Source organism: Mycobacterium sp. Soil_C_30, assembly GCF_057656995.1.
Map to the genome: position 1 here is coordinate 55,836 of NZ_JBDGJH010000015.1, position 57,215 is coordinate 113,050.

Sequence of the window (57,215 nt, forward strand, 5' to 3'; positions counted from 1 at the left end):
CCGTACCGCATCCGGGTCATACCGCTCGATCCACACGTCGACCGCGTTCTTCAACTTGTAGTACGACAACCCACTCCACCCGCATTCCAGGGCGGCCGCCACACAGGCGGTGTCGATCGCGGCGAGAGCCTCATCGTCAACGACCAGCAAGGTGCGTTCCACCACGGTGGCCATCACCTTGGCCGAGATCTCGCCGCGCAGAAACAGCGCCGCCAGCTTGGGGAAACGCTCCCGCATCGCCACCCCGATCTGCAGCTCGCGATACGCCCAGCCGCGGGAGACCCCGAAGGCCATCCCGATCTCGGCCACCACATCGTCTTCCTCGTCGACCGCACCCAGGCAGCTGTCTTCATCAGCATCAGCCAGCCACAGCGCGGCCCACTCAGCCAGCAACGCCAGGCGCTGGGCCTCCCCGGCCGCGACGATCCGGCCCCAACCGACAGCGGCATCGACCAGCGGGGCGGCATCACTGCCACCCTTGAGCTCGTCGATCAGCGCCGGTAATTGCTGGAACATGCCCCGACCATACCGACACCCACCGACAAATCAGCGTCTCCAAAATCGCAGTGCCAGAAGGCCTTTACTGTCGCTGAGTTGTCGCTCGCCAGGCGGGCATCTCAAGAGTAGGCGCTCAGTAGAGATAGACTCGCGAACCATCACCCTGGTGTACGCGGGGCCGTCCACCGGGAGTGAGATCGGAGCCGAACGTCGCGCTCAGCCCGGTTCGGACACTGGTCAGCTCGGCGAACCCACTGAACGTGAAATCACCGGGCGAATCGACCTTCTGGAAGACGAACTCGTCGGACTGCGCGGTGTTACCGGCACCGCACGTGTAGAGCTGCTTGTGTCCCGCCGGCGTCACCAGTGTGGCGCTGGCGTGCAGGGCTCGGCCGTAGGCCACGTTGGTCAACGACCGGCCGGCACCCAGCGGGGTGATCCGCCACAGGTCGGTCTTGTCATCGTCATCGCGCAGAGGTAGGTGGTAGACCTCGAAGTCCACGGGCGCAGGCGCTCCTGCGGGCACCGATTCGGTGTTGCTGGCATGCAGGCAACGGTCCGCGGCATCCACGACGTAGGCCACGGTGTCATCGGGGAGCCCGCCGCACAGATATCCCGCTGACAGTGCCAGGCGCAGCTGCTGACGAACCTCGGCGATGCGCGAAGCGGCGTCGGGAACGCCGAGATCCGCTACCAACGTCTGCAAACGGTTGATCAGCGGCGTCCAGGTGCCCTGCTGGACGTCACGGGAGAACAAGGTCTCGCGGTAGGTGCGGATCTGATCGAACACCTGCGCGCGGCGCCCGGGGTCGGCTCGCACGAGTTCAGCCACCACGCCGGCCCGGCCGAGCCGAAAGGCCCTGTCAGGACGCAGGATCTGATCGATTCCCCAGGGGATCATCGCGAACTTCACGTCGCCGACACCCGGCTGGGCGACTGCCTGCACATCGTTGTACAGATACGTGTTGTTGGTGTTCTCCGAGTAACTGTCCCAGTGCTTGAGGAAGAACTCCATGGCGTAGAACTTGATGAACTGGTCGAGATTCACCACCTGAGCAGCCCCGGCCAGCCCGTGGGCCGCAATCTGATCGATCGCCAACGACACGTCGGCTTTGTCCTCGAACTGCGACAGCGATTCGACGCCGATGTGGTCCAGCCGATCGGCGATCAGATCGTCGCGGTGCTCAAGCTCGTACAGATTCCCCTTCATGTTGCCGTCGAAGTTGCGCTCGATGTAGCGCTTCATCACGGGCTCGGCACTGACATAAACGCCGGGGTTGCCGATCAGGTTGCCGTTGACGAACACGCGTGCGTAGTTGGACCGGGAGTGCGGCAACCCGGCTGCGGCCAGCATGCGGTAACCCAGCGCCTGCCGGATGTAGGACGCGTCCTGGATCGAATTGTTCAATGTCAGGTACCGCGTCCCGATCAGCGCCTCGACCGCAGCAGAATCGGCGAACTTCCCGAAATCGACGTGGAGACAGGGCTTCTCGCTGCTGATCGAGCCACAGAAGGATTTCTTCTTGACCCCGACATCGGTGAACCTCGCCGGCTGGGAAGGGAATGTGGTGCCCGAGATCTCGACGGCGGAGGCTTTGCGCCAGGTGTAGCGGGGGCCGTCGTTGAAGTCGAAGTTGCACCGGCCTCCCCTGGGTTCTTCGGTGCGGACGAACTCCCAGTCGGCGGGTGCCATGCTGATCTCGACGGTGAGCACGTTGTCGATGTCGTAGAGCGCGTCCATCGCCTGCTGTTGCTCGATACTCATCGCGTCAGTATCGGCCGCTGAACCCCCACCGGTTCGGGTAGCGGACTACCCGAAAATCGCTAGAGCACCCGGCGTACCGCGTCGGGTGTCAGCTCGGCCAGACTCCGGTAGCCGTCGACGGCCATGATCAGGTCCGCCTCGGCGAGGATCGACCGCAGCACGTGCACCAGTCCGTCCTCCCCTGCGATCGCGAGACCGTAGGCGTACGGCCTGCCGATCCCCACGGCCGTCGCGCCGAGTGCCAGCGCTTTGATGACCTCGGCGCCGGAGCGCACCCCGGAGTCGAACAGCACCGGCACCTCCCCTGCGGCATCGACCACGCCCGGGAGGCAGTCGATCGCGGGCAGGCCGCCGTTGGCCTGTCGACCACCGTGAGTGGAGCAGTAGATCCCGTCGGCGCCGTGATCGATCGCGCGCCGTGCATCATCGGGATGGCAGATTCCCTTGAGGATCAACGGAAGCGAGGTCAGGGACCGCAGCCAGGGCAGGTCCTCCCAGGTGAGTGGATTACCGAAGATCCCGGCCCAGTACGGCACGACGGACCGCGGGTCGGCATCCAGCGTGGCCGCATCCACTCCGCATTTCTCCCGGAACACCGGGTCGCTGGTGTAGTTGGCCAGACAGTGCCCGCGCAATTGCGGGAAGTTGGCGGTACTCAGATCGCGGGGCCGCCAGCCGGGCACCCAGGTGTCCAGTGTGACGACGATACCGGTGTACCCCGCGGCCTCGGCCCGGCTGACCAGGCTTTGGGCGATATCCCGGTCAGCGGGGCAGTACAGCTGGAAATAGCCTGGAGTATCCCCGAATTCAGCGGCGACGCCCTCGAGCGGATCACCCATCAGCGTCGAGGCGAACATCGGCACCCCGGTGCGCGCGGCGGCCCTCGCCGCGGCCAGATCACCGTGGCCGCTCCGGTCACACAACGCGGTGACACCGATCGGCGCCATGAACACCGGGACCGGCCACGTGGTCCCCCACAGCTCGACGGTCAGGTCACGTTCCTTGGCGCCCACCAACATTCGTGGGATCAGGCCCCACCGCCGGAATGCGCTGACATTGACGTCCTGGGTGGTCTCGTCACCGGCGCCGCCCGCGACATAGGACCACACCGACGGCGGCAACGACTGCTCGGCACGCGCCTCCCATTCCGGGTAGGTCATCGGCAGCGACGGCTGCACCCCGGTGAGACCGGCGAAGTAGATCTCGTACTGGTAGGCACCGTAATTGGGGCTGGTCACACGAAGTCCTTCACCACATCAGCGACCCGGCTCAGTTGGCCGAGGTCGGAACTCGTCGGAATGAGATGTATTTCGTCGGTGCCGATATCGGCGAATCGGCGCAGGACGGCCGCCAGGTCCTCCTCGGTGCCGGCCCACCCCGTGGTAGGCGCCATCGCATCGACGAACTCGGCGGGAATCCAGTTCATGTAGCGGCGCAGGTGGGTGTGCACCTGTGCGCGTGCGCTCTCCTGCGGGCCGAGCGCGAACCAGAACGACGTCGCCAGATGGGGTTTCGGCTTGCCCGCCTCGGCCCAGGCCTGCCGCGCCACGTCGAAGAGTTCGTTCTGCGCGGTGACGTCCAGATCCAGGGTGGTGCCCGCCATGCCGTCGGCCCAGGCGGCGGCGCTGCGCACCGTTTTCGGCCCGATGGTGCCCACCAACAGCGACGGTCCGCCGTCGCGAACCGGCGCCGGGCCGACGGGAAGCACCGATTCGGTGAGCTTCTCCCCCGCCCACACCCGGCGCATGATGTCCACCCGTTCGGCCATGCCGCGCATCGTCTGTGTCGCCGGATCCGCACCGACCGCCCGATAGTCCTCGTGCCGGCCGCCCACGCCGATCCCGACCGTCAAACGCCCGCCGCTGAGCATGTCACCGGTGGCCAGCGCCTTGGCCAGCATCACCGGGTCATGCAACTGCGGCACGATCACCGTCGTCACCAACTGCACCCGGTCGGTCCACGCCCCGACGGCGCCGAGCAGCGTCAGGCTGTCCGGGTTGTCGGAGGCGATGCGCTCACCCCAGCACAGCGACGAGAACGGTCCCTGATCGACTTCGGTGGCCCACGACTTCAACACCGACGCGTCGAGGTCCGGTTCCATCACCGGCAGCGTCATCCCAACCTGCACGACCGCGATTCTGGCACGGGCGCACCGGTCTTCCGCGCGTTTCGGGTCTAGCCCGCCAGGTTGTAGACGTGATCGGGGGTCGCCACCGAGGTCACCGCCGTGGCGATCTGGCCGGCGGCGTGGTCGGCGGGCACATCGGAGTTGGTGAACACCACCAACGTGGCATCCTGCTCGGGCAGGTACACCGACACCGTGGTGTAGCCGGGGATGTCTCCGTTGTGGCCGATCCAGCCGTGGGTGTCGAAGATCGTGAAGGCGTAGGTGACCCCGGGATAGGCGGCCTCGCCGGAAATCCGTTGCGCCTGGGTCTCCGGACGCAGCTGGGTGCCGCGGCCCAGCGCGGCGGCCCAGACCTTCATATCGGCGAGATCGGAGATGATGGCGCCGGCCGCGTCGCCCCACGACGGATTCCAGAAGGTGGAGTCGACGACGCCCCCGCCGTCCGGCATCCCGAGGTAGCCGTGGGTGAACGGTTCCGGCATCGCCCCGTTGGTGGGCCAGAAGGTCTGCCACAACCCCAGTGGTCCGATGACGTGCTGGCGCACGTAGTCCGGCAGCGACTGGCCGGACACCCGAGCCACCACCATGCCCAACAGCACGGTGTTGGTGTTGGAGTATTCGAACTTCTCGTTCGGCGCGAAGTTCGGCGGATGGCGGAAGGCGATGTCGACCAGCTGGCGAGGAGTGGTGGGGAAAGCGTCCGGACCCGTCGGCGCCTCGGCGAAGAACTGCGCCTGGAACGCCTCGTCGTCGGAGTAGTTGAACAGGCCGCTGCGCATCCGGCCCAGCATGTCGAGGGTGATCTGCTCGCCGTTGGGCACACCGTCGACATACAGCGAGATGGGGTCGGTGAGCCGGATGCGGCCCTGATCCACCAGTTGCAGGACCGCGGTGCCGGTGAAGGTCTTGGTGACGCTGCCGATCCGGGTGTGATCGTTGACCGTCAGCGGCCGGCCGGTGGCGGTGTCACTGACCCCGACGGCCGTCGCGTACTCGATGCGGCCGGGAATCGACAGACCCACGATCGCGCCGGGGATGTCCATCTCGGCCACCTTCGCGGCGATCGCGGCATCCAGTTCGGTGCGCAGATCGGCGGCCACAGCGGTGGGCCCCGGGACGGCGGCGAGCAGGAGTACGGCGAAAACGGCGGCGAGCGTGCGACCACCAGACATGGCGGGCCCCGTTCTGTTCAAGGGTGTCGGCCGGTTCGCTCGGAGCCTATCCGGAGTTTGGCAGCATGGATGCCATGTCGATCAAGCCCACCTCGATTGCACACCTCCGGTTGACCGTCACCGACATCGAACGGTCCCGGTGGTTCTACGAGTCGGTGTTCGGCTGGCCGGTCCTGATCGAGGTGCCCGAAGGCGCCGACGAGGCCACCAAGGAACGGTTGGGTTTCCTGTTCGGCGGCGTCATCTACGACATGGGGCACGGGCTGATCGGGTTGCGTCCCGTGTCCACCGACCGTTTCGACGAGAACCGCACAGGTCTGGACCATCTGGCGTTCAAGCTCGACAGCAGGGCCGACCTGGACGCCGCGGCAGGACATCTCGACGAACTCGGCATCGAACGGGGGCCGGTGAAGGACATCGGCCCGGCGTTCATCCTGGAGTTCCGCGACCCGGACAACATCGCGCTGGAGTTGTCGGCACCGAAGTGATCAGAGGATGCGGTCCTTGCTGGCCCTGACAGGGCCGGCGCTGGCCGGCGGCAGGAACAGGTACCCGCGCAGACTGCCCCTGGCGGTGCGCGCTGCCACCAGCACCCACGTCAGCAGCAGTCCGATGAAGGCTACGACGGCCGCCACCCGGAACATCGGTACCCCGGTGTGGTCGGCAAGCTGAGTGGTGCCCATGACGAAGGTGCCCACCGGAAACGTCAAGCTCCACCACGTCAGCGCGAACGGCATCCCGCGGCGCAGCGTGCGCACCGTCAGCGCCGTCGCCAGACCTATCCACAGCACCGCGAAACCCCACACCGGCACACCGAACAGGATGCCGAAGACGTACATGCCCGTCGCCACCTCGGCCGGCACCGCCAGCGCGGCCTGGGTGCCCAGAAGTCCTGCCGCAGCGATGGATTGACCCAGCGGCCCCAGCACGATCCACAACGTGGGCACCCTCGCCGTACCCGAGGTGCCGAAATGGGCCAGCCGGCTCCAGATCAACGTGATGATGATCAGCGAGGCCACCAGCGACAGCCCGAACATCGCGTAGCAGCCGTACAGCATGGTCGCCCGGCCCGTGCCCGGCGCCATGTGCGGGATGAGCAGGGCGCCGGTGGCGGCGGACACCATCGGCGGGACGACGGGCATCAACCAGCCGCCGAACGCGGCATCCGGTTCGACGGCGTGCTGGGTGAACATCAGATAGGGAATGGTCAGCGCCGTGAACAGCCCGCCGAGGGTGCCGAAGCTCCACAACACCCAGTGCAGGTCGACGGCGGCGCGCTCGCCGATGAGGTCCTTGCCGACCAGAACGGCGCCCGCGCCCACCGTCATCAGGGCCATCGGAGCGGCACCGTAGAAGTGCGCCATCTGCGGGTTGCGTCCGTGCGTGCGGGCCACCGTCGGGTGACGCAACCAGTGGCCGCCCACCGCGATCACCAACACCACCAGCAGCACCGCTGCGGTGACCCAGACGAACTCGGAGAATGCCCGCAGGCCCGGCACGTGCACGGGCAGCATGGCTCCGGCGTTGGCGACGATCCCGGTGCCCATCACGGACGAGAACCAGTTGGGGCCCAGGTTGCCCAGGACCTCACGCCGGCGACTCGTCACAACTGCCTGACGCTACTGCAGTCACCGGAGGTTTACCCCCAGACGATTGGGTGGAAATCGCCGTGTCCTTCCGGCGCTCAGGTCCATAGGTTGGACTCATGGTTGTTGTAGACAGCGTTGCGCCGGCCGCCCCACCGGCGGTCAGAACCCGGCGGTTGAGTCCACACCTGGGTGTGGTGCCGACGGCATCGATGATCACCGGAGCCGCGTTGGCGACGTTCTGGTTCTGGATTCCGTTGGCGATCTTCGTCCTTGGTGTCACCTCCATTCCGTCGGGCGTCGGATTCGCCTTGGCCGCGGTGGTGTTCATCTATTTGATGCGCGGCGTCAACTGGGTGGAGCGGGTGCGCAGTGAGGCGGTGTTCGGTCTGGCGATCCCGGTGCCCGGCCGCCGGCTGTCGCCGTACACCGGGTTCCAGCGGTGGCTGCACCAACTGTGGCTCGATGTCAGCAACGCCCGGTTCTGGAAGGGCTGTGCTCACCATTACCTGCGGATGCTCTACGACATGGCCGCCACCGGTCTGGCGTTCGCACTGATCGCGTTCGCGTTCCTGGGACCTGCCGCGGCCATCGCGGTCGAGGGCAGCGATGATGCCGTCGGCTTGCAGTTCCTGCCGCCGGTACTGGCCTGGGTGCTCGCGGTGATCGCACTGGCGGCCGCCGCCGCGGTCCTGGTCTTCGCGCCGGCGCTGGACGCCCGGATCGACCGCTGGCTGTTGCCGCCGTCGTCCAACGCCGAACTGCGGCACCGGGTCAACGCCCTGGCCGACGCACGCCAAGGCGCGGTGTCGTCGGCGCAGACCGAACGCCACCGCATCGAACGGGACCTGCACGACAGCGTGCAACCTCGGCTGGTGTCGCTGGCGATGACGATCGGGCTGGCGCAGACGAAACTCGACACCGATCTGCCCGCCGCCAAGACCCTCATCGACGAGGCACACAACGACGCTAAACAGGCGCTGACCGAACTGCGCAACGTGGTCCGTGGGATAGCACCGACCATCCTGGCCGACCGCGGCCTGGATGCGGCGCTGTCATCGGTGGTCCAGCGCGCCGAGACCTCGGGTGTGCCAACCACTTTGGACGTCCACCTGCCGCGGCGCCTGCCCGACGAGGTGGAGGCCGTCGCGTACTTCGTCGTCGCCGAGGCGCTGACCAACATCGCCAAACACGCCCAGGCCAACCAGGCCGTGGTCACCGTGCGTTTCGACGAGAGCAGCCTGGCCGGCCCACAGCTCTACGTCTCGGTGTTCGACGACGGCCGCGGCGGCGCGGTCTACGGGGATCAGGACTCTGATGCCACAGGTTTACGCGGGCTCGAGGAGCGGGTGCGTGCCGCCGGGGGAACGTTCTCGGTGTCCAGCCCCATCACCGGTCCCACCATCATCACCGCGGTGGTGCCATGCGCATCGTGATCGCCGAGGACTCGGCACTGCTGCGGGGCGGCATCGAACGGATTCTCACCGAATTCGGCCACGAAGTGGTGGCCGGCGTCGCCGATGCCACCAACCTGCTGACCATCGTCAACGACACCAAGCCCGACCTGGCGATCGTCGATGTCCGCATGCCGCCGACGTTCACCGACGAAGGCATCCGCGCGGCGGCGCTGCTGCGCAAGCAGAACCCGGAGTCGGCGGTGCTGGTGCTCTCGCATTATGTCGAGGAGCGTTACGCCGCCGACCTGATCGCCTCGGACACCCGCGGATTCGGCTACCTGCTGAAGGACCGGGTGGCCGACGTGCCCGCCTTCCTGGCGGCCGTCGACACCGTGGGCGGCGGGGGGACGGTGCTCGACCCCGAGGTCGTCGCGCAGATCCTGGTGCGCTCACAACGCCACAACGCACTCGAGCAGCTGACCCCGCGCGAACGCGAGGTGCTGCAGTTGATGGCGGAAGGCAAGACCAACTCCGCGATCGCGGCCGCGCTGTTCATCTCCACCGGTTCCGCCGAGAAGCACATCGCCTCGATCTTCACGAAGTTCAACCTGGCCCCTGACGAGACCGAGAACCGCCGTGTGCTGGCGGTCCTGCGCTACCTCGAATCCTGACTCGGAGAACCCCATGACCAACCGCGCTCCCTTCCCGCCCGCGCCGATCCAGCCCCCGCCCGGGCCCACGCAGACCCTCCCCCCGCCCGGCCCGACGCAGACCCTCCCCCCGCCCGGGCCCACCCCACCCCCTGCCCTGTCCCCCGCCGGCCGCACCGGCCTGCGCGCGCTGGTGGTGATCGCCGCCGCGCTGCTGCTGGTGCTCGGCCTCGGTGCGCTGACCGCGGTCGCGGTGGGCCTGGGCAGCACGCGGGTGGTCGCCGACAGCCAGGCATTGCCGGCCACCATGCGCACGCTGACGGTGGACACCGGATCGGTGCCCATGTCGGTGCAGATCGAATCCGATGCCGATGCCCGCGAGCCGCGTGCCGAACTGCGGTTCATCAGCACCGCCGATGCCGGCGATCACACCCTGGACATCGCCACCGGACCCGACACCCGCATCTCGGTGCGCGGCACCACGCCGGACTGGATGGAATGGGCCCGCGCCGGTCAGCTGACCATCGTGTTGCCGCCGCAGCTGGGCCAGCGGCTGACGGTCACCACCGAACAGCAGCTCGGGGTGCTCAAGGTGGAGGCCGATCTGGACCGCCTGGTGGCGCGCAGCACCGGCGGCGCGGTGATCCTCGAAGGGTCCGCGCGTGTCATCGAAGCCGAGGTGCGCCAGGGCGCGGTGGTCTCCGATGATCCGGTTCGGGTACGAGAGTCGTTCTCGGCCAACGTGATCGAAGGGGATGTCGACGTCACCTTCCGGGACGAGCCGCCGAGCTCGATCGAGGCGACGACCTCCAACGGTGACGTGACGCTGGACCTGCCCGGCGACGGCCCGTTCCTGGTGACCGCCATCGCCGGCACCGAGTACGACAACACCCAGGTGCGGGTACCTCAGACCAGTGATCCCGCCGAGGCGGCAGCGACGGTCATGGCCCGGACCGGGCGCGGCGATATCGTCATCGAGCAAGCACGCTGAGATCCGACGCCATGCCATTGCTTACGCAACCAACCCAGACGTCATTCATACGTGAGACCTGCGGCTGTTTCGTGGATCACACTTTCGGGCAGCCGTCAGGACGGGGGCGTCGAGAAGCGGCGGCCACACACGGAAGGTGACCAGACGTGAGCGATGACGCGAGCACAGACGGGGGCGCCGAGGGAAAGGTAGAAGTCACCGAATCGGCCAAGGAAGCAGCGGCGGAGATGGTCAAGGCCTACGAGGACCGGCCCACCGCGGTACTGCCCGGATCACACAACACCGTGACCGGAACCGCGGTCAATGACTGGCTCGATGACGACGGCAATCCCAAATTCGGCAAGGACGAACCGGAGAAGAACTGAAAGTGGTTGACTGGCAGTCGTTATGGCGATCGCGTTCAACCACACCATTGTCGCCGCCCGCGATGCTGCGGCGTCGGCGGCGTTCCTGACCGAACTGTTCGGGCTTCCGGACGCCCGGCCGGTGGGCCACTTCATGGCCGTCGGGCTGGAGCACGGCGCCACCCTCGACTACGCCCAGGTTCCCGCAGAGGAGCCGATCCGCCCGCAGCACTACGCCTTTCTGGTCGGCGAGGACGATTTCGACGCCATCTACGGCAAGATCACCGCGCGGGGACTGCCGCACTGGGCGGACCCGCGCGGCCGGCATCCCGGCGAGATCAACCACAACGACGGCGGCCGCGGCGTCTACTTCCAGGACCCGGCCGGTCACTACCTGGAGATCATCACCCGCCCCTACGGCGGGTAGTCACGCGGTCGGACGACGGTGCCCGCGCTCGGTCTCCTGGGTGTTGTAGGCGTCGGCCAGGCCGGTGACATGCGCGGGTAGCTCGCCACCCGCGACGTCGGCCAACGTCGTCTCCTCCAGCACCGAACGCATACTCGCCCGCAGCGCGCGCCACACATCGGTCAGCGCGGCCGTCGGCCCCGAGTACGGCAGGTCACCCAAACCGATGTCGCGGACGCTGGCCAGCGGGCCGTCGATACAGCGCAGCACATCGGCGATGCTGATCCGGTCAGCCGCGCGCCCCAGCTCGTAACCGCCGTCGCGGCCGCGGTGGCTGCGGACCAGCCGGTCGGTACGCAGATCGGACAGAATGTCGACCAAGAACTGCGACGGGATGCCTTGGGCGTTGGCCAGTTCCTCGGTCTTGACCAGTACGCCGTCGTCCACCGTCGCCAACTGCACCATGGCGCGCACGGCGTACTCCGCCTTGGCCGACATCCGCATCATGCGAATTCTGCCATTGCCGCCGCGCCGGTCCTCAGACCGCGGTGGCGCCGGGCACCACGATGGCGAACAGATCCGACAGCGCGGCCAGGCTGGCGGACTGCAGTGCGGCCGCCGGGACCGGGCCGTCGACACCCGGCAGTTCGCGGGTTGCCGTCGCCGCGGCGACCACGGTGGGCGCATAGCCGAGGTTGAACGCACCGCGGGCGGTGGAGTTGACGCACATGTGCGTCATGAAGCCGGCCAGCACCAGATTGGAGGCGCCGACCGCTTTGAGGCGTTCGTCGAGATCGGTCTGCACGAACGAGTTCGGATACGACTTCACCACCACGGGTTCGTCGCCGCGCGGCGCCACCTGGGCGACGATGGCGCCGGACTCGCCTTCGATGTCGTACAGCGAGCCGGGGCCGTCGCTGTGCTGGATGTGGATCACCGGGATGCCCGCGGTACGGGCCCGCTCGAGCAGCGTCGCCGCCTCATCCAGTGCGGCCTGCACGCCCTCGAGCTCCATCGGGCCACGGGTGTAGGTGTTCTGGCAGTCGATCAGGATGAGTGTGGAATCGGCCAGTGCCGCCGGTGCGGCGGGCAGTCCGGCGAGGTTGCGCAGCGTTTCACTCATGCACCAAACCCTAGCCCCCGCGGGTGACGGCCAGCACCGCCTCGGCGAGTTCGGGGCGGCACACGATGAGATCCGGCAGCGACAGATCTTCCTGGTTGTAGACCAGTGGCGAGCCGTCGATCCGTGAGGTGAACAGTCCCGCGGTCCGGGCCACGGCCACCGGCGCCGCGGAATCCCATTCGTACTGGCCGCCGGCGTGGACGTAGACATCGGCGCGGCCCTGCACCACCGCGGACACCTTGGCGCCCGCGCTACCCATCTCGACGAGCGTGCCGTCGAGGGCGTCGCGCACGGCCAGCGCGATTGCCGGCGGGCGGGTGCGCGAGACGATCACCCGGGGCGGACCGTCGACCGCCTCGGGTGCGGGCACCGTCGGGGTGGCCAGCGTCTGGCCCTGCGCGGGCAATGCGACAGCGCCGGCCACCAGTTCACCGCGTTCCCACAGCGCGACGTGCACGGCCCAGTCGTCGCGGCCCAGCTCGGAGAATTCGCGGGTGCCGTCCAGCGGGTCGACGATCCACACCCGCTCGGCGCTCAGCCGCGCCGGATCGTCGGCCCCTTCCTCGGAGAGCACCACATCACCGGGCCGCTCCTCGGCCAACGCGGCCATCAGGAAATCGTGAGCGCGCTTGTCCCCGGCGTCTTTCCGGTCCTTGGCGTCGGCGTCGGCGAACTCCTCGCGCACCGTCAGCAGCAGGGCGCCGGCTTCGGTGGCCAGCCGCGCGGCCAGCTCGTGATCACTCATGCCTGACTACTCAACATGTCGATCACCTTCTGCGCCAGCTGATCGGGCGTGTGATCGGGTGTCAACCGCAGATCCGGGTTCTTGGGCCGCTGGTACGGGCTGTCGATCCCGGTGAAGTGGGTGATCTCACCGGCACGGGCTTTGGCGTAGAGCCCCTTGGGATCGCGCCGCTCGCAGTCGGCCAGCGGGGTGTCGAGGAACACCTCGAAGAAATCGAATCCCTGGTCGATGTGCACGCCGCGCGCCAGCTCGCGGTGCTCGATCAGCGGACTGATCGCCGGCACCAGCACCGTGAGGCCGGAATCGGCCATCAGCGTGGCGATGTGGGCGAGCCGGCGCAGGTTCTCGGCGCGGTCGGCCATCGAGAACCCCAGATCGGCGTTGAGGCCGTGGCGGAGGTTGTCACCGTCGAGAACATAGGCAGGGCAACCCTTTTCGAGGAGCTTCTGCTCCACCAGCACTGCCACCGAACTCTTGCCCGACCCGGACAGGCCGGTGAACCACACGGTGCGGCCCCGCGACAGCCGGTCCTTGGCGGACACCAGCGATTGGTGGCGCACGGTGTTCGGGGTGGCGGTGCGGGTGGCCACCGGGGTGGTGTCACGCACCATGCCCGCGGCGACCGTGCCGTTGGTGTCGGGGTCGATGAGGATGAACGAGCCGGTGGCCGCGTTGCGCGAGTACTCGTCCAACAGCAGCGGCTGCTGGGTGCGCAGCGTGACCCGGCCGAGTTCGTTGAGCTTCAACGCCGTTGCCGATTTGTCGCGGTGCAGGGTGTTGACGTCGAGGCGGTAATCCAGGGCGGTGACCCTGGCTCTGGTGGTCCGCGTGGTGTGTTTGATGACGTAGTCGCGGCCGGGTTCCAGCGCCGAACCGTCGGCCATCCAGCACACCGTCGCGTCGAACTCCTGGGTGGCGTGCGGCTGGTTCTTGGCCCGGGTGATCATGTCGCCGCGCGAGATGTCGATATCGTCGGCCAGACTGATCGACACGGCCATCGGCGGGAACGCCTCGTCGACGGGACCGGTGGGTCCGTCGATGGTGGTGATGCGACTGGTTTTCCCGCCGGGCAGCACCACCACTTCGTCGCCGGGACGCATGACGCCGCTGGCCACGGTGCCGGCATAGCTGCGGTGGTCGGCGTGTTCGTGGGTCTGCGGCCGGATCACGTACTGCACCGGGAACCGCACGTCGATCAGGTTGCGGTCACCGGCGATGTACACCTCTTCGAGGTGACTCAGCAGCGCCGGGCCTTCGTACCACGGGGTGTTCGCCGATTTGGTGACCACGTTGTCGCCCTGCAGCGCCGACATCGGGATGGTGGTGACGTCGTGGATGTCCAAACGGGCTGCGAACGCGTGGAATTCGTCGCGGATGTCCTCGAACTTCTGCCGATCCCAGTCGATCAGGTCCATCTTGTTGACGGCCAGCACGATGTGCTGGATGCCGAGCAGCGATGCCAGGAACGCGTGCCGGCGCGACTGTTCGAGCAGGCCGTGCCGGGCGTCGACGAGCACGATCGCCAGTTGTGCGGTGGACGTGCCGGTCACCATGTTGCGGGTGTACTGGATGTGCCCGGGGGTGTCGGCGATGATGAATTTCCGCTTGGGCGTGGCGAAGTAGCGGTAGGCCACGTCGATGGTGATGCCCTGTTCGCGTTCGCTGCGCAGGCCATCGGTCACCAACGCCAGGTCCGTGTAGTCGTGGCCGCGTTCTTTGGACGTCCGCTCCACGGCGGCGAGCTGGTCTTCCATGACCGCTTTGGAGTCGTAGAGCAGCCGGCCGATCAGGGTGGACTTGCCGTCGTCGACGGAACCCGCGGTGGCAATACGCAACAACGTGCTCATCAGAAGTAACCTTCCCGCTTGCGGTCTTCCATCCCGGCTTCGGAGATCCGGTCGTCGGCGCGGGTGGCACCGCGCTCGGTCAGCCGCGACACCGCGGTCTCGGCGATCACCTGATCGACCGTCTCAGCGGTCGATTCGACGCAGCCCGTGCACGTCACGTCACCGACGGTGCGGAATCGCACGCTCGTCTCGAACACCGGCTCGTCGTCGCGCGGCTGCATGTACTCGTGTACCGCCAGCAGCATGCCGTCGCGCTGGAACACCGGCCGGGTGTGCGCGTAATAGATCGAGGGCAGCGTGATGTTCTCGGCGCCGATGTAGGCCCAGATGTCGTATTCGGTCCAGTTGGACAGCGGGAACACCCGGATGTGCTCACCCTTGCGGTGCCGGCCGTTGTACAGGTTCCACAGCTCCGGGCGTTGGCTCTTGGGGTCCCACTGGCCGAACTCGTCGCGGAAGCTGTACACCCGCTCCTTGGCGCGCGCCTTCTCCTCGTCGCGGCGGGCTCCCCCGAAGGCGGCGTCGAACTTGTTCTCCCGGATGCCGCGCAGCAGCGTCACCGTCTGCAACGGGTTGCGCGACGGGCCGTTGTCGACCACCCGGCCACTGTCGATGTCGTCTTGCACGCTGGCCACCACCAGGCGCACGCCATGCTGGGCCACCAGGGCATCGCGGGTGCTGATCACCTCGTCGAAGTTGTGCCCGGTGTCGACGTGCATCACCGGGAACGGCAGCCGCCCGGGCGTGAACGCCTTGACCGCCAGATGCAGCATCACGATGGAGTCTTTGCCGCCGGAGAACAGCAGCACCGGCCGCTCGAACTCGGCGGCGACCTCGCGGATGATGTGAATCGACTCGGCTTCCAACGAGCGCAGCTGGCTCAGCTCGTACTGTCCGGCCGCCGGCTCTTGCATTACGGTCATGCTTTCCTCGTAAAGTTGGTAGAACTGACCAGGATTACAACCTTAACCGGGAATAGAACCAAACACCGGCGGGCGGTGTCAACGCCCGAGCCGCCACCAGGTCTAGGCTGGCAGCCATGGCCGAGTCGATCTCCGCGAAGAAGAACGCCGATGCGGTCGCGAAATTCCTTGCAGCTCGGCGCTATACAAGGGATGAGGTGTTCGCCGAGAAATCACCGGTGCCCAACAAGTCCGGCGCACACGGCTGGTGGTTCCGCGAGATCCCCGGAGACCTCGACGTCTCCGGGTGCCGGCAGGACAACGGCTGGACGCTGCTCTACGTCGGCATCAGCCCCGGTCCCCCGCCGGCCAGCGGCAAACCGCAACCACCGCAGGACCTCAGCAAACGAATCCGGTATCACTTCGGTGCGGGCAATGCCAGCGCCGACGGCTCCACCCTGCGCAAATCGCTCGGTGTGCTGCTGGGCTACCAGCTACGCCGCGTCGGCTCCGGCAAGAAGCAGACCTTCGCCGCCGACGAAGCCACCCTGACCCAGTGGATGGGCGAGAACGCCGCGGTGTCCTGGGTGCTGCACCCCGAACCGTGGTACCTCGAACCCAAACTGTTCGCCGCGCTGGACCTGCCGCTGAACTTCCAGAACAACGAGCGCAACGCCTTCGCCCCCGAGCTCATGCGGCTGCGCCGGGAAGCGGCGGTCAAAGCCGGCAAGATGCGGGTGCTGGCTGAGTGGACCTAACAGTCGACGCGCTGCGCCTCGCTACCGGCGCTACCGCGACGGTGGATACTCGTCTGCACTGCCTGATCCGCCCAGCCGGCATTCCGGTTGCGGGGAAGGAGGGTCCTGATGACAGCGGGCGCGATCATGGACTCAAGGGGTCAAGCCGTGAAGGCCCTTGTAAAGCACCAACACTCCGATGACGACCAGTATGGCCGCGACCAATGCGGCGTTATGTCGCTCCATCCAGTCCTTGACACGACTCAACGGCCCGTCGAGCCGCTCCCCCGCCACGGCGTAGGCCAGCACCGGGACCGCGGCAGACGACGCCGCGACGAGGACGTAGAAAACCACGGAGATCCAGGCGCCCGCGGTACCGAGACCCGCAGAACCTATCGCCAAACCGGCGGCAGCGCAGACAAAGAGCACCTTGGGATTGACCACCACCAACACCGCCGCGATGACCGCCGCCCGGCCCGGGGTGGCGTCGGTGATCTTGTTCATCCAGGCCGGTGAGTGAGTCGATCGCTTGCGCGTCAGCCACCGGAACACGCCGAACACGATCAGCGCGATACCGATGCCGATGCGCAGCCAGGAGGCCCACGTCGGTGTCTTGTCCAATCCGCCCAACAGGCTGGACACTTCGACGAAGATGGCCGTCAAGGCGGCCAGCCCGAAGATCCAGCCGGCCAGGTAGGCCAGGCTGGTTGGCTTCGGCCGCGGTGTGTGCAGCACCAGCACGGCGGGAATGATCGACAGCGGGGAGATCGCAACAACAAGTGCTAGGGGAATCAGCTCAGTCAGCGCCGAGCCCAGGCTGGTCGTCATCTGCAGTACCCCATCGACACGGGTTGTCAGTCGTTCGGTGTGATGACCGCCCGCCCCTGGATCTTGCCCTCATGCAAGAGGTGATAGGCGTGGGCGGCATCGTCGAGGGCGAAGTGTTCGACGAGCATCTTGATTTTCCCGGTCTGAGCGAGGCTGATCACCTCGATCAGCTCGGGGATGCTGCCCCAGAACGGCGACGCCACAGAGCATTCCTTGGCCGGGCTGTTGAAGTTTACCGGCAGGGCGGCGTCACCGAGCCCGACGATGGTGAGGTGCCCGAGTACCCGCGACACCTGAGCCGCCATCCGGAGTGTCGGATCGACGCCAACCAGATCGAGAACGAGGTCGGCGCCCTGGGCCCTGGTGATGTCCTTGATGCGCTTCACCGCATCGTCGCCGGAGATCAGCACCTCGTCGGCACCCATCGCCGTGGCGATCTCCAGCTTGTCCGCCGAAGTATCCACCGCGACAACGGTTGTCGCTGAGGCCAGCGCCTTGAGCACCTGAATCGCCATCTGCCCCAGTCCACCCGCGCCGATCACCACCGCGGTAGAGCCGGGCCCCAACAGATGCACCGAACGCTTCACCGCGTGGTAGCTGGTGAGACCTGCGTCGGTGAGCGGCGCAGCCTCGCGGGGGTCCAAGTCGCCCAACGGGATCAGGTAACGCGTCGCCGGGACGAGGAGATACTCCGCCATCCCGCCGTCGTTACCGCCGAGCCCGCCCGGACTGGGCCTACCAGGTATCTGGCAGTAGTTCTCCATCCCCTGACGGCAATTCACGCACAGACCGCAGCCCCACGGCCCGTACACGATGACGGGATCCCCGGGTGCGAAGCCCGTTGCGCCCGGCCCCAACGTCTCGACCCAGCCCGCATTCTCGTGGCCGAGGGTGAACGGCATCGTCATTGACTTCGAACCAGGCGGGGCTTCGAGCAAGTGGAGATCCGAATGGCAGGCACCGGCGCCGCCGACCTTGACCAGCACCTCCCCCGGACCCGGCTCGGGCACCGGCACGTCCCGAAGTTGCCCCGGCTGTTGCCATTCGACGAACCGAAAGGCCTTCATCTTCAGTCTGTGATCTGGTCGAACTGGACCTCGAGATGCAGTGGACCGCGGAACACCTGATTTACCCGATAGGGCGGTGGGTCGACCACCAGACGCGGATTCTCCACCCGCCGCAGGAACGTCTCCAGCGCGATGTTGACCTCCAGACGAGCCAGTGGACCGCCGACGCAGCTGTGCACTCCGCGCCCCCAGCCGACGTGCTGGTTGTTGGGGCGCTGGATGTCGAATTTCTCCGGGTCCGGAAACCGCTTCGGATCGCGGTTGGCGGCGCCGTAGAGCAGATGCACCGCTGAGCCGGCGGGAATGACGGTGCCGCCCACCTCGACATCGGCGGTCACGCTGCGGCTGGGGAAGAATTGAACGGCCGACTGCAGCCGTAGGACCTCTTCGATCGCCTTCGGGATCAGTTCCGGCTTTTCGCGGAGCAGGTCGACCGACTCCGGATTGCGCAGCAGCGTCAGCACGCAGTGCGCGATGGTGTTGACCGTGGAGTCATGCCCGGCGATCAACAACAGCATCGCGTTGGCCGCGGCCTCCTCGGGCGTCATCGGCCCGTCCGGTCCGTCCGTGTCGTTGACCAGCTTGGACAGCACGCAGTCCTGCGGCTCCTTCAAGAAACCCTGGATCAACTCGGCCATGTACGCCGTGAGCGCCGCAGTGCTCTCTTTCCCCTTCTGCTTACGCGCCTGGCCCTCTTCGGTGGCCGCGTCCGGGCCCATGTCCGCGCCGGCCATGAAGTCGAAGATCCAGCCGTGGAAGGTGGGTTCGTCCTTGAGTGGGACCCCGAGGATCTGACAGATGACGGCCACCGGCACGGGATAGGCGTAGTCGTCTACCACGTCGAATGTTCCACTGGCCTTGGCCTTTATCGTGTCCAGTGAGTCGTCGCACAGCTTCTGGATATCGGCTGCCATGTTGGGGATGACGTCCGGGGAATGCGGCGGCGCAAAATGCCGCATCACCTGTCTGCGCTGTCTGTCGTGTTTGGCCGGGTCGGACACGATCAGGCTCGGCTCGCGGCCGTAGGCCTGCATGTGCTCGGCGCCCACATCCGGCGCCGCATGCGCGGCGGGCTGGGCCGAGATGGGGCTTCGGCTGATATCGGAGCTGACGTGCGGGTCGTGCGCCAGTTGCAGCAGCTCGCGGTAGCCGGTGACAACGTAGACCTTGTCGGCCACCTGCACAACAGGTGTCTCACGCAGTTCATCGAAGAATCGGTAGGGGTCGTGGCGGTTCTCGTATTTCATCGCCTCGGTCCAGGCGGTTTCCGCGGTCGTCATGACAACTCCGATCTAGCGGCTCTTGGCGCGGAACTCGGCGCCTCGGGAGGTGGGGTCGTGGCCCGTCAGCACGACGTCGGGAATCCCGGTCGGTGCACGCGGATCACCGAAGCGGGCCGACATCACCTCCGAGTTCTCGGGCACGTCGTAACCCGGTGGAGGGGGCGGGAAGGGCGCCGACTGTTCGATGAGCCTGGCGTAGTACTCCAGCCACTTGCCGTGGTTGAAGGTGATGGCGCCGACGATGCGGCCGTTCTTGCCGAACGCGGCGGCGAAGCGCAGGTCCTCGACCGAGCCCTGGGTGAAGACGATCTCGTCGCCGAACGAGCACACCCCGACGCCCTTGATGTTGACGCCGAACTGTCCGGACCAGAACTGCGGCAGCGGCAGGTGCGGACGTCGCCCCTTCTCGAGGTTGACCATGTTGTGCGCGGCGGTCTGCGCGCCGAGCACCGCGGCATCCACGTGCTCGATCGCCATGAACTGGTACTCGTAGAGCACGTGCGGGGCCCGCGCGACGTCGCCGGCGACGAAGATGTTGTCGGTCACCACCCCGTTGATGTCGAAGGCCCGGCACCCGGCGTCACAGGCCACTCCCCAGAACCCGCTGGCCAGCTCAGCGCCTTCCAGCCATTCGACATTGCGGATGGACCCGAGTGAGGCGACCACCACGTCGACGTCGAGCAAGGTCCCGTCCGACAACTGGGCTTGTCGGACGTGCCCGTCGGCATCACCCTTGAGAGCCTGCACGGCCACTCCGGTGCGCAGGTCCACCCCGGCGTCGCGCTGCATCTTGGCGGCGATGTCGCCGATCACTCCCCCGAGCGGGCCGACCAGCGGAGCGCTGGAACGTTCGGCGACAGTGACGTCCAAGCCGAGATCGCGGCAGACCGAGGCGATTTCGGAGCCGATGAACCCCGCGCCGACGATCAGCACCCGGTTGGGCCGTGCGCCCAACGCCTCCTGCAGCTTGGCCGCGTCATCGCTGGTGCGCAACGTGAAGAGCCCTTTGAGCTTGGCCTCCTCCGGATTGAACCATGACCGGGAGCGAACCCCGGTGGCGATCAGCAGCCTGTCGTAAGGCACGCGGGTGCCGTTGGCCAGCAACACCTCTCGATTGTCGCGATCCAGGCCGGTGGCCGCGACACCAAGGCGCCAGTCGGCGTCGACCTCCCGTAGCCGCGGAAGTTTGGTGTTACCTGCAGGCACCCATCCTTTCAGGACCTGCTTGGACAGCGGCGGACGGTCATAGGGTTCATGTGGCTCATCGCCGATGATGGTCAGCGAACCCGTGAATCCCTCGTCTCGCAACGCTTCCGCCGCCCGCAGCCCCGTCAGCGACGCACCCACGATGACGATCCGGCCCTCGGCTTTGAAGGTCCTGACGAGTTCGTCGACCAGCGGATAGGTGCTCATCTCGTTGTCCTGTCCGAGGGCGGATCCATCTCGGCGATGATCGCCTGCACGGGGCACGATGCCACCGCCCGCGCCACTTCCTGGCGTTGGGACTCATCGGGATTCGGGTCGTACAGCAGCGCCTCCTCGCCCTGCAACTGAAGGACTTTGGGCGCCAACGGGACACATTGCGCATATCCCAGACACCGATTCAAATCCACGACAATGCGCATCGTTCGACTCCTTCTCAACCGGCGTTAAAGGGCTGTTTAACGCAAATCCCCCAGAAGCTTTTCGATCCACTACACCCGACGATCGAAATACCCCTGGGGTAGGTCGACAGTACCGCAGAGCAATGACCAGTGCCTCAGTTTCGGCGGAGGGAAATGCGGCGCGGTGCCGGCGGAGTACGAATTCCGCTTGAAACGCGCTTGAACTGCACTTACGTGCAGTCGTCTATGAATTCAATAATGATCTTCTTGTTACGACATGCGCGCGGCCTGGTTCCTTATTCGCCACCGGTGGAATGTCGGCGGTGGCTCCGATATCGTCCGGCACGGCTACTTTCGGCACCATTTGGCGTGGGGGTCTGCGATCAACACTTTGCTGACGCCATAATGGGCGCCATCGCGCACCGTCTGGAGATACTCGACCCCGGCTTCGCCCGGAGTCGCAAAGGCGTGAGAGCGGTAGGCGCGACCGTACTGGCGTGGGCCACCATGGTCGTCGTCGCCTCACTCTTCGACGTTGCCGATCCGCTACGAATCACTCTGTTTGCCGCAGGTGCCGCCTTCGAGGGCACGTTGCTGGCTCCCGACCCACGGCCCGCAGACCGGATTCGCACTCTTGGCTGGGCCGTGGTGGTCGCTGCGGTGGCTGTGGTCGCCACCGTGTACCTGCGCCAAACCGCTACATGGGCGGCAGCGGGGTTGTTGATCCTGCTCATCTACCTGTCCTACGCGTTGCGCCCGTGGAGTTCCCGCGTCGCGAGCCTCGCCTTGATGGGCGCGATCACCACCTACGTGGGCGGAGCCGGCTATATCACGCCCGGTCGAATCGGGTGGTTCATCCTGGCCCTTACCATTGGTTTCGCGTGGGTCGCCGTCTGGGAAGCGCTTGTGCTGCCGGATGATCCGGTGCGTTCGGCGAATCTCGCGGTGCACGCGTTCTACCGCCGCGCAGCCGAGAGCGTCACCGGCGTGGTCGACAGCCTGAGCAACGCCGACGATCGTGATGAAAGATCTCTGCAGCGCAGCCTCGATCGAGTCAAAGCGTGTCGCCGCGCGGTCGAGACCCAACTTCCCGGAGCAGTGGTCCGCGGCGTCGACCACGACCACGCCGAGCAACTGCGTGTGGCGTTGTACTCGGCGCAGCGTGGACTCGAGGATATGGTCGGCCAGGCACGCAACCCGCACTGGATCACCACTCTGTCGGCGGAGACCGCCGAGTCCATCACCGGCGCCCTGTGCGCACTTGCCACCGCGCTGAAAGTTGGACGCGACGACGTTGCGCCTGCAGATGTCGCCCGCCGAGCACAAGCTCTGCGCAGCCACCTTCACGACGAGCTGACACCGACGAACCCTACGGCGGCTTCGTCGATTACGCCGGTAACGCTGCACTCGATGCTCAGTTTGGTCGGCGGCGGGCAGCGGATAGCCCAATCTGCTTCACAGGCAGGGACTCTGGTAGTCACCGCCGCGTCGGAGGACCTCACCGGAATGCCCGGCGTGGCGCCACCGCCGGCAGCGCCGGGCATCAGCCCAACCACTGCACTTGCTATTCAAGCCGTGGTTGCCGCCGTCGGCGCCGCAGTGATCGCCAGACTGGTGGGTAATGAGCAGACCCTGGTGGTGGCCTGGACCGCGTTCGTGGTGATCGGCGGATCGGCTGGGGCCTCCAGGCATCGGGCGTGGGCGAGGCTGGCCGCCACCGTCCTGGGGGCCACCGCAGGCGTTGCGGTAGCAGCCACTGTTCCGGACACGCTCTGGTGGACGGTCGCGGTGGTGGCCGTCGGGGTGTTCTTCACAGTGTTCAGCGCTCCGGTCTCCTACCCGGCCATGGTGTTCTGGATGAGCATCGTATTCGTCCCCCTGTTCGCTACCCAGGGGCTCTACTTAGACCTGATCAGGGACAAGGCCGTCGCCGCCCTCATCGGCGGAGGTGTTGCCGCGGTGGTGGCACTGAAGGTTGTGCCGATCCGGACGTCTCGTGACGTCCGGCCGGCGGTCGCCGCGTACCTCGAGGCACTGAACGACGTGTTGCTCGACCACCCCACGACAGCTGCTTCTGCCAGAGCCGAGGCCGAACTCGACAAGGCCAAAGTTGCACTGGAGAGCATTCTCACCACCTCGGCCGACGAGACGCGGCTCTTCCCGCAGCAGGGAAAACCCCTCGGAGAAAACGGATTTCGCATCGAGGCGGTTCATGCGGCCTACCTGCGCCTGGCTCCCCTGCTCAGCATGCCTGCCACCGGTGTGGACGCCGACCTCCGGCTGCTCCGCGACCTCCTTGCCGATGTTCTCGTATCATGGAATGCGCCAACGCCTTTGGCGGCGACCTCGCCCACACCGGTATCTGACGGCCGAGCCCTCGAGGTCGCCGACCTGAAAGGGTGCATCGCCGACCTGGCGGCCAGGGTCACCGAACTCGCGGCAACCCTCAACGGCGCGACGGACCAACGCAACCGCCGCTAGGTGGGGGCATTGGCGGGCTGGAACGCCCCGACGCCGTCATCCTCTTCCGCGCGGATCACGTGCACCACCGCGTTGATGAGCGCCAGGTGGGTGAACGCCTGTGGAAAGTTACCCAGATGCCTGCCCGTTCGGGGCTCGATCTCCTCGGCGTAGAGCAGAAGCGGGCTGGCGAACGACAGCAGCCGCTCACACAGGCGCCTGGCTCGGCTGACCTCGCCGATCTCCACCAGAGCGGACACCAACCAGAACGAGCAGATGGTGAACGTACCCTCCTCGCCAGACAGACCGTCGTCGGTCTCCTCGACCCGGTAACGCAGCACCAACCCATCCTCGGTCAGTTCATCGGCGATCGCCAGAACGGTGGCGCGGATCCGGGGGTCCTCAGGGGGCAAAAAACGGGTCAGTACCGAGAGCAGTAACGAGGCGTCCAGCGCGTCCGTACCATAGTGCTGCGTCAAGACTCCGCGCGAATCCACGCCGTTGGCAAGAACATCGGCCTTGATGTCCTCGGCGACCGCACGCCAACGCGCGGTCTCGGTCCGCCACCCGTGGCTCTCGGCGAGTTTAGCTCCCCGGTCCAGCGCGACCCAGCACATCACCTTCGAAGACGTGAAGTGCTTGGGTTCACCACGCACCTCCCAGATCCCTCGGTCGGGCTCCTGCCAGTGAGCGATCGCCTCTTCCACCTGCGCCTTCAGCACGGGCCACAGCGCCTCCGGAATCTGCTCGCGCGACCTCGAGTGCAGGTACACCGAATCCAGCATCGATCCCCAGATGTCGTGCTGAGACTGGTCATAGGCGCCGTTGCCGATGCGTATCGGTCGTGCGCCGTCATAGCCGGACAGGTGATCGAGTTCGTCTTCGACCAGCGTCCGTTCACCGTTGACGCCGTACATCACTTGCAGCGGATGGTATTCGTCCTCATTGGCACCGGATACGTCGGCGATGAACGAGAAGAAATCGTCGGCCTCGCGGTCGAGACCCAGCGTGTACAGCCCCCACAGAGCAAAGGTGGAGTCGCGGATCCAGGAGTAGCGGTAGTCCCAATTACGTTCGCCCTGAGGGGTTTCCGGAAGCGACGTGGTGCACGCTGCGAGCAGCGCACCGGTGGGCGCGTAGGTCAGCCCCTTGAGGGTCAGTGCGCTGCGCTGCAGATACGACCGCCACGGATGGTCCGGGAAGTCGCCGATGTTGATCCACTGCCGCCAGAATTCGGTGGTGGTCCACATCTTGTCGGAGGCCTCGGCATAGGTCTGCGGCACCGGGCCGGCCGACCAACTCAGCGCGACGAAGATGTCGTCGCCCTCTTTGAGTCGGGTGCGGGCTCGCGCCTGGCGTCCCTCGAGTCCCACCCGCAGGTCGGTGGTCAACCGCAGTGTCGGATGCGCATCCGGATCCGTGGCGGCCCGTGCCACCGCTTCTCCGTAGCCATTGCCCGCGTATTCCCAGCGGGTACCGGCCCGGTGGTAATCGAACGACGGCTCGCAGTCCATCACCACCTCGACGGTGCCGCTCACACAGCGCACCGTCCGCAACAGTATGTGGTCGGAGTCCCAATCCGTCGGGATCCGGCGATGATCGGGCGATCGATTCTCGATGTCATGCCACGGACCCATCACCAGGGTGTCCCGCACGATCAACCAGCCGGTGTGCGTCTGCCACGTGGTCTCCAGGATCAGACTGCCCGGCAGGTACCGCCGCGCCGAGGGCACGGACACGCCGTACGGACTGATCCGGAAATGCCCCGCTCCCCGGTCCAGCATCGCACCGAAAATACTGGGCGAATCCGGGCGCGGGAGACACAGCCACTCGACTGAGCCGCTCGAGGAGATCAGGCAGCTGTTCTGACAGTCGGACAAGAACCCGTAATCGGCGATCGGAGGAAACGGGTTCCGCGAGCTCGACGTGGCATACGGGGCGGTAGCAATGAACGGTGCATCGTCATCACCGCCCAGGGAGGCGGCGTGAAGCACCATCTGACCATCATCAACCTCGCGGCACCGCAGCGCAGGTATTTCCCGCACCTCGCCTAGAGAGTCACCTCGTGCAGCCGCCCGGTGGCCACGTCGAACACGAAACCGCGCAGCGACTCGTGCTGGGTGACGAACGGACTGGCCTCGATACGCCGCAGTGATTGACGGACGTCCTCCTCCAGGTCTTGGAATGCCTCGGCGGCCCATTCCGGCTTGATGCCGGTCTCGTCCTGGATCTGCTGTTTGAAACCGTCGTCGGTGAAGGTGAGCATGCCGCAGTCGGTGTGGTGGATCAGGATGATCTCCCGGGTGCCGAGCAGTCGCTGGCTGATGGCCAGCGACCGGATCTCGTCGTCGGTCACCACTCCCCCGGCATTGCGGATGACGTGGGCCTCGCCGTCGTGCAGCCCGAGGATGCCGTAGACGTCCAGGCGGGCGTCCATGCAGGCGACGACGGCGACGTGCTTGCTCGGAGGCAGCGGCAACGGGCCTCGAAACGTCTTGGCGTACTCCGCGTTGTTGGCCAGGTACTGATCAGTGACGGACATCGCTCGACGTTAACAACGCGGGCCTGCAGTCCCAGCGGCTTCGATCACGCTGATCCGAACAAAGCGGACGCGCCGACCTCACGCTCTGCGCCGGTCCGCTGACATCTCTTACCCTGTGCCAATGCCGCACAGCCCCGTGAGCCGCGCATGACGCGTTTCCTGACGCGCCGTCTCCTCAACTACGTGGTGCTGCTGCTCCTGGCGTCGTTCTTCACCTTCACCTTGGCGTCGCTGTCCTTCGAGCCGCTGGACAGCTTGCTGCAGCGCAACCCACGACCACCGCAGGCGGTCATCGATGCCAAAGCCGCCGAGCTGGGGCTGAACCTGCCGATACCGCTGCGCTACCTGGACTGGGCGTCGGGAGCCATCCAGGGCGACTTCGGCACCACCGTCGGCGGACAGCCGGTGGCCGACGAACTGTGGCGGCGCATCGGCGTGAGCTCACGGCTGCTCCTCATCGGCTCCGTGGTAGGGGCAGTGGTGGGCGTCGTCGTGGGCGCCTGGAGCGCCATCCGGCAGTACCGGCTCTCGGATCGTGTCATCACCATCGCCTCATTGCTGATCATCAGCGCCCCGACGTTCGTGGTGGCCAACCTGCTGATCCTGGCGGCGCTGCGGGTCAACTCGGTTCTGGGCGTCCAGCTGTTCGATTACATCGGCGAGACGTCACCGGATCCGGTCTACGGATGGTGGAACCAGTTCGTCGACCGCATCCAACATCTCGTACTGCCGTCGTTGACGCTGGCGTTGGGCGCTATCGCCGGGTACAGCCGCTACCAGCGCAACGCCATGCTCGACGTGCTGGGCCAGGACTTCATCCGCACCGCCCGCGCCAAAGGCCTGACCCGCCGCCAGGCATTGTTCAAACACGGCCTGCGCACCGCGCTGATCCCGATGGCGACCCTGTTCGCCTACGGCGTCGGGGCGTTGGTCACCGGCGCGGTGTTCGTCGAACAGATCTTCGGCTGGCACGGCATGGGTGAATGGACCATCCAGGGCATCAACACCCAGGACACCAACATCGTCGTCGCCGTCACGCTGTTCTCGGGCGCGGTGGTCCTGCTGTCCGGTCTGCTGTCGGACATCTTGTACGCGATCCTCGATCCGCGGGTGCGCGCCCGATGACCACCGACTCCGCCCAGTCCGGGCTGCACACCGAAGGGTTCACCTCGCGGCGCCAGCTGGTGGTACGCCGCTTCCTGCGCAACCGCCCCGCTGTGGTGTCGCTGGCGGTGCTCACGCTCATGTTCGTGGGCTGCTACGCCCTGCCGCCGCTGCTGCCGTGGTCGTACACCGATCTGGACTACTACGCACTGCAGGCACCGCCGAGCCCACAGCACTGGTTCGGTACCAACGCCCTGGGCCAGGACGTCCTGGCCCTGACGTTGCGGGGTATGCAGAAGTCGCTGCTCATCGGTCTGTGCGTGGCACTCATCTCGACGGTCATCGCGGCCGCGGTGGGCGCCGTCGCCGGCTACTTCGGCGGCTGGCGCGACCGGGCCTTGATGTGGCTGGTGGACCTGCTGCTGGTGGTGCCCAGCTTCCTGCTGATCGCGATCCTGTCGCCCCGGATCAGAGACTCCGGCGGCAACATGATCCTGTTGATCGTGTTGCTCGGCGGGTTCAGCTGGATGATCAGCTCACGGATCGTGCGGGGTATGACGATGAGCCTCCGCGATCGCGAATTCGTAAGAGCCGCACGGTATATGGGCGTATCGAACCGGCGGATCATCCTTCGCCACATCCTGCCCAACGTCGCCTCGATCCTGATCATCGACACCGCCCTGAACGTCGGGGTGGCCATTCTGGCCGAAACCGGGCTGAGCTTCCTCGGATTCGGTGTCCAGCCACCGGACGTCTCGCTGGGCACCCTGATCGCCGACGGCACCAAGTCGGTGCTCACCTTTCCGTGGGTGTTCCTGTTCCCGGCCGGAGTCCTGGTGCTGATCGTGCTGTGCGCCAACCTGATCGGCGACGGCCTGCGCGACGCCGTCGACCCGGGCGCAGGGCAGCTGCGTCGGAGGAAGAAGTGAGCGCACCGCCGGCCGGCACGTTGTTGGAAGTGAAAGATCTGACGGTGACTTTCCCGACCGACGGCGCCCCCGTGTCGGCGGTGCGGGGGGTCAGCCTGCGGGTGGACCCGGGCGAGGTGGTGGCCGTGGTCGGCGAATCCGGTTCGGGAAAATCGGCGACCGCCATGGCATTGATCGGCCTGCTGCCCGAGTACGCCGACGTCAGCGGGTCGGTGCGACTCGGCGGCGCCGAACTGCTGGGTCTGGGCGACACCGAGATGTCCCACATCCGTGGCAACCGGATCGGCACCGTCTTCCAGGACCCGATGTCGGCGCTGACCCCCGTCTACACCGTGGGAGACCAGATCGCCGAGGCGATCGTGGTGCACCAGCGTCGCCGTGGCGGCGTGGACCGGCGCCAGGCGCGCCGGCGCGCGATCGAGCTGTTGGAACTCGTCGGGATCAACCAGCCCGAACATCGGGCCCGAGCGTTTCCCCACGAGCTGTCCGGCGGCGAACGCCAACGCGTGGTGATCGCGATCGCGATCGCCAACGACCCCGACCTGCTGATCTGCGACGAGCCGACCACCGCGCTGGACGTGACGGTGCAGGCGCAGATCCTCGAGGTCCTCAAGACCGCCCGCGACGTCACCGGGGCCGGGGTGCTGATCATCACCCACGACCTCGGCGTGGTGGCGGAGTTCGCCGACCGGTCGCTGGTGATGTACGCCGGGAGAGCCGTCGAGACGTCGACTGTCCAGGAGTTGTACCGCGACCGACGGATGCCCTACACCATCGGCCTGCTGGGGTCGGTGCCCAGACTCGACGCTGTGCAAGGCACCCGTCTGGTGCCGATACCGGGGGCACCGCCGTCGTTGGCCGCGCTGGAGCCGGGCTGCCCCTTCGCCCCGCGCTGCCCCCTGGTCATCGACGAATGCCGCACCCAGGAACCGGATCTGGTGCAGGTCGGTGCGGGCCATTCCGCCGCCTGCATCCGCACCGACCAGACCGAGAATCGCAGCGCCGCCGACCTTTTCGGTGTGGCCACCACACCGCAGGCAGCTCCCTCCGCAGAAGGTGACGTGGTGGTGCAGGTGGAGAACCTGTCACGCACCTACACCCTGACCAAGGGGGCCGTGTTCCGTCGCGCCATCGGGGAGGTGAAGGCCGTCGACGACATCAGCTTCGAGCTCCGCAGCGGCCAAACCCTGGGCATCGTCGGCGAGTCCGGCTCCGGGAAGTCGACCACCCTGCACGAGATCCTGGAACTGGCTGCCCCCCAGGCCGGTTCGATCACCGTGTTGGGCACCGATGTCGCGACCCTGGACACCGCGCGTCGCCGCGCGATGCGACGCCACCTCCAGGTGGTGTTCCAGGACCCCACGGCATCGCTGGATCCACGCCTCCCGGTCTCCGACGTGCTCGCAGAACCCCTCCAGGCCAACGGTTTCGACAAAGGGGCCATCAGCAGCCGGGTGGCAGAGCTGCTCGAGCTCGTCGGGATGCGCCGCGAGGACGCCGTCCGCTACCCGGGCGAGTTCTCCGGCGGGCAGAAACAGCGGATCGGCATCGCGCGGGCCCTGGCCACCCAACCGAAGATCCTCGCTCTCGACGAGCCGGTGTCGGCGTTGGACGTCTCGATCCAGGCCGGCATCCTGAACCTGCTGCTGGATCTGCAGCAGCGATTCGGACTCTCCTATCTGTTCGTCTCGCACGACCTGTCGGTGGTCAAGCATCTGGCGCACCGGGTGGCGGTGATGTACAAGGGCGCGATCGTCGAAGAGGGTGACGCCGAGGCGGTGTTTGGCCGACCGCAACACGAGTACACCCGGAAGCTGCTGGCCGCGGTACCCCAGGTGTCCGGATAGCATCAGTGGGCATGACGCTTCGACGCTGCGCCGCTGCGCTGTTGGCCGCCACCCTGCTGCTGGCGGGCTGCTCCAGCGAGCCGCAACAGCCGCCCCCGGCAGGCGGCAACGCCGAGGTGGGCACCACCAGCGACATCAACCCGCAGGACGTGGCGAACCTGCAGCAGGGCGGCAACCTGCGGTTGACGCTGCCGGCGATGCCGAACAATTTCAACCCCTCGCACCTGGATAGCGAGGGCACTGGCGCCGCGATGTTGCGGTGGACGATGCCGCGAGCGTTCCGGGTGGCACCCGACAGTTCCACGGAAGTCAACACCGACTTCTTCACGAACGTGGAGCTCACCAGCGAGGACCCGCAGGTGGTCACCTACACCATCAACCCGGAGGCGGTGTGGTCCGACGGCACCCCCATCACCTGGGAGGACATCGCCTCGCAGATCAACGCCACCAACGGCAAGAACCCGGAGTTCATCATCTCCAACGCCGCGTTGACCGAGCGAGTGGCCTCGGTGACCCGAGGCGTCGACGACCGTCAGGCCGTGGTGACCTTCGGATCGCACTACACCGACTGGCAGAATCTGTTTTCCGGCAACGACATGCTGCTGCCCAAGTCGATGACCGAGAACCCGGAAGTGTTCAACCGCGGCCAACTGGAACGGCCCGGACCCTCGGCGGGGCCGTTCATGGTGGAGTCGGTGGACCGCACCGCACAGCGAATCACCTTGGTACGCAACCCGAAGTGGTGGGGTGAGCCCCCACTGCTGGACCGGGTCACCTACCTCGTCCTCGACGACGCCGCCCGCATCCCGGCCCTGCAGAACAACACCCTCGATGCCACCGCCGTCGCCAGCCTCGACGAGCTGACCACTGCCCGCAACACGCCCGGCATCGCCATCCGGCGTACGCCCGCCAACAGCTGGTACCACCTGACCTTCAACGGCGCGCCCGGCTCCATCCTGGAGGACAAGGATCTGCGCCTGGCCATCATGAAGGGGGTCGACCGCCAGGCCATCGCCAACGTCAGCCAGCGCGGGCTGGTCGACACCCCCGTTCCGCTCAACAACCACATCTACATCGCGGGTCAACAGGGATACCAGGACAACAGCCAGGTGGTGGCATTCGACCCGGAGAAGGCCAAGCAGGAACTCGACGCGCTGGGCTGGACCATGAACGGCCAGTTCCGCGAGAAGGACGGCCGCCAGCTGGTGATCCGCAACGTGTTCTACGACTCGCTGCCGACCCGCCAGATCGCGCAGGTGGCGCAGAACAGCCTGGCGCAGATCGGCGTCAACATGCAGCTGGTCCCCGCACCGGGTGGGAGCCTGTTCACCGACTTCGTCACCGTCGGCAATTTTGATGTCGCGCAATTTGCCTGGGCCGGCGATGCATTCGCGTTGTGCTGCCTCACCCAGATCTACACCAGCGGTGCCGAGAGCAACTTCGGCAAGATCAGCACCCCTGAGATCGATGCCAAGGCCAACGAAGTGCTCGACGAGCTCGACCCGGCGCGGGCGCAGGAACTGGCCAACGAATTCGACGGGCTGATCTGGGAAGAGGGCTTCAGCCTGCCGTTGTTCCAGTCCGCCGGCAACGTCGCGGTGCGGGACACCGTGGCCAACTTCGGACCGGCCGGCCTGGGCGACATCGACTACACCAAGGTCGGTTTCATGAAGGCGGGTCAACCTTCCGGCCCGCCTTCGGGATAACGCTCTCGACGGCCGTGGCCGCGGTGACGGCACCGACGAGGGCCCGGATCTCCAGGTTGGCGGGCAGCGCGTCGAGTTCCTCTGCCCGGTCGGCCAATTCGTGGCTGCGGCCGTCGACCACGGCCTTGGCCACCTCCAGGGCCGCGCGTTCGCGGGTGTCGAGCATGCTGTGGGCGGCCGTGGGCATCCGCACCAGCACCGAGTCCGGGATCAGCGCAGCCACCTTCTCCGCCAGCGCGGGCGGGGTGGTCAGGTCACGCCCGCCGGAGAGCACCACCGTCGGCCACGTGAATGCCGGCATGCTGGCCGCCAGGTCATACGGTTCCGCTTCGAAACTGGGTGCCGGGCCGGGCATTTCGTCGGCCATCTGCGCCAGTGCCGGTGACGGGTCCAAGGGCAGCCCATCGGGCTCGCCGGAGAAGTCGAGCTCGCGGAAGGCAATGCGGCCCACCAGATCGACCTCGTTGCGGTAAGGCGCCTTGCGCAAGGTGAAGCGGTTCAGCTCGTCGATCACCCGCCACAACAGCGTGCGGCCTTCCAAAAGCAGGTCCAGTTGCCTGTTCAGTAGGTCCGGGCCGCCGTAGCCGTAGATCATGCCGATGATCTCGCTGGCGTCCGAGGTCAGCACCCCGTCGGCGACCAGCCGGCGGACCTTCGGCGCGATCTCGGCGGTGTCGGGTTCGTCGCCGTCGAGCAACAACCCCCGAATCGCTTGCCGCACGGCCTCGATGTCCTGCGCCGACAGCACCGGCGAGTCGAGCACCATCGCGGTGATGCGGCTCGGGTGGGACACCCCCAGACCGGCCGCGAGGTAGCTGCCGTAGGACGTGCCGTATACGACGGCCCAGTCGATGTTCTCGTGGTCCAGTACCGCCTCGATGTCGTCGACCGTCTGGTGCACGGTGATGGCCTCCAGCGGCAGGTCGTCGCCGCTGTCATCGTGGCGCGACATCCCGATTCCGCGGTGTTCCACCATGATGACGTCGAGGCCCTGGCTGGCCGCCCGGCGCCGCAGCCCCTTGTACAGCTGCACCGATGCCATGCCCGGTCCGCCGGGGATGATCACCAGCGGATGCTCGGAGCGCTCACCCGAACGGACGTAGTAGAGGTCGAACTCGCCCGCGCTGCCGGGGGTCACCGGCCGGCGGATCGATTGCACGCCCGGCATGGCAGCGAGCTTGAGGTGCACCTTGCGGCGTTTGGCATTCAGCGTCATCGCCGCTCATTGTGCCTGGCGTTGCTGTGGTCAACCTGCGCGCCGCGGCGCCCCCATCAGGTGATCTCGGTGGACCTGGCCGAGGAACTCCCCGATGGCGTCCACCGCGGTACCGGTGCGGCGGCCGTCGATCAGGTCGAAGGCGTGCCCCGCGCCGGGGAGTTCCAGATAGGAGACCCGCGACCGGGACACCGCACCGAGCCGGTCGACGAACGCTCTGGCCTGTTCGATGGGGATGATTCCGTCCGAGGTGCCGTGCACGACGAAGAAGGGAGGCGCCTCGGCGTGTACCCGCGCAAGTGGCGAGGCCTGCTCGAAGACGTCGGGCCGGTCCTCGAGCCGACCCCGGACGACGATCTGTTCGAGGAATCGGACAAAATCCTCGCGTTCCCGGGTGGAGCGGTCTACCCAGTCGTAGCGGCCGTAGATCCCGACCACGGCGTTCACCGATGTGTCGGCGTCAGACGCCAGCTCGGTGCTGAACTCCGGCGCGCCCACTGTCAGCCCGGCCAGCGCCGCCAGGTGCCCGCCCGCCGAACAGCCCGCCACCGCAACAAAATCCGGGTCACCGCCCACCGAATCGACATGTTCGCGCGCCCACGCGATGGCCGCTTTGACGTCCTGGACGTGGCGCGGCCAGCGGTGCTGGGGAGCCACCCGGTAGTCGATCGACAGGCACACCCATCCCAGCCGGGCCAGGTGCGACATCAGCGCGTACCCCTGCAGGATCCGGCTGCCGTGCACCCAACCGCCACCGGGCAGGAACACCAGTACCGGCGCCGGACCCGGCGGCAGATCCTTGCGCCGCCACACGTCGAGCAGCTGCCCGCGCGCAGGACCGTAGGCGACGTTGCTGCGGTACAGGAATTCCCGTCGCTGCGACATGGCCCGCAGCATGGGTGGCACCGTGTCCGACGACCATTCCAGGTCAGGCTGCTCGATCACCGGATCCGGGTGCGGAGTGGCCGGGGCTTTCGGCCGGCACATGCCCGCGAGGACCGATGGCAGCACGCGGGATCCGAAGGCACCGACGGCGGTCAGCGTGCCCAGCGCGGCGAAATGCCGGCCGATGACCGGTAGGCGGACGGCGGTATCACTGATCGCCAGCGCGACGTCGAGCGGCGGGATACGAAACATCGGAAAAGCGTAACCCTCGAGGGTGCCGATTCCTGGCACTTCGGCGACCTGGGGTCCGATTGCTCGAATTCGCCGGATCCCGAGTCGACAGGTGTTTCGATAGGGACGGCCGACCGGAAGGCGGGGTGACGATGAAACGCCTCAACGGCATGGACGCGATGCTTCTCTACAGCGAGACGCCGAATCTGCACACCCACACCTTGAAAGTGGCGGTGGTCGACACCAGTGAGTTCCCCGGCCCGTTCACCTTCGAGCTGTTCCGGCAGATCGTGGGCCGCCGGCTGCACCTGCTCGACCCGCTGCGCTACCGGCTGATCGACATCCCTTTTCGCCTGCACCACCCGATGTGGTTGACCGACAGCGATGTCGACCTCGACTACCACCTGCGCCGGGTGCAGGTACCCGCCCCAGGCGGGCGCCGCGAACTGGACCAGGTGATCGGCGAGGTGGCCGGTACCCCGCTGGCCCGCGACCGGCCGTTGTGGGAGCTGTATTTCGCCGACGGGCTGGCCGGTGACCGCATTGCGGTGATCGGCAAAGTGCACCACGTTCTCGCCGACGGCGTGGCCTCGGCCAATCTGCTGGCACGGGGTATGGACCTGTCCGGGGGGCTCACCGACGAGCGCGACACCCCGGCTTCGGTACCGACACCGTCCTCGGCGCATCTGATCCGCACGGCCGCCCAGGACCATCTGGCCCAGCTCGCGCACCTACCGGCCTTGGTCATGGACGCCGTCGCGGGATTTCGCGAGGTGCGCAAGCGATCCCGGGAGCGCGGCACGGTGCCCGATATGGCCAAACCCTTTGCCGCTCCGGCCACGTTCCTCAACCATGTGGTGTCACCGGCCCGGACGTTCGCCAGTGCGCCGCTGTCGCTGGCGGAGGTGAAGGAGACGGCCAAGAAGCTGGACAGCACCATCAACGACCTCATCCTGGCGACCGCGGCCGGGGCGCTGCGGACGCTGCTGTTGCGCTACGACGGTCGCGCCGACGAGCCGCTGGTGGCGTCGGTACCGGTGAGCACCGACCGCTCACCGGAGCGCATCGCGGGCAACATGATCAGCGGGCTGATGGTGTCCCTGCCGGTGCACCTGGCCGATCCCCTGGAGCGGTTGCGGGTGACGGCGCAGTCCACGTCGATCGCCAAGGAGAACCACGAGCTGATCGGGCCGGATCTCTACACCCGGTTCATGTCCTATCTGCCGACGGCGTTGGCGCCCAGCATCTTCCGATGGCAGGCGGCCCGGGCCGACACCAACAAGCTGATGAACGTGCCGGTGTCGAATGTGCCGGGCCCCCGCGAGCGTGGGCATCTGGGTGGCGCGGTGGTCACCGAGATCTATTCGACCGGGGTGCTCTCGCCCGGTGTGGGACTGAACATCACGGTCTGGAGTTATGTGGATCTGGTGAACATCGCGGTGCTCTCCGATGACCGCACGTTCGACGACACCCACGAGGTCACCGATGCCATGGTGGAATCGTTTGCGCAATTACGCTCGGCCGCTGGGTTTTCCGGCATTCTGGAGGTACCGCCGGCGGCGCTGCCGCGCGCGGCGGCACTCACCCGAGGATAGGGAAGCGGCGCTGCCGCGCCAGCCGGTCGATCGCGGTCTGCATCACCCCCCGCACATGAGCGTCGGCCTCGGCGATATCGGGGTCGTCACCGAAGAGGGCCGCGACATCGATGGGTTCCAGGACTTCCGTGACGATCTTGCTGGGCAGCGGGACGTTGGGCGGGATGAGCATCGACACCCCGAAGGGGAACCCGACGCTGACCGGCAGGATGTCCATCCGGGCCTTGGTCAGGCCCAGGCGTTTGGCCAGCCAGTTGCCACGGGTGAGGAACAGCTGGCTCTCCTGGCCGCCGATGGACACCACGGGCACGATCGGCACCCCGGCTTCCAGAGCGGTGCGGATGTAGCCGGTGCGGCCGTTGAAATCGATGGTGTTGGCGCTGAAGGTGGGGCGGTAGGAGTCGTAGTCGCCTCCGGGGAACACCAGGACCACTGCCCCGTCGTGCAACGCCTTGGCGGCGCTTTCGCGGCTGGCCTCGATGACGCCCACTTTCCCCAGCAACTCCCCCACCGGCCCCATCACCACGCCGTAGTGAGCCAGGGTGTACATCGGCCGGTCGTAGCCGAATTTCTTGTAGAACTCGGGCGCGAGCACCAGGACGTCCGGGGTGAGCATGCCGCCGGAGTGGTTGGACACCGCCAGCGCCGCCCCGGTGGCCGGGAAGTTGTCGAGTCCGCGCACTTCAGCGCGGAAATATCGCTTCACGACCGCGCCGGCGTACTTGGCGACCTGTTCGGTGACCACCGGATCGAATTTCGCGGTTTCGCGGGCTACCTGCTGGTCGATGTTGTCGTCGGCGTCCATAGGTCCCCCATTGGATACATGGCTCTCAGATGCTGAGAATAACATTCTCCAGCGGGTGGTCGTCAGCAAGCCCTTAGGTTCGGGCTGAGCCTAAGCAGTGCCTGCGCCGTGCGCCGTCGGTAGAACCGGGGCATGACACAAGCATCCGCCGTGGATCTCCTCCTGCCAGGCACCGACGCCTTCGCCGCGCTGCTCGCCGATATCGGCGCCGGCGCCAAAGACCGAGACCTGAACGACGAGAACCCTTTCGATCAGGTCGCCGCGCTCAAGCGAGCCGGTTTCGGTGTGCTGCGACTCCCGCAGGAGTACGGCGGCGCGGGGCTGTCGGTGCGCGAGTTGTTCTCAGCCGTGATCGACGTGGCTCGCGCGGATCCCATTGTGGCGCACATCTTCCGAACTCACTTCTGGTTCGTCGAAGAGCGGCTGCGCACCATCACCGACCCGATATCACAGCGCTGGCTGCGCGAAGCGGCCGCCGGCAAGATCTTCGGTAACGCGTTCAGCGAGAAGGGCAGCCTGGCCGTCGGCAGCCTGGTGTTCAACACCCGCCTGCTGCCCGGCGACAACGGGATCTTCCGGCTCACCGGCGAGAAGTACTACAGCACCGGCACGCTGTTCTCCGACTATTTGACCGTGGCCGCCACCACCGACCACGACTCGGTGACCACCGTACTGGTGCCCACCGACCGCACCGGCGTCCGCCTGGTTGATGACTGGGACGGCTTCGGCCAGCGCCGAACCGGCACCGGCACCACTGTTTTCGACAATGTGGCGGTGGCGCCCGAGGAGATCCTGGTGGACTCGCCGTACGACGCCGAGCCCACCCCCACCGTGCAGTACGCGTCACTGCAGCTCTACATCCACGCCGTGGTGGCCGGTGTGCTGGCGTCGGTGGTCGACGACGGGGTAGCGCTGCTGCGCTCGCGTACCCGCAGTTTCAGCCATGCGATCAGCGAAAACCCGGTCGACGATCCGCTCCACCAGAAGCTGCTCGGCGAGTTGGCCAGCACCGCCTCCGTGGCGCGGGCAGCGGTACTCGATGCCGCCGATGCCATTGCCGCGGCCAATGATTCGGCCGTCGACGGGGTGCCCGACGCCGATGCGGCTCAGGAGGCGCAGCTGCGCGCCGCCAAGGTGAAGGTGCACCTGGATGCCGTCGCCCCCGAGGCCGCCACCCGGTTGCTCGAACTCGGCGGCGCCAGCGCCGCCAGCCGGGCCCGCAACCTGGACCGGCACTGGCGCAACGTCCGCACCATCACCCTGCACAATCCCGTCGCACTCAAGGCCGTCGCAGTGGGAGCCAATGTGCTGCACGGCACCCCCGTCCCCGCCAACGCCTACTTCTGAGAGGGATTTGGGCGCGCTCGTAACCGCTCAGCGGTTACGAGCGCGCCCAAATCACAAGGAGAAATCATGACCAAGCAACTGCATCTCGGCGGTTTTCAGATCGCCTCCCAGGTCACCCATTCACACGCCGCGTGGCGACACCCGGCCAGCGACCCGAACTTCCTGACCCCGGAGTACTACCACCGCATCGGACGCATCCTGGAGCGCGGCAAGTTCGACTTCCTGTTCTTCGCCGACCTGCTGGCGGCCCCGGTGCGCTACGGCGACGGGATCGCCGAGCCGTTGCGGCGCGGCACCCAGGCCACCGCCACGCTGGACCCGTCGATCGTGGCGGCCAGCATCGCCGCCGTCACCACTCACCTCGGTGTGGCGATCACCAAGTCCGCCACCTTCTTTCACCCGTATGAGTTGGCGCGGATCTTCTCCAGCCTCGACCACATCACCCGCGGTCGCGTCGCCTGGAACATCGTCACGTCGCTGACGCAGGGCGAGGCACAGAACTTCGGCCACGACGACCATCTGGGCCACGAGTTCCGCTACGAGCGCGCTGACGAGTTCGTGCGCACCGCGCTGGAACTGTGGTCCAGCTGGGAACCCGATGCGCTGGTGCTGGACAAGCAGTCCGGGGTGTTCGCCGACCCGACGCGGATTCGGCACATCGACCACGCCGGCCCGTACTTCCGCTCCCGCGGACCGCTCAACGTGCCGCACTCCCCGCAGGGCAGGCCGGTCCTGATCCAGGCCGGGTCATCGAATACCGGAAGGGATTTCGCGGCACGCTGGGCTGAGGCGATCTTCGAGATCGACCCCACCCCCGAGGGCCGGCGCGCCTACTACGACGACATCAAGTCCCGGGCGGTGAACTACGGCCGCAATCCCGATCACGTGCTGATCTTCCCGGCGTTCATCCCGTTCATCGGCGAAACCGAGTCGATCGCCCGGGAGAAGCAGGCGTTCCACAACGAGTTGGCCGACCCGATCTCCGGGCTGATCACCCTCAGCGTGCACACCGACCACGACTTCTCCGGTTACGACCTGGACGCACCCGTCGACGACGTGCAGGTCACCGGAACGCAGGGATTGTTCGACACCGTGCGCCGGGTCTCCAACCGGGACAAGCTGACCCTGCGCGACGTGGGCAAGTGGTATGCCCAGGGCGTGCTGCTGCCGCAGTTCGTGGGCACCGCCCGCCAGGTGGCCGACCAGATCGAGGAGGCGTTCACCGGCGGTGAGGCCGACGGGTTCATGGTGTCGTCAGCGTCGACGCCGGGCACGTTCAACGATTTTGTGGACGCGGTGGTCCCGGAACTGCAGCGGCGCGGGCTGTTCCGCACCGAGTACTCGGGAACCACGCTGCGTGATCACCTGGGCTTGGCGCCGGCCACCTTCCACGCACCCGACCGTGTCAAGCAGGCGACCGGTTAAGCCGTGACCTCGATGTGGTGGGCGCCCGCCACGCCCAGGTAGCGCTCGGGTGTGCAGGTCAGGACGATGACCTGCCCCTGGGCGCCCGCCACGTCGAGTACCTCGTTCATCTTGGTGAGCCGCTGCGGGTCGGTGAAACCGAGGGCGTCGTCGATCATCACCGGCACCGAATCCTGGCTGTCGACCAGTGCCGCGACCGCCAGCCGCGCCACGATACCCAGCTGTTCCTTGGCGCCCCCGGACAGTGATTCATACGGCACGGTGCGCCCGTCGAGGGTGCGGCTGAGGATCTGCAGGTCGCTGTCGATGTCGACTTCGAAAGTCGGCCCGAAGACCACCCGGCCCAGGCGTTCGATCTCGGTCCGGAACGGATGGACGTAGCGCTGCCGGGTGGTGTCACGATGACGGGCCATCACGGTGCGCAGCAGGTTGGCCGCCCGTGCCCGGCCGGAGACCCGGGCATGCGCGGACGCGGCGTGTTCGCGCCGGATCTGCGCGGCATCCAATTTCCCGCTGCGGCCCTCGGTGCCGAACACCGCGAGCTCGACGGCGACATCGCGTAATGCGCCGGTGAGCTGCTGGTGGCGGGTTTCGACGGCCGCGGCGGCACTGCGGGCGGCGGCCAGCTCGGCGGCGACGGCCTCGGGCCCGGCTTCGGCCAGGCGGGTGGAGACCACGGCGACCTGGTCGGCGACGCGGGTGGCGGCATCGAGTGCGGCCTGAGCGTTCACCGCCAGCTCGTCATCGGCGGCCGCGGCGCGCTGCGCGGTGAGGCGTTCCTGAGCGGCCACCAGCTCGGCCTGCGCGGCGGTGGACTTCTCCTGGCACACCCGGGCCTGGGTGGACCGTTGCCCGAGTTGCGCCACCGCGGCGGCGGCAACTTTCTGCTGGGTGGCGCACTGCGAGCGCGTCTGGGTGAGAAACGTTTCGGCTGCGGCCAATTCAGCACGGGCCTGGCTGCTGTCGAGGGTCGCATCCCACAGTCCGGTTTCGGCCGGGGTTTGGGCGCGTAGTGCCGTCAGACGGGTACGCAGCTGGGCTACGTCGTCGTCGCCGCGCAACCCCTCCAGCGTGGCGGTGAGCCGGCCATGGCGTTCGGCGAGGTCGCGACGGCGCTGGTCGAGGGCGCGGGCCTGCTCGAGCCCCGCGACCCCGCCCTGGGCGAGCTGCTGGTGCAGATGCTGTTCGGCGGCAGCCAGTTTGGCGGTGATGTCGGCCGTGGTGGCGCCGGGATGGACGCGCGCGGCGAGCATCCCCGGCAGCCGTATGGTGGTGACGTCCTGCGCACTGAGGGTGTGGGACTGGCCGGCTTCGAGGGCCACCACCTGATCACCGACGTTCAGCTGTACCGCGGATTCGGCGGTGATCTGCACCCGGGGCGCGATCAGGCCGACCTGTTCACGAACCACCTCGACCGCCGCGGCGGCCCGCTCGATGGCACGGAAGATCTTGTCGGTCAACAGGATCGGTGCCAGTTGCGCCGTGACCTCGACAAGCTCCCGGCTCAATACGTCGATCTTGGTGAGCCGGGCGGCCAGCTTGTCGGCCTCATCGCGGTCAGCCAGCTGCGCGACCGTGCGCCGCGCGGCATCAACACGTTCCTGCGCCTCGGCGAGTTCGGTTGCCGCCGCCTCGGCAGCGGCCTCGGCGGCGGTGACCATCTCACGGCCCACGGCTTCGGCTTCGGCCGCGTGGGCGGCGGCTTCTCCGGCCGCGACGACCGCGGCGCTGCGGGTTTCCACGTCGGCGCGCAACCGCAATCGCTCCTTGTGCGCCGCGGTGGCCGCCGCCGCGGTGGCCGTGGCGGCATCCCGTTCCAACTCGGCCGTGCGCAACTGATCACGCAACACGGCGATGCGGGCCGCGGCCTCCTCGGCGGCGGCGCAGCGCTGCGCGGCGGGCTCCAGTTGCGAGGCGACCTCGGCGAGCTCACCGGTCAATCGGGTGTGCAACCGGGTTTTCTCGTCGACCTCGGCGAGCGCCTGCGCGCACAGGGCCACTTCCTCCTCGGCCGCCTTCAGCGCCTTGACCGCCGCCGCCCACTCCCCCGTCGGCCGTCCGGTGGCCGTGAAATAGCGGGCGAATTCGGCGTCGATCTTCTCGATCAGCAGCGGCTCGGCACCCGAGAGCGCCGCGCCGGCGTCATCCCCGGCCGCGATGTCGAGGGCGCGCGACAACGCATCACAGCCGGAGACGTTCACGGTGTCCGTCGCCGCCGACTGCAACACCCGCTGCGCCTGCCACAGGCCGGTGTCGACGGTTTCACCGAGGATGGCCAGCACCCGTTCATGGGCTTCGTCACCGGTGAGCTGCTCGCGGCGCGGCGCCAGCACCGTCAGCTCCGTCTCACACTTCTTGTGGAACCGCTTGCGGTAGACGAATCGGTAAGCGCCGGTGCTGATCTCGGCCGTCACCTCGGAACCCACGTCAGCATGGGTGGGCTTGACCTGTTTGACGTCCTTCTTCGTGGAGCGGTCCTTGGACTCCAACAGCAGATCGAGGGCTTCGATCATCGACGACTTCCCGGCTTCGTTGCAGCCGTGGACCACAGTGACGCCATGCTCGGGAAAGTTGATCTCGCGGTGCGTGATTCCCCGGTAGTTGGTCAGTACCATCCGATGCAGCCTCATGCGGCACCTCCCATCGAGAGCCGCAGCAACAACGCCAGCGCGGCTTGTGCGTCTTCGGCGGATTCGGACTGCTCATCGCGTGCGGCGGCCACCAGTTCGTCCACCGCGGATGCGGCGAACCCGCCGAAGCCCAGGTCGGAGAACTCGTGATCGGCCGGCACCACCGCGATGTCACTTTGCTTGTCCCACAACCCCACCCATGCGAACAGCCGGGAGTACTTGTCCAGGCACGCATCCAGCGCGGCGCGCTCGGTGACGGTCAGGGTGCCGGTCAGCGCCAGCCGCGCCACGGTGCGGTCCTTGTCGGGCAGCAGATCGAGGTTGAGATCGAGGTCCGCGATATCGCGGCTGTCATCGACAGGACGGCGCAGGGTGACGAACCGCCAGGTGCCCACCCGGTGCGGCGTCACCGACACCTGCGCCTCGTCGAGGTCGACCACCAGCACATGTCCGGAATCGGGTTCGATGTCGTCGTAATTGGTGACTTCGGGACTGCCCGAATACCAGACCCGGCCGCTGCTCCCCACCTGCATCCGAGAATGCTTGTCACCCAACGCCACATAGTGCACCACGCCGGCGCTCAGCGCGCTCTCCAGAGCCGAGAGTTCGATGGCGCCGTGGCGGGTGGGATCAGGGTCGAGGATGTCCACCCCGCCGTGGGCCACCAGAACCCGTACCGTGCCGTCGGCCTGCACACCGGCCAGCGCTTCGGCGACGAGGTCATGTGTGGGCTTCTTGGAACGCCAAGGTGCCGAGACGATCTCGACACCAGGCCGGACCTGATGCGGCCCGGGGCGATCGAGCACGGTGACGTTGGCCGGGCATTCCCGGACGAACAGCGCGCTGGTGTACACCGACGACGCGTCGAGAGGGTCATGGTTTCCGGGCAGCAGGTACACCGGGACCTTGATGGCGCGCATGGCTTCCAGCGACTGGCTGATGACACGGGGATCAAGGTGGTTGTCCTCGAACACATCTCCGGCCACCACCACGAACTCCGCACCGGTTTCGGCGACCAGGGCACCCAGCCCCGCCACGGCATCGCGACGGGCCGCGGAGTAACGGGGCTGGGCTTCCCCTTCGAGGAAATGGCGGGTCATACCGAGTTGCCAATCGGCGGTGTGTACGAATCGCATCTCGGCGGCCGTCCCTTCTCCCTCGCGGTCCATGTCAAGCAGGCATGGCGAGTGTAGGACCGACCGCCGACAGATCAGGTCAAGCGCGGCGCGCGTCTGCGCTTCACCCTTCCCAACACCAGGTCCACCAGCACGAATGCCGCCAGTGACAGCCCCAGCAGCGGCAGGAACCAGCCCACCGCGAGCGCACCGCCGACCACCGAGGCAGCCGCCACCGGCGGGATCCGCCGCAGACCGCCACGCGGCGGGGGCCGGCCCACCACCCAGCCCGAACCGCGGGTGGGACGACGCTGCCACCACATCCGGTAACCGAGCACGATGACCGCGGTGACGCTCACCGCGACGGCCAGCAGCAACATCTGGTTGAGCAACCCGAACAGGAAGCCCATGTGCATCCGGATGCCCCAGTCGGCCAGCATCGCCACCGGCGAGTAGTCCCGCCAGTAGTCGACCTCTCCGGTGACCTCCGCGGTGGCCGGGTCCACCGCGGCGACGTTCGTGGTCAACCGCCACGGTTTATCGATCTCGCTGACCGAAACTCCGGTACCGGGCTCGGCGGGCAGGGCCAGCTCCACCGGAGCGTGCACACCGACCGCATCGGCGGCCTGCACCACGGCATCGAGATCGACGGCTGCGGGACCGACCGCCGAGCCACCGTGGCCCTGGTGTTCGGCGTGGTGGGCGACCGTGGTGTCGAGTTGCGGTCGCTGCCAGTTCAGGGCGCTGCGGATGTCGCTGACGTGCGCACCCGCGTACGTCGACCAGGTGATGCCGGTGGCGGACAGGAACAGGAGGAACGCCAGCGCCCACACACCGAGGCTGCCATGCCGGTTGAGGGTCTTGGCCCGGCCGGTGTGGGGTTTGTTCCGGCGGCGTCGCACCACCCAGAGGTAGAGCCCGCCGAGCGCCACCACCCACAGCCAGGACGCCGCGAGTTCGCTGTACACCCGGCCGGGCTCGCCGAGGTTCAGATGCCGGTGCAGGCCGTCCAACCAGGTGCTCACCGGCAGGTACCCGAGCCAGGTGGCCTCGTCGCCGAGCACCCGACCGGTGTAGGGATCGACGAACACCGCCCGCTGCAGGTCCTCGGGTAACCCCGGATCGGCGAAGTACACCCGGGTGGAGTCCGCGGGTCCGGGCGCGGGCCGCACGCCGGCCATCACCAGGTCGGGGAACGCTGCGCGCGCGGCGGTCGCCTGGTCCGTCAGCGACAGGGCCGCACCGCCGGGTTCCACGGTGAGAACGTCGCGGTAGACCACGCTTTCGAGGGTCGGCGCCAGTGCGTACAACGCGCCGGTGACCGCCGCGACGAGAATGAACGGGGCCACGAGCACCCCGGCATAGAAATGCAGCCGCATGATGAACGGCCGTGGGCTGCGGGTCGCTGTCGGGGGTGCGGTCGAGGGTGGGGCAAGGATTTCTTCGGGTGTTGCCATGACAAGGTCCTTCGGGTAGACGAGGTCACCCGAGCCGGCTCTGCGGACTCGGGCAGGAGAAATGCGCTACACGAAGAGATGCGGTGGACCGCGGGTGCCCGCCGTACACCCCAGCCGGACGCCGGGGGTTCCGCGGGAGGTGTCCAAGACGAACAGGCGCCGCGTCTGGTCGGCGGGCGCGGTTGCCGTGAGCGCCCGCACCAGCCGCCACACATAGGTGGCCAGCGCCGACCACGAACGTTCCGCGGCACAGATCAACGCCGCGCACAGCGCGGCGGCGGCCAGGTGTGCGGTCAGCATGACCGGCGGCAGCGACGCCCCGTGGCCGTGCCCGGCGGCGAACGACAAGGTGAGGTGTCCGACGGCCTGCCCGAGAATCAGGAACGCGGCCACCGCCCCGGCACCGCGCCCCCATACGCCGCCGGCGGCGACACCGACCACCGCGCACCCCAGGACCAAGATGGCCAGGGCCGCACCGCCGGGCACCATGCCGCCGCCGATTCCGTGCGCACCGACGGACACCGCGGCGGAACAGGCCCCGACCAGCCCGCCGCGCCAGCGCGCGGCGACGCGATCGGATCGGGGGCCGGATGCCACCGCCGGATCGTACCGTCGACGCTGATGACGTCGCTTAATCTGGGCAGCGTGAGCGACGACCGTCGGACGCTGATCCTGCTGCGCCATGCCAAGTCCGCCTACCCGGACGGAGTCGGCGACCATGAGCGCCCGCTGGCGCCGCGAGGTGAACGCGAGGCCGGGCTGGCCGGCGATTGGCTGCGCAGCGGTGTCGTCACGCCGCCGGTGCAGGCAGTGTTGTGCTCGACGGCCACCCGCACCCGGCAAACACTGGCCCGGACCGGGCTCGACGCGCCGGTGCAGTTCATCGACCGGCTCTACGGCGCGGTTCCCGGGACCGTCATCGCCGAGATCAACAAGGCGGTCGATGACGTCCGCACGCTGCTGGTCATCGGCCACGAACCGGCCATGTCGTCTGTGGCCCTCGGGCTGGCCGGCGCCCCCGGCACCAACGAGACCGCCGCCGAACAGATCACCCTGAAATATCCGACGTCAGCGCTGGCGGTGCTCCGTGTCGACGGGCCGTGGCGTGACGTACAGCTCGGCAGCGCGGTGTTGGAGACCTTCTACATCCCCCGGTGACCGGACGGGTTCGCCGACGTCGCCACTGTCGTGGTACGGGAGCCGAAGCAGCGCACATTCACGGACGACGACACTGTGTGCCACGCCACTGCCGCCCTAGGCTCGCTGTGACAGCTGAGGAGGCGACAAGCTTTGAGCGCAACGAGGGCGACACGTAACGACGGGCCGGTCATCGACATCCACTGCCACCGGGAATGCGGTCCCGCGGCGGAACTGATGGCCGAAGCCGCCCGTGCTGCCGGAAAAGTGGCGCTGGGACATGGCAATCCGACCACGCAAGCGGTGAACAAACGCCAGCTGGAGTTCATCCGGCCGAAGATGGACATCCTCGATGTTCGCATCGAGGACATGGACCGGATGGGCGTCGACATCCAGGCCGTCGCGGTGGCGGTGTACCAGTACTACTACTGGGCCGAGCCGGAACTGGGCGCCAAGGTCGCGCGGCTGGTCAACGAGGAATTCGTCGAGGCAGGAGCCAAGTACCCGGGGCGGTTCCTGCCGTTCGGCACCGTGCCGCTGCAGGACACCGACGCCGCCATCCAGGAATTGCGTTATCTGGCCGGCGAACTCGGCATGCGGGGCATCGAGATCGGCACCCACGTCGAAGGTGAGGAGATCTCCTCCGAACGGCTGCAACCCTTCTGGGCCGAGGTCGAGGCACTGGGGCTCGTCGTCGTCATCCACACCCAGGGCGCCACCCACGCGCAGCGGCTGGCCGACCACAACTTCGTCAACATCATCGGTCACGCCTTCGAAGCCACCCTGGCCACCGCGCATCTGATCTTCGACGGTGTGGTGGAACGACATCCGAACCTGAAGATCGTCGTGGTGCACGGCGGCGGCTACCTGCCCGCCTATGCCGGCCGGATCGACCACGGGTGGCGAGCGCGCGAGGACGTGAGTGAAGGAGTGCCACAGCTGCCGACGACGTATCTGCGCAAGTTCTTCTTCGACACCATGGTGTTCGAGCCGGGCCAGGTCGAGTACCTGGCCGACCTCTACGGCGCCGACCACGTGCTGCTGGGCACCGACTACCCCTACGACATGGGAGACGACGACCCGTTGGCTCTGCTGGGTGCGTGCACCGGACTCAAACAGGAAGAAATCGACCTCATCGCCGGCGGTAACGCGGCCCGACTGTTAGGACTCGCATGAGCTCGGCACTGGAAGCGCATGGCACCATCGGACTGGCCGTCATCGGCTGCGGCACCGTCGGGCGGATCCGCGCCAAACTGGCCCGGGAGTATCCCGGCGTGGGCTGGCTGGGTCTGTGCGATGTCGACGAGCAGACGCTGAAGAACCTCGAAGCAGACACCGACGCCGATTTCGCCACCACCAATGTGGCCGAGCTGCTGGCCCGCCCCGAGGTGGGTGCGGTGATCGTCGCGACCGATGAGCGGGAGCACGTCGATCCGATACTGCGGGCGGTGGAGCTCGGCAAACCCATGTTCATCGAAAAGCCGTTGGCCACCGATCCCGTTGACTCGGCCCGTGTTCTCGCGGCCATCCAAGATGCCGGGGTGGATGCGGTGGTGGGCTACACCCAGCGGTTCCGGCGCCGGTTCCAGACCGTCAAACAACGCCTGCGCGACGGCCAGATCGGTGACGTCACCACCGTGATCACCCGCGCGTTCATGAACCGGATGGTGCCCGAGGCCACGCTACGCAAGGTCAGCGACACCACCGGCCTGACCCCGATGGTGGTGTCCGGCACCCACAGCCTGGACATGAGCATGTGGCTACTCGAAGGCCGCAAACCCGTTGAGGTGTACGCCCGTTCGACGGATCGCACCCTGGGGCCGATCGGCACCAAGGACGGGACGTCGGGCATTTTCACGATGGATGACGGCGTGGTGTTCAGCATGAACATCAACTGGGCTCTGCCCACCCAGTGGCCCGGTGCGGTCTACGGACTGGAGGTCGGCATCGTCGGCACCCGTGGGGTCATCGACATCGAGGACACCCACCGCGACGTCATCCTGGCCTCCGAGATCGGCCAGCCCGCCGGCTACAACAGCCGCGGTTTCGAACCACCGGCGCCGCGGCATGTCGATTTCGTGGGTAGCTACCCGCCCGGTGACGTCTCCGACGGCCTGCTCTGGGGCCCGATGCGTGAGGAGACGACGACGTGGTTCGCCCGCGTGTGCCGGGGTGTCCCGACACCGCACGCCACCGCCGCCGACGGCCACGCCAACCTGCTGCACACCATGGCGATGGACCTGTCCGCGCGCACCGGAAAACCTGTGCCGCTGCCGATTTCGGCTGACGCACTACGTGCCGGCCTGAGCTGAGAGGAACAATCACCATGCGACAGATCAACTTCGGAGTCATCGGAACCGGCTGGTGCGGTGGTATCCGCGCGGTGGCGGCGGCCAACAGCGCCTTGGTCGGCGAGCTTCACCTCGCCGAGACCGACCCCGGCCGGCGTACCGAGATCGCCGGGCTCACCAACCCGGCGACGATCACCGACCGGTGGGAAGACATCATCGAGAATCCGGGCGTTGAAGCCGTGGCCATCTCGGCCACCCCGGAGACGCTGCATTTCCCGATGGCCAAGGCCGCGCTGGAAGCGGGTAAGCATGTGCTGCTGGAGAAGCCGATCGCCGTCACCCTCGACGAGGCCGACGAGCTGATCGACATCGCCGAGGCCAACGGCCTGAAATTCACCATCGGGTACTCGCAGCGCTTCAACGCCAAACAGGCGATGATCAAGCGCTCCATCAACGCCGGCACCCTCGGTGACGTCAGCAGCATCCTGTTGAGTCGCCACATCACCCGGTCGCTGGGCGCCAAGATCTCCTCGCGCACCAAGCTCTCTCCGGCGGCCATGGAAGCCACCCACGATCTGGACTTCGCTTTCTGGTGCCTGGAGCCGCGGCGACCGGTGCGGGTGTACTCCCAGAACGCCTGGGGGGTACGCAAGGACAGTCTCGGTTGCCCGGACTCCCAGTACATCGTCGTCACCATGGACGACGGTGTGGTGGTGACCATCGGCGCCGGAATGTCGCTTCCCCCGGGCTATCCGAACGCCTCGACCACCTGGATGGAGGTGATCGGTACCGAGGGCGCCATTCTGGCCGACGCCAGCCACCGGGACATCGTGCTCAACACCGTCTCCGATGGCGTGCAGTTCCCGTTGTCCACCATGCCCGGTGAGTACGTCGACCATGTGTACGCCGGCCCGATGGAGCGCGAGACCACCCATTTCATCGAGGCCGTGGCCTACGACCGGCCGGTGATGGTCGATGCCCGGCTGGCCCGGGTGACCATGGAGGTCTACATCGCCGCCGATCTGTCCGCCGAACGCAATCAAGTGGTGGAGCTGCCGTTGTCGGCCGCCGACCTGCGTGAGGCCACTGCCGAAGCGGCATTGTCCAACGCATGACCGAGTGGTGGCCGGAGCTGGCGCCCAAGGTGATGCCCTCGCGCGTGCCCAAACCGCACGGACTGTGCGTCGATGCGCACACCCACCTGTCGGTCCAGCCGGCCGCCGCGCTGGCCAAGCCGTTCTTCAAGCCCGAGTACGAACCGCGGTCACTGTATTCGTCGGCCGAGACCACCCGGTACAACGCGGAGTACCGGGCCAGCCCGCGCAACACCGCCCAGTTCGAGGACGCCGAACAGCGGTTGGCCGATATGGATGCCCAGGGTGTCGACGTGCAGGTGTTGTCCGTGCCGCCCACCGAGTACTTCTACTGGCTACCCGAATCAGAAGCATTGCGTGTCAACCGGATTCAGCATGAACGGTTCGCCGAGGTGGTGGCCACGTGGCCGCAGCGTTTCGCCGCCGTGGCCAACGTGCCTCTTGCGCATCCCCAGTTGGCGGTGGAGGTGCTGCGGGAGGCTCACCGCGACTTCGGTTTCCATGGGGTGGAGATCAGTGCCGACGTGCTGGGCACCGATCTCGACGACCGCCGGTTCGACCCCGTGTGGGAGACGGCGGTCGAGCTGGGTATGACGGTGATCCTGCATCCGCAGGGGTTCACCCACGGCCAGCGGTTCAGCGAGTACTACCTGGTGAACGTCATGTGCATGCCGCTGGCCTCCACACTGGCGGTGACCCGCATGATCCTCGGCGGGGTGTGGAACCGGCATCCGGGCCTGCGGGTGCTGGTGGTCCACGGCGGCGGCTACCTGCCGTTCTACGTGGCCCGCACTGACCACGCCTGGCGGGTACGGCCCGAGCTGCGCCATCATCTCGACACCCCGCCCAGTGAGGTGCTCAAGCGAATCTATGTCGACACCAACGTGTTCGACCCACACATGGTCGAGCACCTGGTGTCCACACTCGGCGCCGACCATGTGCTGATGGGTACGGACTATCCTTTCGACATGGGTACCGTGGACCCGGTGGGATTCCTCGCCGATGTCGACCTCGACCGTTCTGACCGTGACCGGATCCTCGGCGGCAACGCCGCCCGGCTCTTCGGAATCGACTCGGCGCGTCCATGATTCGCCGTAGCCCAGAGGAATTGACGGCCTTCGCGGCCGCGGTGCTGCAATCCTGCGGGGTGTCGGCAGCACACGCGGACATCACCGCGCGGCGCCTGGTCGAGGCCGATCTGCGGGGCCGCACCGGCCATGGCCTGATCAGGCTGGCGCCGTACGTCGCGCGGATCGAGGCCGGTGGTGTCAACCTGGCACCGGCTATCACGACGCAGCACGAAACACCGGTGTCGGCGCTGGTCGACGGGGACAACGGACTCGGTCAGGTGGTGATGACCCACGCCACCGACATCGCCATCACCAAAGCGAAAGCCTCGGGTCTGGCGTGGGTGGGCACCGTGCACTCCAACCACGCCGGGGCCGCCGGACTGTATGCCGAGATGGCCGCCGACTCCGGTCTCATCGGGATCTACCTGGCGGTGGCGAACTCCAACGGCATGCCACCGTGGGGAGGCACCAGCCCGGTCCTGGGGACCAACCCGGTCGCCATCGCGATCCCCACCGAAACCCATCCCTTCGTCCTCGACATCGCGTCCACCGCGGCGTCGCACGGCAGCATCAAAGTGGCTGCGCAGCAGGGTGTTCCGATGCCCGAAGGCTGGGTGGTCGACGCCGAGGGTAAGCCGATCACCGACCCGGCCCGCGCCGACGAGGGTTTTCTGGTGCCGATGGGCGGTTACAAGGGCGCCGGCTTGACCATCGCCTTCGGTCTGCTGGCCGGGGTACTCAACGGCGCCGCCTTCGGCGCCGAGGTGATCGATCACCGCCGCGAGCTGGGCACCCCCACCAACACCGGTCAGGCCATCATGGTGTTGCGCGCGGATCTGTTCCGCCCGCAGGGCGATGTGCTGTCCGCGCTGACCGAGCATCTGTCGGCGTTGCGGGACTCCGGCACCAGAGACGGCGGGCCGGTGCGGCTGCCCGGCGACGGAGCTGCGGCGACCCGGCGCGACAACGAGCAACGGGGCGTCCCCGTGCCGGCCAAGCTGGCCACCGATCTGGATACGCTGGCCCGCCGGCTGGGCGTCGAATCGCCGTTCACCGAACAGGAGATCCCATGAAGCTGGTTACTTTTCGTCATGCCGATGACGTCGGGATCGGCATCCTGGACGGTGCGGAGGTGATCCCGCTGGCCGGCGATGACACGTTGCCGACCACCATGGTGGAGTTCGTGGCTCTGGGGGCGCAGGGACTGCAACGGGCCGCCGCACTGGGTTCCTCGCGCATCGCGCTGGAGGATGTGCACCTGCTCGCCCCGATCCGGCCGCGCAACAACATCATGTGCGTCGGGAAGAACTATCACGAGCACGCAAAAGAGTTCGCCGGCAGCGGTTTCGACGCATCGCAGAAGCAGGTGGTGCCCGACGAGCCGGTGATCTTCACCAAGGCGCTGTCCTCGCTGACCGACCCCGGCGCCCCCGTCGTCGTCAGCGCCGACCCCACCGGAACCAGTGACTACGAAGGCGAATTGGCGGTGGTGATCGGGCCGGGCGGGTTCCAGATCAGCGAGGCCGATGCCTGGGAGCATGTGTACGGCTACACCATCGTCAACGACGTCACCATCCGCGAGCTGCAGCGCAAACACGTGCAGTTCTTCATCGGCAAGAGCGCGCACACCTACTGTCCCATGGGGCCGGCACTGGTGACCGCCGACGAGATCGCCGACGTGACCACCCTGCGCCTGCAGACGCGGGTCAACGGTGAACTGCGACAGGACACCACGATCAAAGAGCTCATCTTCGACGTCCCCCGGCTGATCGCGGCCATCTCCGCTGCGGTGCTGCTGGAGCCCGGCGACGTGATCGCCACGGGCACTCCGGTGGGTGTCGGACTCGGTTTTGCTCCCCCGAAGTTCCTGGTCCCCGGCGACGTGATGGAGGTCAGCATCGACGGGCTGGGCACGCTGGTCAATCAGGCGGTGTGATCCCGGCGCAATGTCACGATGGTGACGTCGTCGTCGGTATCCCCCAACCCCATTGCCGACCAGATGTGCGCTGCCGGTACATCGCCGGCGCGGCCCAGGGTGACGGCCAGCCGATCGAGGCCGTCGTCGATGGCCGACCCGCGCCGCTCGACCAAACCGTCGGAGTACAGCACCAACCCGTGCCCGGGGTCGACGGTGAACGTGCTCGGAACATATTTGGCGCCCTTGGCGACACCGATGGGCGGAGACAGCTGAATGGGCGCCGGAACGGCCCGCGGCACCGAGTTGGTCAGAAACGGCATGAGATGTCCGGCGGAAGCTGCCTCCACCCGGCCTGAGTCCAGGTCCACCTTCGCCACCAACACGGTGGCGAACGCGCGCGGCAACATGTGCAGCGAGAAGCCGTTGAGCTGCGTCAGCGCCTCGGCCGGCGTGACACCGGCGAACAACTGCGCCCGTAACGCGTTGCGCAACTGGGCCATGGTGCCCGCAACGGTGACACCATGGCCGGCCACGTCGCCGACGACCACGATCAACCGGCCGTCGCGCAACGCGAACGCGTCGTACCAGTCGCCGCCCACCCGATCGCCGGCGGCGGGTTCGTAGTGGGCGGACAGGTTCCAATTGTCCACTGCGGGCATGGAATCGGGCATCAGGCTGCGCTGCAGCAGCTCGGCCACACGCAGCGCAGCCCGGGTGCGGTGATACAGCGACTCCACCAGGTGACGGCGCAACGCCTCAGCGGACTCCGTCTCGGTCTGTGTCCACGGTTGACTGCGGCGGTGTACGAGCTCGCGCCACCGGTCGAACGACTTGCGCGGGCTGAGCCGCACCTCGTCGCCCTCGCGCACGGCGATCGCCTTGTTGTACGGGTCGCCGCCCCAGTCCACCGAACGGATCACCTCACGCCGGAACCAGACGACGCACTGGCCGTCGGGAAGATTCAGCGCCAGCGCGCCGGCGGCCACCTGAGGATCCAGCTCGAGCCCAGGCAGCACGCCGGCCAGGTGATCGGTGCTCACGATCTCGTCGCCGGCCGCACTCGCCCACCCGGCGACGGCGGCCACCACCTCGTCCGAGGGCACCGACCCACGTGTCTGGCGACCCCCGTGCAGATCGACCACCACACCGTCGGCGGGCACCAGATCCAGCAGCCCGGGGGTTCCGAGGAGCGCAGGCGCGAGCGGGCGGCGGTCATCCAGCGTGGCGGCGGTGAGTTCGGTCAACACAGCCTGGGCGGCCAGCCGGTTGCGCAGCTGGTCGTCCTCGAATTGGTCGACAAGACGCAGCGACAGCGTGGAACCCAGGAACTCGGCCGCCGCCCGGGTACCGAACGGCGGAAGATGCGGGCCCGCGTAGTGATGACAGGCGATGAGCCCCCACAGCCGCCCGTGACGCAGCAGCGAGATCGACATCGACGCGTGCACGCCCATGTTCTGCAGATACTCGATGTGGATGGGTGAGACGCTGCGCAGGGTGGCAAAGGTGAGGTCCAGCGGCGCCCCGTCGGCGAACTCGACGGTTGAGACCAGCGGTGCCGGTGTGTAGCCGACATCCGAGATCAACCGGATCCAGTTCTTCTCGTACAACGCGCGCGCCTGGGCCGGGATGTCGGTGGACGGGTAGTGCAGGCCCAGGAAGGAGTTGAGGTCCTCCCTCTTGTCCTCGGCGACCACCTCGCCGTTGTAGTCGGCGTCGTAGCGGTAGACCATCACCCGGTCGAAACCGGTGAGGTCGCGGACCGCCCGGGCGGTGGTGTCATACAGCTCGGTCAGGGTGGCGGCCCGGTTCAGCTCCTCCACCGAGCTGCGCACCGCCTGGTAGGTGTTCGGGAACGAGAACGGCCGCTCACCGTAGGCGATTTCGAGTTCGACCAGCAGCACGCCGTCGGGTTCGCGGTGCAGGATCGCGTCGAACGGCCGCGGCTCGCCGTGGACGTCGATGACACAATCGAGCGGATTGCGCGGCCGCAGGTCGCTGAATGTCGAGGTCGCCTGCTCGATGAGGGCGGCCTGGTCGTCGCCGATCAGCGCGGACAGATGCCGGCCCAGGACATCCTCGACCCGGCGGCCCAGCAGTTCCTCCACGTTGGCGCTGACCTGACGGATGTGGAAGTCCGGTTCACGCACCACCGCCAGCACACCGCGCGGCTGGATGCTGCCCGGGATGTGAATGGGCTCGCGAGCGCAGTTGTCCAGGTCGATCGGGGTGCCGACCGGGACGAAACCGTCGACCGGCTGACCGTTACCACTGCTCACGCGAACATCCTCGTGGCTTCGGTGACGGGCAACAGCCAGGCCTCCAACTCATCGGTGCGATGGCGCAGCTTTGTTTGCGCTCTCACCAATCAAACATCAGTAGCTCCGGTGTGTCACTCTGCAGCCCCCGCCGACCGGATTGAGGACACACACCCAAGGCCGAGCGCGCGGGTTTGTACGTCTGACACGGAGTGTCACCGTACAAACGCGCGCGCTCGGCCTGTCTGGGGATCTCCCTTCAAGGTCAATCTCTAGGAGACGGCCAGGGCCCCGATGTCCTCGAAGGTCTTGAACACCTCGGCCTTCTTGACGGCGACGTCGGCGTCGGCAACGTCGCGGGGGAACGGCAGCGTCAGTCTGATGTCGTCCGCGAGCCGGCCGCCCTTGGCGAACACCAGGATCCGGTCGGACAGCTCGACGGCCTCACCGACATCGTGCGTCACGAACACCACCGTCTTGCCGGTCGAGGCCCAGATGGTGTGCAGCTCGGAGCGCAGCGTGCGCGAGGTGATGGCGTCGAGATGGCTGAACGGCTCGTCCATGAACAGCACGTCGGGCTCGGTGGCGAAGGCCCGGGCGATGCCGACACGCTGCTGCATACCGCCGGACAGCTCACCGGGATACTTGTCGCCCTTGTCGCCCAGCTGCACCATCTCCAGGTAGTGCTGGCAGCGCTTGCGGGTGGCCTCCGACCTGTCCTTCTGGACGAACAGCATGTTGTCCATCACCGACCGCCACGGCAGGAGCCGGGCCGCCTGGAACACGTAGCCGGCGCGGGCGGGTTTACCGTCCTGGGTGATGGTCACCCGGCCGCTGGTGGGGACGTCGATCTTGCTGAGGATGTTCAGCAGCGTGGACTTGCCGCAGCCGGAGGCGCCGACGATGGAGACGAACGTATGGCCGCTGATCTCCAGGTTGACGTTCTCCAGGGCGATGACCTTGTCGGCACCGAGGCCGAACTCCTTGTGCAGGTCAGAAACGATGATCTCGGCCATCAGATTTTCCTTCGGGTGTCGGGGGTGTCGGGGTCGGTCTCGTCGGGCAGCGCTTTCGGACCTTCGGTGGCCAGGGTGATGCTGCCCAGCGCTGCGCCGGTGGTGGTTCCCGCGGACTCCGCAGCCTTGACCGCGGCCTTCGACGGCCCGTCGAAGCGCTCTTCGACCACTTCGATGTCGACGGCGGGCCGCCACTTGAACAGTCGCTTGGACAGCTGGTCGAACATGAACTTCTCGAAGATCAGCGCGAAGACGACGAACAGCAGGGCGTAGCCGATCACGCCGTAGGCCCGGTGGGCGTCGTACCAGAACTTGATGGTCCAGCCGGCGCCGTCCTGGCCGCCGAACACCTCGGCGACCACCAATCCCTTCCAGCCCAGCGCGAAGCAATAGCGGGCAGCAGCGAACAGGAACGGCATCAGTGACGGGATGAGTACCTGACGGATGACCCGTTTGCGTGGCACGTCGAACGCCCGCGCCATGTCGAACAGGTCCGTCGGTGTGTTCCGCACGCCCTCGCGGACGTTGATGATCACGAACGGCACACCGGTGAGCACCACGGTGATGATCGGCCCGAGATCACCGAACCCGAACGCCAGGCTGCAGAACAGTGCCCAGGCCAGGTTCGGCATCGCCAGGATGGCCACCACCCAGTCGTTGAAGAAGGCGTCGACGGCCTTGGACAGGCCCATCGCGATACCGATGACGGTGCCGATGATCAACGCGATCACCATGCCGATAGCCAAGCGCTGCAACGAGATACCGAACGTCACGTACATGTTGTGCGGTGCCAGGGTGTCACCGCGGATCTCGTCGGCCATGAAACCGAAGACCTGGCCGGGGGTGGGCAGGACGTCGACGGAGAACGGCCAGATGGTGGTGACGAGCTTGATGGCCAGAACCCAGAAGACCAGGCAGACCAGAGGGAACAGGATGCGGCCGGTCATCGAGCTGCGGGTCAGCTTGCGCCACAGCGTGGTCAGCGGCGACGGTGGCGGCGGGCCGATGTGCCTGGATGCGCGGGTTTCGTTCAGGACACTCATGACTTGAGTTCACCTCTCCAGGAGAAGAACCGTCGTTCGATCGACTCGAGGACCACCTTGTCGAGGAACAGCGCGACGAAGTAGAAGGCGAGAATCCAGGTCAGGAACTCATCGAGCCGGAAAAGCTGCGTGGCGGTGCGCATTTCGAAGCCGATGCCCTGCGACGCCGAGAACACCTCGGTCAGCACGGTCACCTTCCACGCGATCGAGAAGCCGAACCGCACGGCGGTGAAGGTGAACGGCGCCAGGTGCGGAATGACGATGTGCCGGTTACGTTTCACCACCCCGACGTCGAACGACTTCGCCATGTCATTGAGGTCCTTGGGTATCGACTTGATGCCCTCGGAGATGTTGACGGTGATGATGGCGAAGGTGGTCAGCACGATCGCGATGATGGGGCCGGCAGTGCGGTTGCCGAAGATGATCGCGGTGATGAGCGCCCAGATCAGGCCCGGGGTCGTCACACCGATGGTCACCGCGTCACGGAAGAACCCGTTGAGGAAACGGTTCTGCATCAGGATGCCGATACCGATACCGACGATGAACGCCAGGAAGAAACCGATACCGATGCGGGTCAAGGTGGTGGCGAAGGCACCGGGCACTTCACCCGAGGCCCACAATCTGCCGAAGGTCTCGAAGACCGTCGACGGGCCGGGAAGCAGCCGCTCGTCCATCAGGTTCCCGGAGGCCAGTTCCCAGATCCCCAGGAAGAACACGTAACCGGCCAGACGCCAGCCCCATGTCGTCAATCTGTCTTTGCGTTTCGCCGCGCGAACGATGTCCTCTTCGCTCGTCCGCGTAGGCGTCTTGGGTGGTGACTCCAACGTCGTGGACACTGTCGCCTCTCGTGTTGTCGGGAGTGTCGGGCTCAGGGGGTCTTGACGGCCTCGAAGCGCGGGGTGGGCGCGTCGGCGGGCAGGTAGTTGGCGTTCTCGGGGTTGAGGTTCTTCATCAGGTTCCAGATCTCGGTCTCGACGGGGATCCAGTCGGGCTCCAGCGCCACCTTGTCGACGAACCAGTCGTT

The 57,215-nt window shown here is 67.0% G+C and carries 51 protein-coding genes and 1 pseudogene (2 of these 52 cut by a window edge); 22 read left to right on the plus strand and 30 right to left on the minus strand.

Translation table 11 applies throughout. The features are described 5' to 3' along the window. From AC3A6P_RS24335 to AC3A6P_RS24355, 5 genes are all read right to left on the minus strand, one after another. Positions 1–516, minus strand: partial view of an HNH endonuclease signature motif containing protein gene (locus AC3A6P_RS24335; protein ID WP_487694458.1) — the start only. Its footprint begins 1,218 nt before the window's first position; the window shows 516 of its 1,734 coding nt (coding positions 1–516); its start codon is at positions 514–516; its stop codon lies off the left edge, out of view. A gap of 115 nt (positions 517–631) precedes the next feature. Then, positions 632–2,263, minus strand: coding sequence for a CotH kinase family protein (locus AC3A6P_RS24340; RefSeq protein ID WP_487694459.1), 1,632 nt, complete (start codon positions 2,261–2,263; stop codon positions 632–634). A gap of 59 nt (positions 2,264–2,322) precedes the next feature. Next, positions 2,323–3,501 (minus strand): alpha-hydroxy-acid oxidizing protein, encoded by a 1,179-nt coding sequence (locus AC3A6P_RS24345; RefSeq protein ID WP_487694460.1) that lies wholly within the window; start codon positions 3,499–3,501, stop codon positions 2,323–2,325. After that, entirely contained in the window at positions 3,498–4,379 is an 882-nt protein-coding gene (locus tag AC3A6P_RS24350; protein ID WP_487694589.1) for an LLM class flavin-dependent oxidoreductase, read from the minus strand. Before AC3A6P_RS24350 ends, AC3A6P_RS24345 begins: the two co-directional genes overlap by 4 nt. A 59-nt stretch (positions 4,380–4,438) precedes the next feature. After that, positions 4,439–5,563 (minus strand): serine hydrolase domain-containing protein, encoded by a 1,125-nt coding sequence (locus AC3A6P_RS24355; RefSeq protein WP_487694461.1) that lies wholly within the window; start codon positions 5,561–5,563, stop codon positions 4,439–4,441. A gap of 74 nt (positions 5,564–5,637) precedes the next feature. Between AC3A6P_RS24355 and AC3A6P_RS24360 the strand changes: the two genes are divergently transcribed. Beyond that, positions 5,638–6,051 carry a VOC family protein gene (locus AC3A6P_RS24360; RefSeq protein ID WP_487694462.1) on the plus strand — a complete coding sequence of 138 codons (414 nt, stop codon included), beginning with the start codon at positions 5,638–5,640 and terminating at the stop codon, positions 6,049–6,051. Here the strand turns inward: AC3A6P_RS24360 and AC3A6P_RS24365 are convergent, their stop codons facing one another. After that, entirely contained in the window at positions 6,052–7,170 is a 1,119-nt protein-coding gene (locus AC3A6P_RS24365) for a TDT family transporter (protein ID WP_487694464.1), read from the minus strand. It lies immediately after the preceding gene. A 98-nt stretch (positions 7,171–7,268) separates the two neighbouring features. Between AC3A6P_RS24365 and AC3A6P_RS24370 the strand changes: the two genes are divergently transcribed. From AC3A6P_RS24370 to AC3A6P_RS24390, 5 genes and pseudogenes are all read left to right on the plus strand, one after another. Next, positions 7,269–8,585: a sensor histidine kinase gene (locus AC3A6P_RS24370; RefSeq protein WP_487694465.1), complete on the plus strand. Its 1,317-nt coding sequence runs from the start codon at positions 7,269–7,271 to the stop codon at positions 8,583–8,585. Beyond that, a complete protein-coding gene (locus AC3A6P_RS24375; RefSeq protein WP_487694467.1) occupies positions 8,573–9,217 on the plus strand; it encodes a response regulator transcription factor in 645 nt (214 codons plus the stop codon). The genes AC3A6P_RS24370 and AC3A6P_RS24375 overlap by 13 nt, the downstream gene beginning before the upstream one ends. A gap of 13 nt (positions 9,218–9,230) precedes the next feature. Then, entirely contained in the window at positions 9,231–10,187 is a 957-nt protein-coding gene (locus AC3A6P_RS24380) for a DUF4097 family beta strand repeat-containing protein (RefSeq protein ID WP_487694469.1), read from the plus strand. A 146-nt stretch (positions 10,188–10,333) separates the two neighbouring features. Continuing rightward, a pseudogene (locus AC3A6P_RS24385) lies at positions 10,334–10,522 on the plus strand (hypothetical protein); the annotation flags it as partial. Positions 10,523–10,574: 52 nt separating this feature from the next. Beyond that, positions 10,575–10,958 carry a VOC family protein gene (locus AC3A6P_RS24390; protein WP_487694471.1) on the plus strand — a complete coding sequence of 128 codons (384 nt, stop codon included), beginning with the start codon at positions 10,575–10,577 and terminating at the stop codon, positions 10,956–10,958. Here AC3A6P_RS24390 and AC3A6P_RS24395 read toward each other — a convergent pair whose 3' ends face one another. Genes AC3A6P_RS24395 through cysD form a run of 5 tightly spaced genes read right to left on the minus strand, consistent with a single transcriptional unit; the run spans position 10,959 to position 15,575 of the window. Further along, positions 10,959–11,441 carry an Rrf2 family transcriptional regulator gene (locus AC3A6P_RS24395; RefSeq protein ID WP_487694473.1) on the minus strand — a complete coding sequence of 161 codons (483 nt, stop codon included), beginning with the start codon at positions 11,439–11,441 and terminating at the stop codon, positions 10,959–10,961. A gap of 34 nt (positions 11,442–11,475) precedes the next feature. Further along, positions 11,476–12,060, minus strand: a complete 585-nt coding sequence (locus tag AC3A6P_RS24400; RefSeq protein WP_487694474.1) for a cysteine hydrolase family protein — start codon at positions 12,058–12,060, stop codon at positions 11,476–11,478. A 10-nt stretch (positions 12,061–12,070) separates the two neighbouring features. Beyond that, a complete protein-coding gene (locus AC3A6P_RS24405) occupies positions 12,071–12,805 on the minus strand; it encodes a 3'(2'),5'-bisphosphate nucleotidase CysQ (protein WP_487694475.1) in 735 nt (244 codons plus the stop codon). Beyond that, positions 12,802–14,652: a sulfate adenylyltransferase subunit CysN gene (gene cysN / locus AC3A6P_RS24410; RefSeq protein ID WP_487694477.1), complete on the minus strand. Its 1,851-nt coding sequence runs from the start codon at positions 14,650–14,652 to the stop codon at positions 12,802–12,804. Before cysN ends, AC3A6P_RS24405 begins: the two co-directional genes overlap by 4 nt. After that, entirely contained in the window at positions 14,652–15,575 is a 924-nt protein-coding gene (gene cysD, locus AC3A6P_RS24415) for a sulfate adenylyltransferase subunit CysD (protein WP_487694478.1), read from the minus strand. The genes cysN and cysD overlap by 1 nt, the downstream gene beginning before the upstream one ends. A gap of 116 nt (positions 15,576–15,691) precedes the next feature. Between cysD and AC3A6P_RS24420 the strand changes: the two genes are divergently transcribed. Continuing rightward, complete coding sequence (locus tag AC3A6P_RS24420; RefSeq protein ID WP_487694479.1) at positions 15,692–16,312, plus strand: GIY-YIG nuclease family protein; 621 nt, start codon at positions 15,692–15,694, stop codon at positions 16,310–16,312. Between the two features lie 132 nt (positions 16,313–16,444). Here AC3A6P_RS24420 and AC3A6P_RS24425 read toward each other — a convergent pair whose 3' ends face one another. Genes AC3A6P_RS24425 through AC3A6P_RS24445 form a run of 5 tightly spaced genes read right to left on the minus strand, consistent with a single transcriptional unit; the run spans position 16,445 to position 21,094 of the window. Next, positions 16,445–17,119 (minus strand): GAP family protein, encoded by a 675-nt coding sequence (locus AC3A6P_RS24425; protein WP_487694480.1) that lies wholly within the window; start codon positions 17,117–17,119, stop codon positions 16,445–16,447. 26 nt (positions 17,120–17,145) lie between these two features. Further along, positions 17,146–18,186 carry an NAD(P)-dependent alcohol dehydrogenase gene (locus AC3A6P_RS24430; RefSeq protein ID WP_487694481.1) on the minus strand — a complete coding sequence of 347 codons (1,041 nt, stop codon included), beginning with the start codon at positions 18,184–18,186 and terminating at the stop codon, positions 17,146–17,148. Positions 18,187–18,188: 2 nt separating this feature from the next. Next, a complete protein-coding gene (locus tag AC3A6P_RS24435) occupies positions 18,189–19,466 on the minus strand; it encodes a cytochrome P450 (protein WP_487694482.1) in 1,278 nt (425 codons plus the stop codon). A 12-nt stretch (positions 19,467–19,478) separates the two neighbouring features. Beyond that, positions 19,479–20,882 (minus strand): NAD(P)/FAD-dependent oxidoreductase, encoded by a 1,404-nt coding sequence (locus tag AC3A6P_RS24440; protein ID WP_487694484.1) that lies wholly within the window; start codon positions 20,880–20,882, stop codon positions 19,479–19,481. Then, entirely contained in the window at positions 20,879–21,094 is a 216-nt protein-coding gene (locus AC3A6P_RS24445) for a ferredoxin (RefSeq protein WP_487694485.1), read from the minus strand. Before AC3A6P_RS24445 ends, AC3A6P_RS24440 begins: the two co-directional genes overlap by 4 nt. A 447-nt stretch (positions 21,095–21,541) precedes the next feature. Here AC3A6P_RS24445 and AC3A6P_RS24450 point away from each other — a divergent pair, with 447 nt between their 5' ends. After that, complete coding sequence (locus AC3A6P_RS24450) at positions 21,542–23,554, plus strand: FUSC family protein (RefSeq protein ID WP_487694486.1); 2,013 nt, start codon at positions 21,542–21,544, stop codon at positions 23,552–23,554. On the opposite strand, the gene AC3A6P_RS24455 is transcribed toward AC3A6P_RS24450, so the two are convergent. Next, on the minus strand, positions 23,551–25,530 hold the full coding sequence (locus tag AC3A6P_RS24455; protein ID WP_487694487.1) for a glycoside hydrolase family 15 protein: 1,980 nt from the start codon (positions 25,528–25,530) through the stop codon (positions 23,551–23,553). The genes AC3A6P_RS24450 and AC3A6P_RS24455 overlap by 4 nt on opposite strands. Before the next feature lie 53 nt (positions 25,531–25,583). Continuing rightward, the gene (locus tag AC3A6P_RS24460; protein WP_487694488.1) at positions 25,584–26,075 is read right to left on the minus strand and encodes a beta-class carbonic anhydrase; all 492 of its coding nucleotides are present in this window, start codon (positions 26,073–26,075) and stop codon (positions 25,584–25,586) included. Between the two features lie 147 nt (positions 26,076–26,222). Between AC3A6P_RS24460 and AC3A6P_RS24465 the strand changes: the two genes are divergently transcribed. The 4 genes from AC3A6P_RS24465 to AC3A6P_RS24480 are packed head-to-tail and all read left to right on the plus strand — an operon-like array spanning position 26,223 to position 31,661. Beyond that, complete coding sequence (locus tag AC3A6P_RS24465; RefSeq protein WP_487694489.1) at positions 26,223–27,200, plus strand: ABC transporter permease; 978 nt, start codon at positions 26,223–26,225, stop codon at positions 27,198–27,200. Continuing rightward, the gene (locus tag AC3A6P_RS24470; RefSeq protein ID WP_487694490.1) at positions 27,197–28,108 is read left to right on the plus strand and encodes an ABC transporter permease; all 912 of its coding nucleotides are present in this window, start codon (positions 27,197–27,199) and stop codon (positions 28,106–28,108) included. Before AC3A6P_RS24465 ends, AC3A6P_RS24470 begins: the two co-directional genes overlap by 4 nt. A 20-nt stretch (positions 28,109–28,128) precedes the next feature. Next, a complete protein-coding gene (locus tag AC3A6P_RS24475; protein WP_487694590.1) occupies positions 28,129–29,955 on the plus strand; it encodes a dipeptide ABC transporter ATP-binding protein in 1,827 nt (608 codons plus the stop codon). Between the two features lie 11 nt (positions 29,956–29,966). After that, positions 29,967–31,661 carry an ABC transporter family substrate-binding protein gene (locus AC3A6P_RS24480; RefSeq protein ID WP_487694491.1) on the plus strand — a complete coding sequence of 565 codons (1,695 nt, stop codon included), beginning with the start codon at positions 29,967–29,969 and terminating at the stop codon, positions 31,659–31,661. On the opposite strand, the gene AC3A6P_RS24485 is transcribed toward AC3A6P_RS24480, so the two are convergent. Next, positions 31,621–32,877, minus strand: coding sequence for an alpha/beta hydrolase (locus AC3A6P_RS24485; protein ID WP_487694493.1), 1,257 nt, complete (start codon positions 32,875–32,877; stop codon positions 31,621–31,623). The two genes, AC3A6P_RS24480 and AC3A6P_RS24485, sit on opposite strands and share 41 nt — an antisense overlap. A 30-nt stretch (positions 32,878–32,907) precedes the next feature. Next, positions 32,908–34,014, minus strand: coding sequence for an alpha/beta hydrolase fold domain-containing protein (locus tag AC3A6P_RS24490; protein ID WP_487694494.1), 1,107 nt, complete (start codon positions 34,012–34,014; stop codon positions 32,908–32,910). Between the two features lie 131 nt (positions 34,015–34,145). On the opposite strand from AC3A6P_RS24490, the gene AC3A6P_RS24495 reads away from it, so the two are divergent. Beyond that, entirely contained in the window at positions 34,146–35,588 is a 1,443-nt protein-coding gene (locus AC3A6P_RS24495) for a WS/DGAT/MGAT family O-acyltransferase (RefSeq protein ID WP_487694496.1), read from the plus strand. Here the strand turns inward: AC3A6P_RS24495 and AC3A6P_RS24500 are convergent. After that, positions 35,575–36,393 carry a lysophospholipid acyltransferase family protein gene (locus AC3A6P_RS24500; RefSeq protein WP_487694498.1) on the minus strand — a complete coding sequence of 273 codons (819 nt, stop codon included), beginning with the start codon at positions 36,391–36,393 and terminating at the stop codon, positions 35,575–35,577. The genes AC3A6P_RS24495 and AC3A6P_RS24500 overlap by 14 nt on opposite strands. A gap of 132 nt (positions 36,394–36,525) precedes the next feature. Between AC3A6P_RS24500 and AC3A6P_RS24505 the strand changes: the two genes are divergently transcribed. Next, positions 36,526–37,740 (plus strand): acyl-CoA dehydrogenase family protein, encoded by a 1,215-nt coding sequence (locus tag AC3A6P_RS24505; protein WP_487694499.1) that lies wholly within the window; start codon positions 36,526–36,528, stop codon positions 37,738–37,740. Positions 37,741–37,806: 66 nt separating this feature from the next. Beyond that, positions 37,807–39,165: an LLM class flavin-dependent oxidoreductase gene (locus AC3A6P_RS24510; protein ID WP_487694500.1), complete on the plus strand. Its 1,359-nt coding sequence runs from the start codon at positions 37,807–37,809 to the stop codon at positions 39,163–39,165. Here AC3A6P_RS24510 and AC3A6P_RS24515 read toward each other — a convergent pair. The 4 genes from AC3A6P_RS24515 to AC3A6P_RS24530 form a co-directional block, all read right to left on the minus strand. After that, entirely contained in the window at positions 39,162–41,795 is a 2,634-nt protein-coding gene (locus AC3A6P_RS24515; protein WP_487694501.1) for an AAA family ATPase, read from the minus strand. The genes AC3A6P_RS24510 and AC3A6P_RS24515 overlap by 4 nt on opposite strands. Continuing rightward, positions 41,792–42,931 carry a metallophosphoesterase family protein gene (locus tag AC3A6P_RS24520; protein WP_487694592.1) on the minus strand — a complete coding sequence of 380 codons (1,140 nt, stop codon included), beginning with the start codon at positions 42,929–42,931 and terminating at the stop codon, positions 41,792–41,794. The genes AC3A6P_RS24515 and AC3A6P_RS24520 overlap by 4 nt, the downstream gene beginning before the upstream one ends. Before the next feature lie 74 nt (positions 42,932–43,005). Next, positions 43,006–44,367, minus strand: a complete 1,362-nt coding sequence (locus AC3A6P_RS24525; RefSeq protein WP_487694502.1) for a PepSY-associated TM helix domain-containing protein — start codon at positions 44,365–44,367, stop codon at positions 43,006–43,008. A 66-nt stretch (positions 44,368–44,433) separates the two neighbouring features. Continuing rightward, positions 44,434–44,964 (minus strand): hypothetical protein, encoded by a 531-nt coding sequence (locus tag AC3A6P_RS24530; protein ID WP_487694503.1) that lies wholly within the window; start codon positions 44,962–44,964, stop codon positions 44,434–44,436. Between the two features lie 48 nt (positions 44,965–45,012). Here AC3A6P_RS24530 and AC3A6P_RS24535 point away from each other — a divergent pair, with 48 nt between their 5' ends. The 7 genes from AC3A6P_RS24535 to AC3A6P_RS24565 all read left to right on the plus strand — a co-directional run bounded on the left by AC3A6P_RS24535 (position 45,013) and on the right by AC3A6P_RS24565 (position 51,895). Further along, positions 45,013–45,525, plus strand: a complete 513-nt coding sequence (locus tag AC3A6P_RS24535; protein ID WP_487694593.1) for a SixA phosphatase family protein — start codon at positions 45,013–45,015, stop codon at positions 45,523–45,525. Between the two features lie 132 nt (positions 45,526–45,657). Beyond that, complete coding sequence (locus tag AC3A6P_RS24540) at positions 45,658–46,680, plus strand: amidohydrolase family protein (RefSeq protein ID WP_487694505.1); 1,023 nt, start codon at positions 45,658–45,660, stop codon at positions 46,678–46,680. Continuing rightward, positions 46,677–47,816: a Gfo/Idh/MocA family protein gene (locus tag AC3A6P_RS24545; protein WP_487694506.1), complete on the plus strand. Its 1,140-nt coding sequence runs from the start codon at positions 46,677–46,679 to the stop codon at positions 47,814–47,816. Before AC3A6P_RS24540 ends, AC3A6P_RS24545 begins: the two co-directional genes overlap by 4 nt. 14 nt (positions 47,817–47,830) lie before the next feature. Further along, complete coding sequence (locus AC3A6P_RS24550) at positions 47,831–48,910, plus strand: Gfo/Idh/MocA family protein (RefSeq protein WP_487694507.1); 1,080 nt, start codon at positions 47,831–47,833, stop codon at positions 48,908–48,910. Then, the gene (locus AC3A6P_RS24555) at positions 48,907–49,977 is read left to right on the plus strand and encodes an amidohydrolase family protein (protein ID WP_487694509.1); all 1,071 of its coding nucleotides are present in this window, start codon (positions 48,907–48,909) and stop codon (positions 49,975–49,977) included. Before AC3A6P_RS24550 ends, AC3A6P_RS24555 begins: the two co-directional genes overlap by 4 nt. Positions 49,978–49,997: 20 nt before the next feature. Then, on the plus strand, positions 49,998–51,032 hold the full coding sequence (locus AC3A6P_RS24560) for an Ldh family oxidoreductase (RefSeq protein WP_487694510.1): 1,035 nt from the start codon (positions 49,998–50,000) through the stop codon (positions 51,030–51,032). Next, entirely contained in the window at positions 51,029–51,895 is an 867-nt protein-coding gene (locus AC3A6P_RS24565) for a fumarylacetoacetate hydrolase family protein (RefSeq protein ID WP_487694511.1), read from the plus strand. Before AC3A6P_RS24560 ends, AC3A6P_RS24565 begins: the two co-directional genes overlap by 4 nt. Here AC3A6P_RS24565 and AC3A6P_RS24570 read toward each other — a convergent pair. The 5 genes from AC3A6P_RS24570 to AC3A6P_RS24590 all read right to left on the minus strand — a co-directional run. Continuing rightward, a complete protein-coding gene (locus tag AC3A6P_RS24570) occupies positions 51,883–54,153 on the minus strand; it encodes a SpoIIE family protein phosphatase (RefSeq protein ID WP_487694512.1) in 2,271 nt (756 codons plus the stop codon). The genes AC3A6P_RS24565 and AC3A6P_RS24570 overlap by 13 nt on opposite strands. 251 nt (positions 54,154–54,404) lie before the next feature. Further along, positions 54,405–55,148 carry an ABC transporter ATP-binding protein gene (locus AC3A6P_RS24575; RefSeq protein ID WP_487694514.1) on the minus strand — a complete coding sequence of 248 codons (744 nt, stop codon included), beginning with the start codon at positions 55,146–55,148 and terminating at the stop codon, positions 54,405–54,407. Then, complete coding sequence (locus AC3A6P_RS24580) at positions 55,148–56,191, minus strand: ABC transporter permease (protein WP_487694515.1); 1,044 nt, start codon at positions 56,189–56,191, stop codon at positions 55,148–55,150. The genes AC3A6P_RS24575 and AC3A6P_RS24580 overlap by 1 nt, the downstream gene beginning before the upstream one ends. Further along, positions 56,188–57,027, minus strand: coding sequence for an ABC transporter permease (locus tag AC3A6P_RS24585; RefSeq protein WP_487694517.1), 840 nt, complete (start codon positions 57,025–57,027; stop codon positions 56,188–56,190). Before AC3A6P_RS24585 ends, AC3A6P_RS24580 begins: the two co-directional genes overlap by 4 nt. Before the next feature lie 32 nt (positions 57,028–57,059). Then, positions 57,060–57,215: the end of a substrate-binding domain-containing protein gene (locus AC3A6P_RS24590; RefSeq protein ID WP_487694518.1), read on the minus strand. 903 nt of this gene lie beyond the right edge of the window; only the last 156 of its 1,059 coding nucleotides appear in the window; its start codon lies beyond the right edge, outside the window; the stop codon is at positions 57,060–57,062.

Excerpts from the sequence above, each read along its gene's own strand:
- AC3A6P_RS24340 (WP_487694459.1), bottom strand. The coding sequence starts at position 2,263 with ATGAGTATCGAGCAACAGCAGGCGATGGACGCGCTCTACGACATCGAC.
- AC3A6P_RS24350 (WP_487694589.1), bottom strand. The coding sequence starts at position 4,379 with ATGACGCTGCCGGTGATGGAACCGGACCTCGACGCGTCGGTGTTGAAG.
- AC3A6P_RS24355 (WP_487694461.1), bottom strand. The coding sequence starts at position 5,563 with ATGTCTGGTGGTCGCACGCTCGCCGCCGTTTTCGCCGTACTCCTGCTC.
- AC3A6P_RS24360 (WP_487694462.1), top strand. The coding sequence starts at position 5,638 with ATGTCGATCAAGCCCACCTCGATTGCACACCTCCGGTTGACCGTCACC.
- AC3A6P_RS24370 (WP_487694465.1), top strand. The coding sequence starts at position 7,269 with ATGGTTGTTGTAGACAGCGTTGCGCCGGCCGCCCCACCGGCGGTCAGA.
- AC3A6P_RS24375 (WP_487694467.1), top strand. The coding sequence starts at position 8,573 with ATGCGCATCGTGATCGCCGAGGACTCGGCACTGCTGCGGGGCGGCATC.
- AC3A6P_RS24380 (WP_487694469.1), top strand. The coding sequence starts at position 9,231 with ATGACCAACCGCGCTCCCTTCCCGCCCGCGCCGATCCAGCCCCCGCCC.
- AC3A6P_RS24390 (WP_487694471.1), top strand. The coding sequence starts at position 10,575 with ATGGCGATCGCGTTCAACCACACCATTGTCGCCGCCCGCGATGCTGCG.
- AC3A6P_RS24395 (WP_487694473.1), bottom strand. The coding sequence starts at position 11,441 with ATGCGGATGTCGGCCAAGGCGGAGTACGCCGTGCGCGCCATGGTGCAG.
- AC3A6P_RS24400 (WP_487694474.1), bottom strand. The coding sequence starts at position 12,060 with ATGAGTGAAACGCTGCGCAACCTCGCCGGACTGCCCGCCGCACCGGCG.
- AC3A6P_RS24405 (WP_487694475.1), bottom strand. The coding sequence starts at position 12,805 with ATGAGTGATCACGAGCTGGCCGCGCGGCTGGCCACCGAAGCCGGCGCC.
- cysN (WP_487694477.1), bottom strand. The coding sequence starts at position 14,652 with ATGAGCACGTTGTTGCGTATTGCCACCGCGGGTTCCGTCGACGACGGC.
- cysD (WP_487694478.1), bottom strand. The coding sequence starts at position 15,575 with ATGACCGTAATGCAAGAGCCGGCGGCCGGACAGTACGAGCTGAGCCAG.
- AC3A6P_RS24420 (WP_487694479.1), top strand. The coding sequence starts at position 15,692 with ATGGCCGAGTCGATCTCCGCGAAGAAGAACGCCGATGCGGTCGCGAAA.
- AC3A6P_RS24425 (WP_487694480.1), bottom strand. The coding sequence starts at position 17,119 with ATGACGACCAGCCTGGGCTCGGCGCTGACTGAGCTGATTCCCCTAGCA.
- AC3A6P_RS24430 (WP_487694481.1), bottom strand. The coding sequence starts at position 18,186 with ATGAAGGCCTTTCGGTTCGTCGAATGGCAACAGCCGGGGCAACTTCGG.
- AC3A6P_RS24435 (WP_487694482.1), bottom strand. The coding sequence starts at position 19,466 with ATGACGACCGCGGAAACCGCCTGGACCGAGGCGATGAAATACGAGAAC.
- AC3A6P_RS24440 (WP_487694484.1), bottom strand. The coding sequence starts at position 20,882 with ATGAGCACCTATCCGCTGGTCGACGAACTCGTCAGGACCTTCAAAGCC.
- AC3A6P_RS24445 (WP_487694485.1), bottom strand. The coding sequence starts at position 21,094 with ATGCGCATTGTCGTGGATTTGAATCGGTGTCTGGGATATGCGCAATGT.
- AC3A6P_RS24455 (WP_487694487.1), bottom strand. The coding sequence starts at position 25,530 with ATGGTGCTTCACGCCGCCTCCCTGGGCGGTGATGACGATGCACCGTTC.
- AC3A6P_RS24460 (WP_487694488.1), bottom strand. The coding sequence starts at position 26,075 with ATGTCCGTCACTGATCAGTACCTGGCCAACAACGCGGAGTACGCCAAG.
- AC3A6P_RS24465 (WP_487694489.1), top strand. The coding sequence starts at position 26,223 with ATGACGCGTTTCCTGACGCGCCGTCTCCTCAACTACGTGGTGCTGCTG.
- AC3A6P_RS24470 (WP_487694490.1), top strand. The coding sequence starts at position 27,197 with ATGACCACCGACTCCGCCCAGTCCGGGCTGCACACCGAAGGGTTCACC.
- AC3A6P_RS24480 (WP_487694491.1), top strand. The coding sequence starts at position 29,967 with ATGACGCTTCGACGCTGCGCCGCTGCGCTGTTGGCCGCCACCCTGCTG.
- AC3A6P_RS24485 (WP_487694493.1), bottom strand. The coding sequence starts at position 32,877 with ATGACGCTGAATGCCAAACGCCGCAAGGTGCACCTCAAGCTCGCTGCC.
- AC3A6P_RS24490 (WP_487694494.1), bottom strand. The coding sequence starts at position 34,014 with ATGTTTCGTATCCCGCCGCTCGACGTCGCGCTGGCGATCAGTGATACC.
- AC3A6P_RS24495 (WP_487694496.1), top strand. The coding sequence starts at position 34,146 with ATGAAACGCCTCAACGGCATGGACGCGATGCTTCTCTACAGCGAGACG.
- AC3A6P_RS24500 (WP_487694498.1), bottom strand. The coding sequence starts at position 36,393 with ATGGACGCCGACGACAACATCGACCAGCAGGTAGCCCGCGAAACCGCG.
- AC3A6P_RS24505 (WP_487694499.1), top strand. The coding sequence starts at position 36,526 with ATGACACAAGCATCCGCCGTGGATCTCCTCCTGCCAGGCACCGACGCC.
- AC3A6P_RS24510 (WP_487694500.1), top strand. The coding sequence starts at position 37,807 with ATGACCAAGCAACTGCATCTCGGCGGTTTTCAGATCGCCTCCCAGGTC.
- AC3A6P_RS24515 (WP_487694501.1), bottom strand. The coding sequence starts at position 41,795 with ATGAGGCTGCATCGGATGGTACTGACCAACTACCGGGGAATCACGCAC.
- AC3A6P_RS24520 (WP_487694592.1), bottom strand. The coding sequence starts at position 42,931 with ATGCGATTCGTACACACCGCCGATTGGCAACTCGGTATGACCCGCCAT.
- AC3A6P_RS24525 (WP_487694502.1), bottom strand. The coding sequence starts at position 44,367 with ATGGCAACACCCGAAGAAATCCTTGCCCCACCCTCGACCGCACCCCCG.
- AC3A6P_RS24545 (WP_487694506.1), top strand. The coding sequence starts at position 46,677 with ATGAGCTCGGCACTGGAAGCGCATGGCACCATCGGACTGGCCGTCATC.
- AC3A6P_RS24550 (WP_487694507.1), top strand. The coding sequence starts at position 47,831 with ATGCGACAGATCAACTTCGGAGTCATCGGAACCGGCTGGTGCGGTGGT.
- AC3A6P_RS24555 (WP_487694509.1), top strand. The coding sequence starts at position 48,907 with ATGACCGAGTGGTGGCCGGAGCTGGCGCCCAAGGTGATGCCCTCGCGC.
- AC3A6P_RS24565 (WP_487694511.1), top strand. The coding sequence starts at position 51,029 with ATGAAGCTGGTTACTTTTCGTCATGCCGATGACGTCGGGATCGGCATC.
- AC3A6P_RS24575 (WP_487694514.1), bottom strand. The coding sequence starts at position 55,148 with ATGGCCGAGATCATCGTTTCTGACCTGCACAAGGAGTTCGGCCTCGGT.
- AC3A6P_RS24580 (WP_487694515.1), bottom strand. The coding sequence starts at position 56,191 with ATGAGTGTCCTGAACGAAACCCGCGCATCCAGGCACATCGGCCCGCCG.